The sequence below is a fragment of the Nocardia yamanashiensis genome, from assembly GCF_021183565.1.
Lineage (GTDB): Bacteria > Actinomycetota > Actinomycetes > Mycobacteriales > Mycobacteriaceae > Nocardia > Nocardia yamanashiensis.
On sequence record NZ_CP089226.1, the window covers coordinates 1,993,996 to 2,047,988 of the forward strand.

General features: G+C 67.3%; 64 protein-coding genes (2 of these 64 only partly in view). 35 read left to right on the top strand and 29 right to left on the bottom strand.

Annotated elements, in window-relative coordinates; genetic code table 11:
• The 3 genes from LTV02_RS09565 to LTV02_RS09575 all read right to left on the bottom strand — a co-directional run.
• Positions 1-920, bottom strand: partial view of a heavy-metal-associated domain-containing protein gene (locus tag LTV02_RS09565; RefSeq protein ID WP_233039636.1) — the 5' portion only. Its footprint begins 337 nt before the window's first position; 920 of the gene's 1,257 nt are visible here — the first part of the coding sequence; the start codon lies at positions 918-920; its stop codon lies off the left edge, out of view.
• A gap of 2 nt (positions 921-922) precedes the next feature.
• Positions 923-2,191 carry an aminotransferase class V-fold PLP-dependent enzyme gene (locus tag LTV02_RS09570; protein WP_233039638.1) on the bottom strand — a complete coding sequence of 423 codons (1,269 nt, stop codon included), beginning with the start codon at positions 2,189-2,191 and terminating at the stop codon, positions 923-925.
• Between the two features lie 139 nt (positions 2,192-2,330).
• Positions 2,331-2,849, bottom strand: coding sequence for a DUF2599 domain-containing protein (locus LTV02_RS09575; protein WP_233039639.1), 519 nt, complete (start codon positions 2,847-2,849; stop codon positions 2,331-2,333).
• Positions 2,850-3,114: 265 nt separating this feature from the next.
• Here LTV02_RS09575 and LTV02_RS09580 point away from each other — a divergent pair, with 265 nt between their 5' ends.
• A complete protein-coding gene (locus LTV02_RS09580) occupies positions 3,115-3,552 on the top strand; it encodes an HAD family hydrolase (RefSeq protein ID WP_233039640.1) in 438 nt (145 codons plus the stop codon).
• A 20-nt stretch (positions 3,553-3,572) separates the two neighbouring features.
• On the opposite strand, the gene LTV02_RS09585 is transcribed toward LTV02_RS09580, so the two are convergent.
• Entirely contained in the window at positions 3,573-5,306 is a 1,734-nt protein-coding gene (locus tag LTV02_RS09585) for a GMC oxidoreductase (RefSeq protein WP_233039641.1), read from the bottom strand.
• A 103-nt stretch (positions 5,307-5,409) separates the two neighbouring features.
• Here LTV02_RS09585 and LTV02_RS09590 point away from each other — a divergent pair, with 103 nt between their 5' ends.
• Positions 5,410-6,078 (top strand): MerR family transcriptional regulator, encoded by a 669-nt coding sequence (locus LTV02_RS09590; RefSeq protein ID WP_233039642.1) that lies wholly within the window; start codon positions 5,410-5,412, stop codon positions 6,076-6,078.
• A 12-nt stretch (positions 6,079-6,090) separates the two neighbouring features.
• Here the strand turns inward: LTV02_RS09590 and LTV02_RS09595 are convergent, their stop codons facing one another.
• Together LTV02_RS09595 and LTV02_RS09600 are read right to left on the bottom strand one after the other, a co-directional pair.
• On the bottom strand, positions 6,091-7,416 hold the full coding sequence (locus tag LTV02_RS09595) for a family 1 glycosylhydrolase (protein WP_233039643.1): 1,326 nt from the start codon (positions 7,414-7,416) through the stop codon (positions 6,091-6,093).
• 94 nt (positions 7,417-7,510) lie between these two features.
• Positions 7,511-8,827: a family 1 glycosylhydrolase gene (locus LTV02_RS09600; RefSeq protein WP_233039644.1), complete on the bottom strand. Its 1,317-nt coding sequence runs from the start codon at positions 8,825-8,827 to the stop codon at positions 7,511-7,513.
• A gap of 344 nt (positions 8,828-9,171) precedes the next feature.
• Between LTV02_RS09600 and LTV02_RS09605 the strand changes: the two genes are divergently transcribed.
• From LTV02_RS09605 to LTV02_RS09640, 8 genes are all read left to right on the top strand, one after another.
• Positions 9,172-10,032: an AfsR/SARP family transcriptional regulator gene (locus LTV02_RS09605; RefSeq protein ID WP_233039645.1), complete on the top strand. Its 861-nt coding sequence runs from the start codon at positions 9,172-9,174 to the stop codon at positions 10,030-10,032.
• Between the two features lie 162 nt (positions 10,033-10,194).
• Positions 10,195-11,463 (top strand): beta-ketoacyl-[acyl-carrier-protein] synthase family protein, encoded by a 1,269-nt coding sequence (locus LTV02_RS09610; protein WP_269821619.1) that lies wholly within the window; start codon positions 10,195-10,197, stop codon positions 11,461-11,463.
• On the top strand, positions 11,460-12,674 hold the full coding sequence (locus LTV02_RS09615; RefSeq protein WP_233039646.1) for a ketosynthase chain-length factor: 1,215 nt from the start codon (positions 11,460-11,462) through the stop codon (positions 12,672-12,674). The genes LTV02_RS09610 and LTV02_RS09615 overlap by 4 nt, the downstream gene beginning before the upstream one ends.
• 52 nt (positions 12,675-12,726) lie before the next feature.
• On the top strand, positions 12,727-12,984 hold the full coding sequence (locus LTV02_RS09620) for an acyl carrier protein (protein ID WP_233039647.1): 258 nt from the start codon (positions 12,727-12,729) through the stop codon (positions 12,982-12,984).
• An 11-nt stretch (positions 12,985-12,995) separates the two neighbouring features.
• On the top strand, positions 12,996-13,934 hold the full coding sequence (locus tag LTV02_RS09625) for an aromatase/cyclase (RefSeq protein WP_233039648.1): 939 nt from the start codon (positions 12,996-12,998) through the stop codon (positions 13,932-13,934).
• Positions 13,931-14,863: an MBL fold metallo-hydrolase gene (locus LTV02_RS09630; RefSeq protein ID WP_233039649.1), complete on the top strand. Its 933-nt coding sequence runs from the start codon at positions 13,931-13,933 to the stop codon at positions 14,861-14,863. Before LTV02_RS09625 ends, LTV02_RS09630 begins: the two co-directional genes overlap by 4 nt.
• Positions 14,851-16,104, top strand: a complete 1,254-nt coding sequence (locus LTV02_RS09635; protein WP_233039650.1) for an FAD-dependent oxidoreductase — start codon at positions 14,851-14,853, stop codon at positions 16,102-16,104. The genes LTV02_RS09630 and LTV02_RS09635 overlap by 13 nt, the downstream gene beginning before the upstream one ends.
• Positions 16,104-16,865 carry an alpha/beta fold hydrolase gene (locus tag LTV02_RS09640; RefSeq protein WP_233039651.1) on the top strand — a complete coding sequence of 254 codons (762 nt, stop codon included), beginning with the start codon at positions 16,104-16,106 and terminating at the stop codon, positions 16,863-16,865. Before LTV02_RS09635 ends, LTV02_RS09640 begins: the two co-directional genes overlap by 1 nt.
• Here the strand turns inward: LTV02_RS09640 and LTV02_RS09645 are convergent.
• A complete protein-coding gene (locus tag LTV02_RS09645; protein ID WP_233039652.1) occupies positions 16,844-17,212 on the bottom strand; it encodes a winged helix-turn-helix transcriptional regulator in 369 nt (122 codons plus the stop codon). The genes LTV02_RS09640 and LTV02_RS09645 overlap by 22 nt on opposite strands.
• Positions 17,213-17,311: 99 nt before the next feature.
• On the opposite strand from LTV02_RS09645, the gene LTV02_RS09650 reads away from it, so the two are divergent.
• Positions 17,312-17,803: a luciferase domain-containing protein gene (locus LTV02_RS09650; protein ID WP_233039653.1), complete on the top strand. Its 492-nt coding sequence runs from the start codon at positions 17,312-17,314 to the stop codon at positions 17,801-17,803.
• A 48-nt stretch (positions 17,804-17,851) separates the two neighbouring features.
• Positions 17,852-18,235 carry a lipocalin-like domain-containing protein gene (locus tag LTV02_RS09655; protein ID WP_233039654.1) on the top strand — a complete coding sequence of 128 codons (384 nt, stop codon included), beginning with the start codon at positions 17,852-17,854 and terminating at the stop codon, positions 18,233-18,235.
• 114 nt (positions 18,236-18,349) lie between these two features.
• On the opposite strand, the gene LTV02_RS09660 is transcribed toward LTV02_RS09655, so the two are convergent.
• Entirely contained in the window at positions 18,350-19,132 is a 783-nt protein-coding gene (locus tag LTV02_RS09660) for an SDR family NAD(P)-dependent oxidoreductase (RefSeq protein WP_233039655.1), read from the bottom strand.
• A gap of 178 nt (positions 19,133-19,310) precedes the next feature.
• On the opposite strand from LTV02_RS09660, the gene LTV02_RS09665 reads away from it, so the two are divergent.
• Positions 19,311-19,730, top strand: coding sequence for a nuclear transport factor 2 family protein (locus LTV02_RS09665; RefSeq protein ID WP_233039656.1), 420 nt, complete (start codon positions 19,311-19,313; stop codon positions 19,728-19,730).
• A gap of 32 nt (positions 19,731-19,762) precedes the next feature.
• A complete protein-coding gene (locus LTV02_RS09670; protein WP_067708377.1) occupies positions 19,763-20,374 on the top strand; it encodes a malonic semialdehyde reductase in 612 nt (203 codons plus the stop codon).
• A gap of 95 nt (positions 20,375-20,469) precedes the next feature.
• On the opposite strand, the gene LTV02_RS09675 is transcribed toward LTV02_RS09670, so the two are convergent.
• From LTV02_RS09675 to LTV02_RS09690, 4 genes are read right to left on the bottom strand one after another with little or no spacing between them, the layout of a single operon-like run.
• Positions 20,470-21,432, bottom strand: a complete 963-nt coding sequence (locus LTV02_RS09675) for an ACP S-malonyltransferase (protein ID WP_233039657.1) — start codon at positions 21,430-21,432, stop codon at positions 20,470-20,472.
• Complete coding sequence (locus LTV02_RS09680) at positions 21,429-22,301, bottom strand: alpha/beta fold hydrolase (RefSeq protein ID WP_233039658.1); 873 nt, start codon at positions 22,299-22,301, stop codon at positions 21,429-21,431. The genes LTV02_RS09675 and LTV02_RS09680 overlap by 4 nt, the downstream gene beginning before the upstream one ends.
• The gene (locus LTV02_RS09685) at positions 22,298-22,489 is read right to left on the bottom strand and encodes an acyl-CoA carboxylase epsilon subunit (RefSeq protein ID WP_233039659.1); all 192 of its coding nucleotides are present in this window, start codon (positions 22,487-22,489) and stop codon (positions 22,298-22,300) included. Before LTV02_RS09685 ends, LTV02_RS09680 begins: the two co-directional genes overlap by 4 nt.
• A 13-nt stretch (positions 22,490-22,502) precedes the next feature.
• Complete coding sequence (locus LTV02_RS09690) at positions 22,503-24,044, bottom strand: acyl-CoA carboxylase subunit beta (protein WP_233039660.1); 1,542 nt, start codon at positions 24,042-24,044, stop codon at positions 22,503-22,505.
• A 196-nt stretch (positions 24,045-24,240) separates the two neighbouring features.
• Between LTV02_RS09690 and arfB the strand changes: the two genes are divergently transcribed.
• Both arfB and LTV02_RS09700 read left to right on the top strand, forming a co-directional pair.
• Positions 24,241-24,669 (top strand): alternative ribosome rescue aminoacyl-tRNA hydrolase ArfB, encoded by a 429-nt coding sequence (arfB, locus tag LTV02_RS09695; protein ID WP_233039661.1) that lies wholly within the window; start codon positions 24,241-24,243, stop codon positions 24,667-24,669.
• A 65-nt stretch (positions 24,670-24,734) separates the two neighbouring features.
• Entirely contained in the window at positions 24,735-25,622 is an 888-nt protein-coding gene (locus LTV02_RS09700) for an LLM class flavin-dependent oxidoreductase (RefSeq protein ID WP_233039662.1), read from the top strand.
• A 25-nt stretch (positions 25,623-25,647) separates the two neighbouring features.
• Here LTV02_RS09700 and LTV02_RS09705 read toward each other — a convergent pair whose 3' ends face one another.
• Entirely contained in the window at positions 25,648-26,259 is a 612-nt protein-coding gene (locus LTV02_RS09705; RefSeq protein WP_233039663.1) for a TetR/AcrR family transcriptional regulator, read from the bottom strand.
• Positions 26,260-26,370: 111 nt separating this feature from the next.
• Between LTV02_RS09705 and LTV02_RS09710 the strand changes: the two genes are divergently transcribed.
• Both LTV02_RS09710 and LTV02_RS09715 read left to right on the top strand, forming a co-directional pair.
• The gene (locus tag LTV02_RS09710; protein WP_332909570.1) at positions 26,371-27,561 is read left to right on the top strand and encodes an FAD-dependent oxidoreductase; all 1,191 of its coding nucleotides are present in this window, start codon (positions 26,371-26,373) and stop codon (positions 27,559-27,561) included.
• A gap of 282 nt (positions 27,562-27,843) precedes the next feature.
• Positions 27,844-28,047, top strand: a complete 204-nt coding sequence (locus tag LTV02_RS09715; protein ID WP_233039665.1) for a hypothetical protein — start codon at positions 27,844-27,846, stop codon at positions 28,045-28,047.
• A gap of 36 nt (positions 28,048-28,083) precedes the next feature.
• On the opposite strand, the gene LTV02_RS09720 is transcribed toward LTV02_RS09715, so the two are convergent.
• On the bottom strand, positions 28,084-28,662 hold the full coding sequence (locus LTV02_RS09720) for an HIT family protein (RefSeq protein ID WP_233039667.1): 579 nt from the start codon (positions 28,660-28,662) through the stop codon (positions 28,084-28,086).
• 75 nt (positions 28,663-28,737) lie between these two features.
• The gene (locus LTV02_RS09725; RefSeq protein WP_233039668.1) at positions 28,738-30,972 is read right to left on the bottom strand and encodes a serine/threonine-protein kinase; all 2,235 of its coding nucleotides are present in this window, start codon (positions 30,970-30,972) and stop codon (positions 28,738-28,740) included.
• A 254-nt stretch (positions 30,973-31,226) separates the two neighbouring features.
• On the opposite strand from LTV02_RS09725, the gene LTV02_RS09730 reads away from it, so the two are divergent.
• The 3 genes from LTV02_RS09730 to LTV02_RS09740 are packed head-to-tail and all read left to right on the top strand — an operon-like array spanning position 31,227 to position 32,461.
• Positions 31,227-31,826, top strand: a complete 600-nt coding sequence (locus LTV02_RS09730; protein ID WP_233039669.1) for a hypothetical protein — start codon at positions 31,227-31,229, stop codon at positions 31,824-31,826.
• A gap of 55 nt (positions 31,827-31,881) precedes the next feature.
• Positions 31,882-32,043, top strand: coding sequence for a hypothetical protein (locus LTV02_RS09735; protein WP_157762029.1), 162 nt, complete (start codon positions 31,882-31,884; stop codon positions 32,041-32,043).
• A 28-nt stretch (positions 32,044-32,071) separates the two neighbouring features.
• Complete coding sequence (locus LTV02_RS09740) at positions 32,072-32,461, top strand: DUF1801 domain-containing protein (RefSeq protein WP_233039670.1); 390 nt, start codon at positions 32,072-32,074, stop codon at positions 32,459-32,461.
• Between the two features lie 3 nt (positions 32,462-32,464).
• On the opposite strand, the gene LTV02_RS09745 is transcribed toward LTV02_RS09740, so the two are convergent.
• Positions 32,465-33,673 carry an FAD-dependent oxidoreductase gene (locus tag LTV02_RS09745; protein ID WP_233039671.1) on the bottom strand — a complete coding sequence of 403 codons (1,209 nt, stop codon included), beginning with the start codon at positions 33,671-33,673 and terminating at the stop codon, positions 32,465-32,467.
• Positions 33,674-33,775: 102 nt separating this feature from the next.
• On the opposite strand from LTV02_RS09745, the gene LTV02_RS09750 reads away from it, so the two are divergent.
• Together LTV02_RS09750 and LTV02_RS09755 are read left to right on the top strand one after the other, a co-directional pair.
• On the top strand, positions 33,776-34,147 hold the full coding sequence (locus LTV02_RS09750; RefSeq protein WP_233039672.1) for a PEP-utilizing enzyme: 372 nt from the start codon (positions 33,776-33,778) through the stop codon (positions 34,145-34,147).
• Between the two features lie 19 nt (positions 34,148-34,166).
• Positions 34,167-34,805: a hypothetical protein gene (locus tag LTV02_RS09755; RefSeq protein ID WP_233039673.1), complete on the top strand. Its 639-nt coding sequence runs from the start codon at positions 34,167-34,169 to the stop codon at positions 34,803-34,805.
• A gap of 25 nt (positions 34,806-34,830) precedes the next feature.
• Here LTV02_RS09755 and LTV02_RS09760 read toward each other — a convergent pair whose 3' ends face one another.
• Both LTV02_RS09760 and LTV02_RS09765 read right to left on the bottom strand, forming a co-directional pair.
• Positions 34,831-35,529: a PQQ-binding-like beta-propeller repeat protein gene (locus LTV02_RS09760; RefSeq protein WP_233039674.1), complete on the bottom strand. Its 699-nt coding sequence runs from the start codon at positions 35,527-35,529 to the stop codon at positions 34,831-34,833.
• Positions 35,530-35,741: 212 nt separating this feature from the next.
• Positions 35,742-36,128: a hypothetical protein gene (locus tag LTV02_RS09765; RefSeq protein ID WP_233039675.1), complete on the bottom strand. Its 387-nt coding sequence runs from the start codon at positions 36,126-36,128 to the stop codon at positions 35,742-35,744.
• 87 nt (positions 36,129-36,215) lie between these two features.
• Here LTV02_RS09765 and LTV02_RS09770 point away from each other — a divergent pair, with 87 nt between their 5' ends.
• The gene (locus tag LTV02_RS09770; protein ID WP_233039677.1) at positions 36,216-36,692 is read left to right on the top strand and encodes a hypothetical protein; all 477 of its coding nucleotides are present in this window, start codon (positions 36,216-36,218) and stop codon (positions 36,690-36,692) included.
• Positions 36,693-36,733: 41 nt separating this feature from the next.
• On the opposite strand, the gene LTV02_RS09775 is transcribed toward LTV02_RS09770, so the two are convergent.
• The 3 genes from LTV02_RS09775 to LTV02_RS09785 all read right to left on the bottom strand — a co-directional run bounded on the left by LTV02_RS09775 (position 36,734) and on the right by LTV02_RS09785 (position 38,887).
• Complete coding sequence (locus tag LTV02_RS09775; RefSeq protein WP_233039678.1) at positions 36,734-37,153, bottom strand: hypothetical protein; 420 nt, start codon at positions 37,151-37,153, stop codon at positions 36,734-36,736.
• A 324-nt stretch (positions 37,154-37,477) separates the two neighbouring features.
• A complete protein-coding gene (locus LTV02_RS09780) occupies positions 37,478-37,933 on the bottom strand; it encodes a hypothetical protein (RefSeq protein ID WP_233039680.1) in 456 nt (151 codons plus the stop codon).
• Positions 37,934-38,044: 111 nt separating this feature from the next.
• Positions 38,045-38,887, bottom strand: coding sequence for a dienelactone hydrolase family protein (locus LTV02_RS09785; protein WP_233039681.1), 843 nt, complete (start codon positions 38,885-38,887; stop codon positions 38,045-38,047).
• A gap of 74 nt (positions 38,888-38,961) precedes the next feature.
• On the opposite strand from LTV02_RS09785, the gene LTV02_RS09790 reads away from it, so the two are divergent.
• Positions 38,962-39,948 carry a GlxA family transcriptional regulator gene (locus tag LTV02_RS09790; protein ID WP_233039682.1) on the top strand — a complete coding sequence of 329 codons (987 nt, stop codon included), beginning with the start codon at positions 38,962-38,964 and terminating at the stop codon, positions 39,946-39,948.
• Between the two features lies 1 nt (position 39,949).
• Here LTV02_RS09790 and LTV02_RS09795 read toward each other — a convergent pair whose 3' ends face one another.
• From LTV02_RS09795 to LTV02_RS09810, 4 genes are all read right to left on the bottom strand, one after another.
• Positions 39,950-40,378, bottom strand: coding sequence for a hypothetical protein (locus LTV02_RS09795; protein ID WP_233039684.1), 429 nt, complete (start codon positions 40,376-40,378; stop codon positions 39,950-39,952).
• 218 nt (positions 40,379-40,596) lie between these two features.
• Positions 40,597-41,010, bottom strand: a complete 414-nt coding sequence (locus tag LTV02_RS09800) for a hypothetical protein (RefSeq protein WP_233039686.1) — start codon at positions 41,008-41,010, stop codon at positions 40,597-40,599.
• A gap of 502 nt (positions 41,011-41,512) precedes the next feature.
• The gene (locus tag LTV02_RS09805) at positions 41,513-41,860 is read right to left on the bottom strand and encodes a hypothetical protein (protein WP_233039687.1); all 348 of its coding nucleotides are present in this window, start codon (positions 41,858-41,860) and stop codon (positions 41,513-41,515) included.
• Positions 41,857-42,111: a MarR family transcriptional regulator gene (locus LTV02_RS09810; RefSeq protein WP_233039689.1), complete on the bottom strand. Its 255-nt coding sequence runs from the start codon at positions 42,109-42,111 to the stop codon at positions 41,857-41,859. The genes LTV02_RS09805 and LTV02_RS09810 overlap by 4 nt, the downstream gene beginning before the upstream one ends.
• Positions 42,112-42,260: 149 nt before the next feature.
• Between LTV02_RS09810 and LTV02_RS09815 the strand changes: the two genes are divergently transcribed.
• Together LTV02_RS09815 and LTV02_RS09820 are read left to right on the top strand one after the other, a co-directional pair.
• Entirely contained in the window at positions 42,261-43,460 is a 1,200-nt protein-coding gene (locus LTV02_RS09815) for a helix-turn-helix domain-containing protein (RefSeq protein WP_233039690.1), read from the top strand.
• Between the two features lie 50 nt (positions 43,461-43,510).
• Positions 43,511-43,942 carry a GNAT family N-acetyltransferase gene (locus LTV02_RS09820; protein WP_233039691.1) on the top strand — a complete coding sequence of 144 codons (432 nt, stop codon included), beginning with the start codon at positions 43,511-43,513 and terminating at the stop codon, positions 43,940-43,942.
• On the opposite strand, the gene LTV02_RS09825 is transcribed toward LTV02_RS09820, so the two are convergent.
• Entirely contained in the window at positions 43,933-44,685 is a 753-nt protein-coding gene (locus tag LTV02_RS09825; protein WP_233039693.1) for an IclR family transcriptional regulator, read from the bottom strand. The genes LTV02_RS09820 and LTV02_RS09825 overlap by 10 nt on opposite strands.
• Before the next feature lie 285 nt (positions 44,686-44,970).
• On the opposite strand from LTV02_RS09825, the gene LTV02_RS09830 reads away from it, so the two are divergent.
• Genes LTV02_RS09830 through LTV02_RS09865 form a run of 8 tightly spaced genes read left to right on the top strand, consistent with a single transcriptional unit; the run spans position 44,971 to position 52,505 of the window.
• Positions 44,971-46,014: an NrtA/SsuA/CpmA family ABC transporter substrate-binding protein gene (locus LTV02_RS09830; protein ID WP_233039694.1), complete on the top strand. Its 1,044-nt coding sequence runs from the start codon at positions 44,971-44,973 to the stop codon at positions 46,012-46,014.
• Position 46,015: 1 nt separating this feature from the next.
• Positions 46,016-46,855: an ABC transporter permease gene (locus tag LTV02_RS09835; protein WP_233039696.1), complete on the top strand. Its 840-nt coding sequence runs from the start codon at positions 46,016-46,018 to the stop codon at positions 46,853-46,855.
• On the top strand, positions 46,852-47,586 hold the full coding sequence (locus LTV02_RS09840) for an ABC transporter ATP-binding protein (protein WP_233039697.1): 735 nt from the start codon (positions 46,852-46,854) through the stop codon (positions 47,584-47,586). Before LTV02_RS09835 ends, LTV02_RS09840 begins: the two co-directional genes overlap by 4 nt.
• Positions 47,583-48,608 carry an ABC transporter substrate-binding protein gene (locus tag LTV02_RS09845; protein ID WP_233039698.1) on the top strand — a complete coding sequence of 342 codons (1,026 nt, stop codon included), beginning with the start codon at positions 47,583-47,585 and terminating at the stop codon, positions 48,606-48,608. Before LTV02_RS09840 ends, LTV02_RS09845 begins: the two co-directional genes overlap by 4 nt.
• Positions 48,605-49,645: an LLM class flavin-dependent oxidoreductase gene (locus tag LTV02_RS09850; protein WP_233039700.1), complete on the top strand. Its 1,041-nt coding sequence runs from the start codon at positions 48,605-48,607 to the stop codon at positions 49,643-49,645. The genes LTV02_RS09845 and LTV02_RS09850 overlap by 4 nt, the downstream gene beginning before the upstream one ends.
• Positions 49,642-50,811 (top strand): LLM class flavin-dependent oxidoreductase, encoded by a 1,170-nt coding sequence (locus LTV02_RS09855; protein WP_233039701.1) that lies wholly within the window; start codon positions 49,642-49,644, stop codon positions 50,809-50,811. Before LTV02_RS09850 ends, LTV02_RS09855 begins: the two co-directional genes overlap by 4 nt.
• 9 nt (positions 50,812-50,820) lie before the next feature.
• A complete protein-coding gene (locus tag LTV02_RS09860; RefSeq protein ID WP_233039702.1) occupies positions 50,821-51,528 on the top strand; it encodes a class II aldolase/adducin family protein in 708 nt (235 codons plus the stop codon).
• A gap of 26 nt (positions 51,529-51,554) precedes the next feature.
• Positions 51,555-52,505 (top strand): ABC transporter substrate-binding protein, encoded by a 951-nt coding sequence (locus tag LTV02_RS09865; protein ID WP_233039703.1) that lies wholly within the window; start codon positions 51,555-51,557, stop codon positions 52,503-52,505.
• Here LTV02_RS09865 and LTV02_RS09870 read toward each other — a convergent pair.
• The 3 genes in view from LTV02_RS09870 to LTV02_RS09880 are tightly spaced (at most 43 nt apart) and all read right to left on the bottom strand, a layout consistent with a single transcriptional unit that may run on beyond the window.
• Complete coding sequence (locus tag LTV02_RS09870; protein WP_233039704.1) at positions 52,459-53,169, bottom strand: class I SAM-dependent methyltransferase; 711 nt, start codon at positions 53,167-53,169, stop codon at positions 52,459-52,461. The genes LTV02_RS09865 and LTV02_RS09870 overlap by 47 nt on opposite strands.
• Positions 53,170-53,201: 32 nt before the next feature.
• Positions 53,202-53,696, bottom strand: coding sequence for a hypothetical protein (locus LTV02_RS09875; RefSeq protein WP_157762032.1), 495 nt, complete (start codon positions 53,694-53,696; stop codon positions 53,202-53,204).
• 43 nt (positions 53,697-53,739) lie between these two features.
• Positions 53,740-53,993: the 3' portion of an NUDIX hydrolase gene (locus tag LTV02_RS09880; RefSeq protein WP_233039705.1), read on the bottom strand. Its footprint extends 187 nt past the window's final position; 254 of the gene's 441 nt are visible here — the last part of the coding sequence; the start codon falls outside the window, past its right edge — the gene reads right to left on this strand; it ends in the stop codon at positions 53,740-53,742.

The following is a 53,993-nucleotide window of genomic DNA, read 5'->3' on the forward strand; positions in this document are numbered from 1 at the left end:
ACCACCGGCAGCAGACTGTAATGCTCCCCGTCGAGCTGATGCGGCATGGCGGCCAGGCAGGCCGGGCGCGTCCCGGGCGGCAACAGCGCGTACTGCCGCGAGATCACATCCAGCTCATCGTGATATTTGGCGATGGCCTCGGCCACCGACAACCCTTCGACATTGGTGGCGCGCCGCATGACCCGATGCGCGTCGGCGATCGTGGAGTCCTTCATCGACCGCAGCGTGGCCACCGTCTCGGCCGAATACCGCACCGTCCCGTCCGGCTGGGTCGCCAGGGTCACCGCGATCATGCCGCGCCGGTAACTCGAGGCCTGCAACTCCCAATACCAGCGCGTCGCCACCGCCGAATAGATCCCCGAATCCCGCATCCCGAGCGCGAATTCGGCCGCACTGCGATACGGCGTCCACCGCGCCAGCAGCGCGTGCTGAGCCAGCGCCCGCCCGCACGCCTCGATCCCGACCCGGAAGATATCCAGGGGTTCGTGATCGGTGGTGGTGCCTTCCAGCACCGCGCGCTCGCGTGCACCCAGTGCCGAAATCCGCTGCGCCAGCGCTTCGTCGGCGTTCAGCGAGTGCCACAGCGCCAGCACGGTCTCGCGCATGGCGATCGGCACGATCGGCCCCAGCCCGCCGGAATGATAGAACCCGGTATTGGGCACCCCGTCCGAATCGGTCCACGTCATCCGATGCGTCGCCGACACCACCTGATCGGCCCGGCACGGCCGCATGAACCGTTCCAGATACAGCCGCTGCGAGAGCGTCAGATGCGAACCGGGCTCGGGACGCAATGGCGTACTGGTGTATTCGACGTGCCGCGCGGGCGGCGTCGCGGGCGGCGCGCCCAGTCCGGGCCGGGCCAGCACGGCCAGCACCCGGGACGCGGCGCGGCGATCGTAGCGCGGTTCGGAACCGTTCATCGTCAACCGACCTCCTCGGCAATCGTGGCGACACACTCGATGAACCGGTCGATCTCGTCGAAGGTGGTGTAGACGTGGGTGCTCACCCGCACCGAATCGGCGTCGGTCTCGCCGTCCGGCACACAGTGCGCGCCGGTGCGGACCAGGAACCCGTATTCGCTGAGCACGAAACCCAGATCGGCGGCGCTGATCCCGGCGAGGGTGAAAGACACGATCCCGTACCCGGTTTCACAGGGCGCGTACGCCGGTCCGGGCGCGAACTCCAGGCCCCGGACCGTTCTCAATCCGGCGATCAACGCGATCGTCAGCGCCCGGTTGTGGGCGGCGACGGCGTCCATGCCGTAGTCGTTCAGCACCCGCAAAGCCGCACCGAGTGCCAGAATGCCCGCGATGTTGGGCGTGCCGCCTTCCAGCCGCCGCGGCATCGCTCCCGGGTGCAGGCCGGAATCATCCAGCGTCACAGCCGAATTGCCGCCGGGCAGGAACGGGCTCAGTTCGCCGTGGCGGCGGCGCGCGCAATACAGCACCCCGGTGCCGGGCGCCCCGAACATCTTGTGCCCGGCGAACACCGCGAAATCGGCGCCCAGTTCGCGCACGTCGACCGGCAGATGCCCGCCGCTCTGCGAACAGTCGAAGCACAGCGCGATCCGCGGATCGATTTCCCCGCGCAATTCCTCGAGCGTGGTCAGCGCCCCGAACACGTGATGCAGATGCGCCACGGTGATCAACCGGGTGCGCGGGGAGAGCTTGGCGGCGATATCGCCGATATCGGCCTCGCCCATGGCATTCACCCGATACGGAACCAGCCGGACGGTCCGCCCGAAACCCTGCAGCAACTGCCGCAACTGCACCCACGGATACACGTTCGAGGCATGATCGCGCGGACTGTAGAGGATCTCGTCACCGTCACCGAGATTGGTCAGCGCCCACGCCAGCGCCACCGCGTTCAGCCCCGCCGTCGCCCCGCCGGTGAACACGATCTCCTCCGGTTCGGCCCCCACGAACCCGGCCATCCGTGCTCGCACGTCCTCGATCTCCCGGGTCACCCGCGAGGCCCACGGATAGGTCCCGCGCCCGGCATTGGCGGTCCGCGATTCGTGATAACCCCGCACCGCCGTGATCACCGGCAGCGGCTTCTGGGTGGTGGAGGCCGAATCCAGATACACCGCATCGGTTTGCGCGAGGGCGGGAAACTGCGCGCGCGTACCCGGCGACGCCGGCTCCCGGGCGGGGGAGGACCCGGCGGTGGACGCAGGCGCACAGGACCGCACCGTCGCTCCCTCCGAGGAGTACGCGATTCGACCTCACCCACGATACGCATGTTTCGATGTTTACTCGAAGGTTCTGGCAGACAGGCGCTTTCGTCGGTACCTTCTCGTTATTCCGCCCCGCGACGGTGCGGCGGGCCGCTCAGCGCTCGGGTCCGCCCGGATTGCACAGCGCGTTCACGGTGGCCTCGTACCCGACCGCGGGCCGCCACGGCTCCAGATTCCAGCTCGGCTTGTTCGGCGCGACCACCCGCGCCCACTCCCAGTGACAGAGGAACTGATCGCGCATGCCGGGAGTGTCGGCATCGGGGGACTGGGTCACGACCTCCTGCCACGCGCGTTCTCCGGCGGTGGGGAAGACATCGGCGCGACCGGCCTGGGTGGGATACACCAGCAACCGGCGGCCGTCGACGGCGTCGGTCCATTCGGTGCGCTCGATGAGCGCGGCATCGGCGTACGGATCGACCAGCGGCGCGGCCGAGGAGGTGGGCGCGGCGATCGGTTGCGCGGTGGGCGAGGAGGTTGCCGGAGCGGCCTGGGTCTCCGCGGCGGGCGCCACCGAACCGACCACCACGGGCGCCGATTCCTCGGCCGCGCCGCATCCGCTCAGTCCGAGCGCCAGCACGATCAGCGCGCCCGCCGGTCTCCAGCGCTGCCGCATGGCCTCGCCCCTTTCGCTCCACATTCCCGGCCGGACCATCGCCACGTAGCGGTGGCACTGTGGCCCAGACAGCCCCTACGATGTCACGCGCGGGGCGGTTCCCGAAAGTGGGGTTCCGGCCCGCCCCCGAGCTACCGGTAGTTTGCTACCTGTCGTCGTGAGTACACGACAAGGGGAACATTGGATCGACCATAGGGGCGCGAACGTGGTAGCGAGTGTGAAAGTCCTTGTGTGGGAGGTAGACAACTCCCTGTGGGATGGCGTGGTGTCCGATTCGACCGCCGGTGCGCCGCGGGCCGAAGCGGCGCGCGCCCTGCGCATCCTGGCCGAGCGCGGCGTCATGCACGCCGTGGCCAGTCGCGGTGAATGGGCCTGGACGGTCGAGCAGCTGCGCCGGCACGGACTGCACGAACGGTTCGCGGTGGTCGAGGTCGGCTGGGGCCGCAAGTCCGCCGCCATCGCCCGCATCGCGCAGACCCTGGGCGTGCAGCTCGAGCAGGTCGGCTACCTCGACTCCGAACCCCTCGAGCGCAGCGAGGTCGCGCACGCCCTGCCGCAGGTCCGCTGCTACGCCGCCCGCCACGTGGACGTCCTGCCCGCGCTCCAGGAATTCCGCGCCCCGGTCGGCGACGTCCCGCCGCCGACCTCGCCCATGGGCATCTCGCACATTCACGCCACCGACGAGCAGCGCCTCATCCGCTGAGCGCGCCGCGGAAAAACGACTCAGGCCGGGGTGGATTCGGCCGAACCGCCCGAGCGGATCTGCACGATCGGCAGCACCAGCGCGGCCGGCGCCGACGCCGGCACCACCGGCTGCTTGGGCGTCACCGGCGCGATGCGCTGATAGCCGCCGCCCTGCGCGGGCCGCGTGTCCTGCTCACCCTTGTTCGGCCACATGGCCGCCGCCCGTTCGGCCTGCGCGGTGATCGTCAGCGACGGATTCACGCCCAGGTTCGCCGACACCGCCGCCCCGTCCACCACGCTCAGCGTCGGGTAGCCGTACACCCGGTGATACGGGTCGATCACGCCGTGCTCGCGATCCGCGCCGATCACCGCACCGCCGAGGAAGTGCGCGGTCAGCGGAATATTGAACACCTCGCCCCAGGTGCCGCCCGCGACGCCGCCGATCTGCTCGGCCACCTTGCGCGTCACCTCGTTGCCCGCCGGGATCCACGTCGGATTCGGTTCGCCGTGGCCCTGTTTGGAGGTCAGCTTGCGGCCGAACACCCCGCGTTTGGTGTAGGTGGTGATCGAATTGTCCAGATGCTGCATGACCAGCGAGATGATGGTGCGCTCGCTCCAGCGGTACGGCGACAGGAACTGGATCAGCGTCAGCGGATTGCGCAGCGCCACCCCGAGGAACCGCAGCCAGCGCGGAATCCGCCCGCCGCCGTCGACCATGAGGGTCTGCAGCAGGCCCATCGCATTGGAGCCCTTGCCGTAGCGCACCGGCTCGACGTGGGTGTCGGGCGTCGGATGAATCGAGGAGGTGATGGCCACGCCGCGCGTGAAGTCGGTGCCCGGCATGACTTTCCGGGTCGCCGCGCCCACGATCGATTCGGAGTTGGTGCGGGTCAGCACGCCCAGGCGCTCGGACAGCTCCGGCAGCACGCCCTGATCGCGCATGGCGAACAGCAGCTGCTGGGTGCCGCGCGTGCCGGCCGCGAGCACCACGTGCTTGGCGGTGTAGGTCTTGGGCCGCTTGCGCACCCACGCGCCGGTGCGCTCGGTGCTCACGTCCCAGGTGCCGTCCGGCAGCGGCCGCACGGTGTTCACGGTGGTCATCGGAACGACCTGCGCCCCGGCCTGTTCGGCCAGGTACAGGTAGTTCTTGACGAGGGTGTTCTTGGCATTGTGGCGGCAGCCGGTCATGCACTCGCCGCATTCGATGCAGCCCGTGCGCTCGGGGCCCGCGCCGCCGAAGTACGGATCGGCGACGGTCTTGCCCGCTTCGCCGAAGAACACCCCGACCGGGGTCTGTACGAAGGTGTCACCGAAACCGAGATCGTCGGCGACCGCCTTGAACACCTCGTCGGCCGGGGTCATGTGCGGGTTCTGCACCACGCCGAGCATCTTGCGCGCCTGCTCGTAGTAGGGCATCAGCTCGTCGTGCCAGTCGGTGATGTCACGCCACTGCGGGTCGGCGAAGAACGGCGCGGGCGGCACGTACAGCGTGTTCGCGTAGTTCAGCGATCCGCCGCCGACGCCGGCTCCGGCCAGGATGAGCACATCGCGCAGCGGATGGATGCGCTGGATTCCGTAGCAGCCCAGTTTGGGCGCCCACAGGAACTTGCGCAGATCCCAGCTGTTCTTCGGCAGCTCGTCGTCGGCATAGCGCATGCCGGCCTCGAGCACGCCGACCTTGTATCCCTTCTCGGTCAGCCGCAGCGCGCTGACGCTGCCGCCGAAGCCGGACCCGACGATGAGCACATCGAAGTCGGTGTCACGCTGGGTCATGAGGAGAACTCCCTTGTCGTCGTCGACAGTGTGGCGGCGGTTACGCTAACGCGGACAGTAGCTACTGTCAACGTTAGCTGTTCGCTGTATCTATGCTGTTCGGGTGGACCGATTCAGCCGCACCCAGCTCGCCGAACTCAGCGGGGTACCCGCCCGCACGATTCGCTACTACCACTCCTTCGGTGTGCTGCCCAAGCCCGGACGCGCCGGCAAGGAAGCGGTCTACACCGGCGAGCACGTGGAACGGCTGCGGGCCATCGCCGCCATGCAGGCGCGCGGGCTGCGCCTGGAAGCCATCCGCGAGGTCTTCGAAGCCGACACCACCCGCGAGACCGACTGGCGCGAGGTGTTCGATCCGCGGCTGCCGCGCGAGGACGAGATCATCACCGACGAGCAGCTGAGCGAACTGCTGGGCGACCGCCGCCCCGAGATCCTCGACGAATTGCTCGGCCAGGGCTACGTGGTGCGCGAGGGCGAGGGCTGGCGGGTGCCCGAACCGGCGATGCTCACCGGCGCGCTGGTGCTCTACGACGTGGGCACCGATGTGGCGCTCTCGGGCGTGCTGCGCAAGCTGATTCGCAGTCAGATCGCGGTGCTGGCCGACGATATCGTGCAGACCTTCCGCGATGCGGCGGGCACCAGCTACGGCGGCGAGGGGCCGAGCGTGGACCTGGACCGGTTCGGCGACCGCTTGCAGGCCATCGCCCGCGAAGTCGGCGGGGCCACCCTCGCCGAGGAGATCATGCGCGCCGCACGCGAACTCGACAGCTGAGCCCATCGCCGCTCAGGGCACGGTGACGGGGGAGTCGCAGCTGGCGGGCGGATCCACCAGCACGCAATCCGAGGGTGCGCGCACCGGGGTGTAGGTGCTGGGCACACCGCCGGTGGTGACGATCTGGCGATAGGTGGCCACGGCATCGGTGGGGGTGCGGGTCAGCTCCGGATCATTGCGCACGTCGACGGTGAACAGGCCGAATCGCGGTGTGTAGGAACCCCATTCGTAATTGTCGGTGATGCTCCAGTAGTTGTAGCCGATCACCTTCATCCCGTCGGCCTTGGCCCGCTGCAACCAGTACACGGTGTCGCGCAGATGGTCGGAGCGGGTGTAGCCGTCGGCGCGCGGTTTGCCGTCCTCGGTGGGCATACCGTTCTCCACCACCCACAGCGGCTTGTCGGGGAACATGCGCGAATAGTGTTGCAGCGCGAAGTAGATGCCCTCGGGCCGGATCGGCAGCTCCCACATCCCGGCCGGCGGCGGCACCGACCCGTCGGGCTGGTTCACGCTGTTCTTGGGCGGCTCGTGCCCGAAGTAGTAGTCCACGCCGATGAAGTCGAGCTTGTCCCCGATGCGTTCCATCAGCGGCCCGTTGACCTGGGACTCGGCTCCGGCCACATAGCCCACATTGCTGGTCACCTGGGCGCCCGGCTGCACCTGGTGGATGTAGTCGTAGATCTGATTGTGCGCATCGGCGATCCGGTCCAGCATCTCGTCGGCATCGGTCTCGTTCTGCCGCACCTCGTGCATGATGTAGGCGACGGGCTCGTTCACCGTGACCCACACCGGATTCCGCGCCGCGAACCGATCCACCACCTTGCGGGCATTGGCCAGCCAATCGGCCACCATGTCGGGATTGCGCCAGCCGCCGCGCGCGGCCTCCCAGCCCGGATACACCCAGTGATCCAGGGTCAGCATCGGCTGCATGCCCGCGGAGATGATGGTGTTCACCACGTCGTCGTAGAACCCGAACGCGTCCTCGTCCCACCCGTCCGGTGTCGGCTGCACCCGCGCCCATTCGATCCCGACCCGGAACACTTTCACCCCCAGGCTCGCCGCGAGGGCGATGTCGTTGGGGTAGCGCGAGCGGAAGTCCACCGACTGCCCGTAGGTGTCCCAGCCCGGATTGTTGCGAATGTAGCGCTGCCAGTTGCTGTCCGCCGCATGGCCTTCGGACTGGAAGCCCGAGGCCGCCACGCCCCACAGGAAGTCCGAGCCCAGTACCCCGTGCGCACCGGGCGCGGGTGGGGTGGCGTGGGCGGCGCCGGCGACCGGCAGCAGCGTCGTGGCGGCAGCCAATCCGGCCAGGGCGAGACGGTGCAGCCGTGCGCGCATCGGGACTCCTTCTCGGGACAACGGGTCGGAAACGTCCCGATCGGAGCGTAGCTGTCAGTTAGCCGGATTCCCGTGCAGCGCGGTGCGTGTCGTGCTATCGGGGGATGGTGACCGGGTTCACGCAGCTGTCGACGCCATCGACCAGCGAGCAGGAGGCGGGCGCGCGGGTGGGCAGATACCCGGCCGGTACGCCGTTGGCCGCGGTGATGCCGCGATAGGCGTCCACCGCGTCGGTCGGGCGGCGGGTCAGGCTCGGATCGGTCAGTACATCGACGGTGTAGAGCCCGAATCGCGGTGTGTAGGAACCCCACTCGTAGTTGTCGGTGAGACTCCAGTAGTTGTAGCCCATGATGTTCATGCCGTCGGCCGCCGCCCGCTGCACCCAGTAGATGTCGTCACGCAGGTTGTCGGCCCGGGTGTACCCGTCCGCGCGCGGCGTCCCGTTCTCGGTCGGCATCCCGTTCTCCACGATGTAGAGCGGTTTGCCGGGGAAAAGCTTGCTGAAGTGCCGCAGCGTGTAATAGATGCCCTCCGGCTGCAACGGCAACTCCCACAGCGCCGAGCGCGCGAACCCGGCGTAGTCCGCCGCGGAGCCGGGGGACATCCCGTAGTAGTAGTCGATCCCGAGGTAGTCCAGCCGCCCCGCGATCCGCTGCAGCATCGGCCCGTTCACCGCATCGTCGGCCCCGGGGATGTAGGCGACATTGCTGGTGACCATCGCGCCGGGGCGCACCTGATGGATGTAGTCGTAGATGCTGTTGTGCGCCTGCGCCAGCCGGTCCTGCATCACCCCGAGCTGAGTGATCGGCAGCCCGCCGTTGCGCACCTCGTTCAACATGTACGCGGCCGGTTCGTTGATGGTCACCCACAGCGGATCGAACCCGGCATAGCGATCCACCACCACCCGCATGTTCGTCAGCCAGTCCTCGACCATCCCGTCGCGCGCCCACCCTCCGCGCTCGGCCGCCCACCCCGGATACACCCAGTGGTCCAGGGTCAGCATCGGCCGCATCCCCGCCGCCCGGATGGCCGCGATCACCTTGTCGTAGAAGGCGAATCCCGCGTCGTCCCACATTCCCGGCCGCGGCTGCAACCGTGCCCACTCCACCCCGATCCGGTACACGTTCACCCCCAGCCCCTTCGCGAGGGCGATGTCCGAGGCGTACCGCGTGTAGAAGTCGACGCTGTCGCCGTACCGGTCGTAGTCGGGATGGCTGTTGACGTACCGGACCCAATTGCTGTCCGGCGCATGGCCTTCCGACTGGAACCCCGAGGCCGCCACGCCCCAGTAGAAGCCGTCCCCCAGTGGTGAAGCCGGCCCGGGCGTCGCGGATGCGCCGGCGGCGCCGGTGAGCAGCGCGGTGAGCGTCGCGACGAGGACGAGGGCGGCGGGGCGAAGGAACGAGCGCATCGAACTCCTCGAGGTCAGGTCCGAGCCGAAAAGGACTGGGCGCGCGTCCAAGATAACCGCACCTCAGCGGTATCGGCGTCCTTTCGGCCGATGTCGCGCCCCGCGTGTACGCCGGCCGCGATGCACGTGCATTCCGAGTGGCGGGTGAATATTTGATCAGTCATTCTTTATCCAGGCGCCCGATAAACCGATAGCGGAGGCGTCTCATTCGCAGCTGCCTTTAACCATCAAATTACGGTTTGTTCACGAACCGGATACTTACCGAAGGCTACCCTGGACTTGCCTACAGTGTCGTGGGTGTTCATTTCTCGCGCTGATCGAGAAAAGACAATAGGGAGCGCCCCGTGACACAGCCAGTTTATGCCCGCGTACTGGGCCCGCTAACGCTTGCGCTGCAGAATCGGAATGCCACGCCAACCGCGCAGAAGCAGAGGCAATTACTGGCCTTGCTGCTGGTCCGGCATTCGTCCGTGGTGCCGGTATCCACGATGATCGAGGAATTGTGGAGCGAGAATCCGCCACGAAGTGCCGTCACCGTGGTGCAGACCTACGTGCTGGGTATCAGGAAACGCATGGCCGAGTTCCTGGACATCGAGCACGGCGAGGTCGCGGACCGGTATCTGCGCACGTGGAGCAAGGGATACCTGTTCGACGCACGCGACTGCGTGCTCGATGTGAAGGACTACCGGATCATGGCCGAGGCCGCCCGCTGCGCGGCCGGGGTCGGCAATGATCGCCGGGCTGTCGAGTTGTACACCGCGTCGGAGGCGCTGTGGACCGGCCCGCCGCTACTCGATGTCGAGGCCGGAAATCCACTGAATGCCGAATTGACCCATCTGCAGCAATTGCGGCTGGTGAATCAGGAAAGGCGAATAGAAGCCCAATTACGAATAGGTGACCACCGGGAAGTCTGTCCGGATCTGGCGCGATTGACCGCGGAACAACCATTGCACGAACGCATGCAGGCCTACTACATGTACGCGCTGTGCCGCGCCGGGCAGCGTTATCGCGCATTGCAGGTCTATCAGGATTTCGCGCAGGTCATGCAGCGCGAACTGGGCCTGGATCCGTGCTGGAAGTTGCGGCAATTACACCTCGATATTCTCAATGCCGCCGACGAATCGGTGGCCGAAGTATTGGAGTCCCGGCATGCGGGCTATCTGATCGGCTGGAACTCGACCTCGGAACTCGACCGACCCGCTTGACCGTAACTCTCCCAGCCGGGCCTCGAGGATCGCTCGAGCGCAGCGCTCGAGCGGTCTTGGAGCCGGGTGCCCGAAGCTCAGGAGCAGACATCGGAGCTTCGATCACCATTGTTCGGCGCGAAGGAGAGTTGCTATGTACGCCAACCGATTCGGGAGTATGCGGTGAGCCGGCGCGTGGTCGTCACCGGACTGGGCGTGCGGGCGCCCGGCGGATCCGGCAAGGACGGGTTCTGGAAGTTGTTGTCCGAGGGCCGCACCGCCACCCGGCGGATCAGTTTCTTCGACGCCTCACCCTATCGCTCGCAGGTCGCGGGTGAGGCCGATTTCGACGCGATCGCGGAAGGCTTGTCGCGCCGCGAGATTCGGCGCATGGACCGTGCCGCGCAGTTCGCGGTGGTGTGTGCCCGGGAAGCCGTCGCCGACAGCGGACTGTCCATGGACACGCTCAACCCGTTCCGGGTGGGCGTGAGCCTGGGCAGCGCGGTCGCCGCCGCGACCAGCCTCGAACAGGAATACCTGGTGCTGTCGGATTCCGGCCGCAGCTGGGTGCTCGACGAGAATCACCTCTCGCCCTACATGTTCGACTACATGGTGCCCAGCGTCATGCCGGCCGAGGTGGCCTGGAGCGTGGGCGCCGAAGGCCCGGTCGCGATGGTCTCCAACGGCTGCACCTCGGGCCTGGACTCGGTCGGGCACGCCGTGCAGCTGATCCGCGAGGGGTCGGCCGACGTCATGATCGCCGGCGCCTCCGACACCCCGATCACCCCGATCGTGGTGGCCTGCTTCGACGCCATTCGCGCCACCACCCCGCGCAACGACGACGCCGAGCACGCCTCGCGGCCGTTCGACAACTCCCGCAACGGTTTCGTGCTCGCCGAGGGCGCGGCGATGTTCGTGCTGGAGGAGTTCGAGAGCGCCCGTAAGCGCGGCGCGCGCATCTACGCCGAGATCACCGGGTACGCCACCCGCTGCAACGCCTACCATATGACCGGTCTCAAGGCCGACGGCCGCGAGATGGCCGAGGCGATCCGGGTAGCCCTGGACGAATCGCGCATCGACCCGACCGCGATCGGCTACATCAACGCCCACGGTTCCGGCACCCGGCAGAACGACCGGCACGAAACCGCCGCGGTCAAGCGCAGTCTCGGCGAGCACGCCTATCGCACGCCGATGAGCTCGATCAAATCCATGGTCGGCCATTCGCTGGGCGCCATCGGCTCGGTGGAGATCGCCGCCTGCCTGCTGGCCCTGGACTATCAGGTGGTGCCGCCGACGGCCAACCTGCACGAGCCCGACCCGGAATGCGATCTGGACTATGTGCCGCTGTACGCCCGCGATCACCGGATGGACAGCGTGCTGACCGTCGGCAGCGGGTTCGGCGGTTTCCAGAGCGCCATGGTGCTGCGCCGGACGGAAGAGGTCGCGGCATGACCGTCGTGACCGGAGTCGGCGTGATCGCGCCGAACGGCCTTGGCACCGAACAGTTCTGGGAGGCGGTGCTGGCCGGGCGCGGCGGCATCGGCCCGCTCACCCGCTTCGACACCGCCGGCTCGGGCGCCAAACTGGCCGGGCAGCTCGCCGATTTCGACGCCGCACAGCACCTGCCGAGCCGGCTGCTGCCCCAGACCGACATCTCCACCCGGCTGGCGCTGGTGGCGGCGCAATGGGCCATCGACGACGCCAAGGCCGACACCGGCGAGCTGACCGACTACGACATGGGCGTCGTGACCGGAAACGCTTCGGGCGGTTTCGAATTCACCCACCGCGAGTTCAACAAGCTGTGGTCGATGGGCCCCGAGCACGTCAGCGTCTACGAATCCTTCGCCTGGTTCTATGCGGTCAATACCGGCCAGATCTCCATCCGGCACGGTATGCGCGGACCCAGTAGTGCCATGGTCGCCGAACAGGCCGGCGGTCTGGACGCGGTGGGCCACGCCCGCCGCACCGTGCGGCGCGGCACGCCGCTGGTGGTGACCGGCGGCGTGGATTCCGCACTCGACCCGTGGGGCTGGGCCTCCCATGTCGCGAGCGGAACCCTCAGCACCGCAACCGATCCGGCGCGCGCGTACCTGCCCTTCGATGTCGAAGCCGCCGGTAACGTGCCCGGGGAGGGCGGGGCCATGCTCATCGTCGAGGACCCGGCCACGGCCCGCGCCCGCGGCGTTCCGCACGTCTACGGCGAGATCGCCGGGTACGCCCAGACCTTCGACCCCCATCCCGATTCCGGGCGGCCGCCGGGCCTGCGGCGCGCCATCGAACTGGCCCTGGCCGATGCGGAGGTCACGCCCGCCGACGTCGATGTGGTGTTCGCCGACGCCGCGGGCGTACCCGAGCAGGATCGCGCCGAGGCCGCCGCCCTGGAAGCGGTCTTCGGCCCCGCCGGAGTACCGGTCACCGCGACGAAACCCCTGACCGGACGGCTGTTCTCGGGCGCCGGGCCGCTCGACATCGTCACCGCCGTGCTCGCCATGCGCGACGGGGTGATCCCGCCGACCGCCGCCACCGTCACCCCCGATCCGGCCTACCGGATCGACCTGGTTCGCGGCGATGCCCGCCCGGCCACTATCGACACCGCCCTGGTGCTGGCCCGCGGCCGCTGGGGTTTCAATTCCGCGGTCGTGGTGCGCAGCGCCGACCGCTGAACTGCCATCCGACCGACAGCATGCCCGACCAACAGCAACTCGAGGAGCAGAGATGACCATGACGATCGACGAACTGCGGCGGATTCTCGTGGAGTGCGCCGGCGGTGACGAGACCGCGCCCGAACTGGCCGGCGATATCGCCGAGGTGGAATTCGAGGACCTGGGCTACGACTCGCTGGCGCTGATCGAGACCGCCTCGCGCATCCAACGCGATTTCGGAGTCACGATCCCCGAGGACCGGCTGGTCGAGGTGAAGACCCCGGCCGAGCTGATCGGCATCGTGAACAGCCAGCTGGCGGGTGCGCTGTGAGCATCATCCGGATGAGCCATCACCGGGTGGTGGAAGCGGCGTTCCCGGACGTGTACCGCCTGGTCGCCGACGTGACCTGGTGGCCGGTCATTTTCGAGCCCAGCGTGCTGGTGCGGCACCTCGAGCGCACCGCCGGCATGGAGCGATTCCGGTTGTGGGCCATGGTCAACGGCGAGGTGAAGAACTGGACCTCGCGCCGGGAGTTCCTGCCGCAGCAGCGGACCATCACCTTCGAGCAGGAGCGCAGCGCGGCGCCGATCGCCTCCATGGGCGGGCGGTGGACCTTCGAGGAGGTCGGGGCCCGCAGCACGAAAATCACCCTGGACCATCACTTCTCGGTGATTCCCGGTGGTGACGCGGAAGCGATCGCGGCCGCCGTGGACCGCAACAGCGTCACCGAACTGGCGACGCTGGCGCGCATCGCGGAGCTGGGCTACCCGGTGCCGCAGGTGGTGTGCGCGTTCGAGGAGAAGATCCCCCTGGACGTCCCGCTCGCGGAGCTGTACGACTTCGTCTACCGCAGTGACCGCTGGCCCGAGCACGTTCCGCACGTCGGGCGGGTGGAACTGACCGAGGACGAGCCGGGCGTGCAGCTGATGGAGATGGACACCGTCACCGCCGGCGTCGTACCGCACACCACCCGCTCGATCCGCATCTGCGTGCCGGGCGAACGCATCGACTACAAGCAGCTGCTGCCGCCCGCCATGCTGTTCGGCCACAGCGGCAGCTGGGAATTCACCGGCGGCGGCGACGGCGTGGTGGCCACCGCCCGGCACCTGGTCGCCATCAACCCGCAGGTGGCGCGCGAAACCCTCGGCGCGGGCACCGATCTCGCCGATGCCCGGGCCTATCTCGCCGAGGCGCTGGGCACCAACAGCCGCAATACCCTGCTGTGCGCGGTCCGCGAGATCGAGGGCCGCCGCGCCGAGTCCACGAAATCGGCGCTATGACACCCACCGGAACCCGGGCCGAGGCCCGCGCGGTCGTCACCGAGATCGCCGAGAACGTCTTCGCCTACACCCACGATCGCGGCGGCTGGTGCGTGAGCAATGCCGGCGTGATCGCGGGGCCGGACGGGGCGCTGGTGATCGACACGCTCGCCACCGAAGGCCGTACCCGTGCGCTGGCCGAGTTCGTGGGCGAGCGCGCGGGCGGGCCGGGCCGCACCATCGTCAACACCCATCACCACGGTGATCACAACTTCGGCAATCACCGGTTCGGCCCGGCGGCGGTCGTGGTCGCCCACGAGCGGATCCGGCAGGAGATGATCGACACCGGACTGGCCCTGACCCAGCTGTGGCCACAGGTCGACTGGGGCGATGTCCGAGTCACCCTGCCCGCCATCACCTTTGCCGACCGGCTGACCGTGTGGCTGGGGGAGCGGCGGGTCGAGGTGATCCATCTCGGCCCCGCCGCGCACACCACCAACGACGTGGTCGCCTGGCTGCCCGAGGAGAAGGTGCTCTTCGCCGGTGACCTCGTCATGTCCGGCGCCGCGCCGTTCTGCCTCTTCGGTTCGGTGCGCGGCACCCTCGACGCCATCGGCAAGCTCACCGCCCTCGGCGCGGAAACGGTGGTCGCCGGCCACGGCCCGGTGGCGGGACCGGAGATCCTCACCCAGACCACCCGCTACCTGCGCTGGATCGAAGCCCTTGCGGCGGAATACAAACCGCTGGGCCTGACCCCGCTGCATGTCGCCTCGGAAGTGGAACTGGGCGAATTCGCCGAACTCATCGACGCCGAACGGATCGTGGGCAATCTGCACCGCGCCTACGCCGAACTCGACACCCCCGAGATCGGTATCCCCCTCGACGTGCTGGGCATCTTCGACGAAATGGTCACCTACAACGGCGGGCAGGTGCCGGAATGCTGGGCGTGACAACCGAATCCGCCGACGTCTGCATCGCGGGCGGCGGCCCGGCCGGATTGATGGCCGGGCTGCTGCTCGCCCGCGCCGGCGCACAGGTCCTGGTCCTGGAGAAACACCCGGACTTCCTGCGCGACTTCCGCGGCGACACCGTGCACCCGTCCACGCTGACGGCACTGGACGAACTCGGCCTGGCCGAGGAGTTCCTGAAACTGCCGCACGTCGAAGTGCCGCAGCTGCCGATGGCCACCGCAATGGGCCCGGTGACCTTCGCCGACTTCCGGCGGCTGCCGGGCCGCTTCCCGTTCGTGGCGTTCATGCCGCAATGGGATGTGCTCAACTTCTTCGCCGAAGCCGCCGCCCGCTACCCCAATTTCCGGCTCGTGCAGCAGGCGGAGGTGACCGAGCTGATCGAGATCGGTGGCGCGATCACCGGCCTGCGCGCCCGCACCTCCGACGCCCGGCTGGAGGTGACCAGCAAGCTCGTCATCGCCGCCGACGGCCGCAATTCCCTGGTGCGGCAACAGGAGCTGCTCGAGGTCGCCGCCAGCACAGCGCCCATGGACGTGCTCTGGTTCCGGGTGAGCAAACCCGACGGCGACCGCCTGCCCGCGGTGCGCAGCGGCCGGGACTTCTTCATCGTCTGCCTCGATCGCGGCGACTACCTCCAGGTCGCCTACATGATCCCCAAGGGCGGTTTCGATGCCGTCCGCGCACAAGGGCTCGAAGCGTTCCGGGCCGCGATCGCCGCCATCTACCCGGCATTGACCACCGCCCTGGCCGCCGAACTCGTCGACTGGGATGCCGTCAAACCCCTCGACGTCCGCGTCGACCGGCTGCGCAGCTGGCACCGCCCGGGCCTGCTGGCCATCGGCGATGCCGCGCACGCGATGTCGCCCGCGGGCGGGGTCGGCATCAACCTCGCCATCCAGGACGCCATCGCCGCCGCCCGCCTGCTCGCCCCGATCCTGGGCACCGGCCGCACCCCCACCCCGGCCGAGCTGCACGCCGTCCAGCAGCGCCGCGAATTCCCCATGCGCGTAGTGCAATTCGCGCAACTGCGGCTGCTCAGCGATCTCTACCCCAGCGCCGATCGCCCCGGCACCGACAAACCCCTGCTGGCGCGCCTGCTGCGCCGATTCCCCGGCCTGTCCCACGTGATCGCCCGCGTGATCGGCCTGGGCATCCGCCCCGAATCCGTGCCCCCGAATCCGCGCGTGCCCCGCGTCGAAGCGATGAAACAGGAGAAGTGATGGCCACCTATCTGCTCGTTCCCGGTGCGTTCCACGGCGGCTGGGCCTGGCAGCGGGTGACCCCGCTGCTGACCGCGGCGGGCCACCACGTATTCACCCCCTCGCTGGTCGGCCTCGGCGAACGCGCCGACCTGCTCGGCCCGGACGTCGGCCTGGGCACCCACGTCCAGGACCTGATCGACCTGGTGATCACCGAGGACCTGCGTGAACTCGTCCTGGTCGGGCACAGCTACGCCGCCATCGTGGTCACCGCGCTCGCCGACGCGCTGCCCGGCCGCGTCGCCGAACTCGTCTACATCGACACCTTCGTCCCGCGCGACGGCGAGGCGGTCGCGGATGTCATGGCGCCCATGGTCGATGCCTTCACCGCCCTCGCCGCCGCGCACGGCGACGGGTGGCGGGTGCCCGCGCAGACCGAGCCCATGGGCGACGGCGGCCTCTACGGCGTCACCGACGAACCGGATCTGAGCTGGCTGGCCGCCAACCTCACCGCGCAATCGCTGAAAACCTTCACCGAACCCATGGTGCTGCGCAATCCCGAAGCGCTGCAACAGATTCCGGTGACCCACATCCACTGCACCGGCGGCGGCGCCGACTTCCAGGCCATGCGCGCCGCCATGCCGCGCACCCTGCCGCCGGCCGACCTGCCCGCCGATCGGCTGAAACTGCTTCCCACCGGCCATGATTGCATGATCACCATGCCGCGCGAGCTGGCCGGCTTCTTGCTCGAAGCCGCCCGTCAGTCGTCGCCCGCGTCATAGCTGGCGCGCGCCGCCAGCACCGCCGCGAGGTGCTGTTCGGACCACTGCGCGAGGCTGTTGAACACCGGCGACAATGTCTCGGCCAGCGCGGTGGCCTCGTACTCCACCCGCGGCGGCATCTCCGCGTAATAGGTCCGCACCAGCAGACCGTCGCGTTCGAGCTGACGCAGCCGCTGCGTCAGCACCTTCGGGGTGAGCCCCGGAATACTCTGCAGCACTTCGTTGAACCGCATCCGCCCGTGATGGGTGAGCACCCACAGCACCTGCGTGGACCAGCGCCCGAAGAACAGATCCACCACCGGCGTGATCGGGCACGGATCCACGGTGGCCGATGTGACGTCCGTCATAGCAACTCCCGCATGCTTTCCATTTGGTAACTACTATATTTTGGAAACTACTGTGTGACCAGGCGGTTCGACAAGTGCGAAACCGAAAGGAGCACAGCGATGACCGTGGCAGCGACAGATCGGCTCGGCCTCCCGCGACGGAGCGGGGACCGGCCGCGCACCAGGCCGCACAATCCGCATCAACAGCTCTCCGATATCGCGCCCCCGGACGTGCAGGAAGCCCTGTGGGACCGGATGATCACCCTGCCCGGGGTGCGTATCGGCGCGAGTCAGGTGTCCCTGCCGGACACCCGCGCGCTGTATCTCGAACCCGAGCTGGCCGCCGGTCCCGCCGACGCTTTCGTGGCGGGCACCGAATTCGCTCATCTGCACGGACATCGGGACGGCAGCCTGCATCTGTGCCTGCCCACCGACCTCGCGGCCGAGGCCATCGAAAAGGGCTGGGCCGAACAGCATCCCATGGCGCGCCTGGGCTACCTGCAGCCGACGCTGCTGCTGGTGTACGGCCCTCGCGACGCCGAGGAGCTGGCCGTGGTGTGGCGGATCCTCCGGGCCGCCTACGACAACGCGCGCGGCGGCGCACCGCGGTGACCACGCCGCCTCGAGCGTGACTGTAGGGCGCACACCCATCGTGGAGTCATGACCGACCTCATCGGAACCTGGGAACTGCGCTCCTACCACGACCTCGACGACAGCGATACCAAAAGCACCGGGCCGCTCGGTGATTCGCCGAGCGGCCTGCTGATCTACGAATCCGGCGGTCACATGTCGGTGAGCATGATGCGCACCGACACCGCCCGCGCCGCCGCGCCGTTCATGGGCTACGCCGGCACCTGGCGGGTGCGCGGCGAGGAGGTCGTGCACGCCATCAGCGTGTGCTCGAACCCGGCCTGGGCGGGCACCGAACAGGTCCGCCGGCTGACCCTGGACGGCGACGATCTCACCCTGATCGGCGCCGCCCAGGTCGACGGCCGCACCCAGCGCCGGATCCTGGCCTGGCGCCGCGTCATTCGCCCGTCCTGACCGATTCGCGCCGCCCCGTGCCGGTGCGAGAAACAGGGGAACACCACAGTGCACCGGTTCACCGTCCTCGACGAGGCCACCGGTGTCCGCGCCGAGCGCGGACACCGCCTCGGCTCAGTAATTACCCAGTCCGCCACAGACATTGAGCGCCTGCGCGGTGACGGCGGCGGCGCGCGGGTCGATCAGGTAGTCGACCATGGCCGCCACCTCCGTGGGCTCGACATAGCGGCCGATCGGCACGCGGGCGCTCACCCGGGCGTGCACCTCGTCGGTGTCGACGCCCCAGATGCCCGAGTACACCTCCCGAACCCGTTCGGCCATCGGCGTTTCCACGAACCCCGGGCACACGGCATTGACCGTGATCCCGGTCTTGGCGAGCTCCAAGCCGAGCGCCTTGGTGAATCCCACGACGCCGTGCTTGGACGCCGAGTACGGCGCCCCGTGCACCACGCCCTGTTTGCCGCCCGTGGAGGCGATGTTGACGATCCGGCCGCTGCCGCGCTCGAGCATGCCCCCGGCGGTGAGCGCGGCCTTGCAGGCGAAGAACACGCTGTGCAGGTTGGTGTTGATCACATCCAGCCACAGCTCGTCCTCGACCTGCGCGGTCTCGCCGCCGCCGCTGCGGCCGGCATTGTTGACCAGGATGTCCACCGGGCCGAAGGTCTGCACGGCGGCATCGACGTACTCACGGATCTGGCCGGCGTCGCGGACATCGCAGGCCACGCCGTCCACCGTGTGGCCCTCGTCCTGCAGGCGCTTGGCGGTATCGAGCACGCGCTGCTGGTCACGCGCGCAGATGAACACCGAGATGCCCTGGGCAGCAAAGCTTTCGGTGATCGCGAGGCCCATTCCACTGGTCGCGCCGGTGACCAGCGCGACACGCTGAGGTGCGGTCATTTCTCCTCCATCGGTGGGGTGTGCGGTTCGGCGGGGCTGTCCCGCTCTCAGCGTCGTCGCCCGGCCTATAGATCCGGTCAAACCGGCTCGACCCAGGCTCGAGGACCGTCGGACACGGTGGAGCACAGTCGCGGCCCGCCGAATCCGAGGCAGGCGCAACAGCATTCGAGGAGCCAGCATGACCACCGTCGCCAGCCGTGCGGAGCTGTACGCCGAGGTTCAGCAGTTCTACGCCGACCAGATGCAGCGGCTCGACAACCGGGACATCCCCGGTTACGCGCAGACCTTCACCGAGGACGCCGAATTCGAGCACACCCCCGGGCGGCCGCCGGCGCTGACCCGGGCCGGGATCATCGCCGACCTCGTCGCGTTCCACCAGCGCTTCGAAGCCGATCCCATGCAGCGGCGGCACTGGTTCGGCATGACCGATCTGCGGCCCCAGGAGGACGGCAGCATCGTGGCCACCTCCTACTGCCTGGTCGTCAAGATCCGCCCCGGTAGCGCGCCCGAGATCAACCCCAGCTGCGTCGTGCACGACGTGCTGGTGCGCGTCGACGGCGCCATCCAGACCCGTTCGCGCCGCGTATCGCACGACTGACCCGAAACCCCGCCTCTACCAAGGAGAAACCAGTGAGCACCGCACAATCGGACACCCGGCTCGCGCTCGCCGCGGCCGCGCAGGATCTGCTGTTCCGGGAAGCCCGCACCGCCAATACGTTCACCGACGAACCGGTCAGCGACGAACAGGTCCGGGAGATCTACGAACTGGTCAAGTTCGCGCCCACCTCGATGAATCAGCAGCCGCTGCGCATCGTGCTGGTGCGCACCCCCGAGGCGCGCGCCCGCCTGGTCACGCACATGCTGGACGCCAACAAGCCGAAGACCGCGAACGCCCCGCTGAGTGCGATCCTGGCGGCCGATCTGAACTTCCACGACCATCTGCCCAAGGTGTTCCCGCACGCGCCCGATGCGAAGGACTACTTCGCCGATCCGGAAGTGCGGGCGCATTCGGCGCGATTCAACGCGCTCATCCAGGTCGGGTACTTCATCCTCGGCATCCGGGCGGCCGGGCTGGCGGCCGGGCCGATGAACGGATTCGACGCCGCCGGCGTCGACAGCGAGTTCTTCCCCGCGGGTGACGCGGCCTCGCTGGTCGTGGTCAATATCGGCAAGCCCGGCCCGGACGCCTGGTATCCCCGGTCTCCCCGCCTCGCCTACGACGAGGTCGTCACCGTGGCGTGACGCCGCGGCCCGCAGGCGACGGGGTCGATGTCGTGTCGGTGCCCGCAGACTCACCGACACGACTCGAAAAGGGTTCCGGCACAGCGGGACCGGGTTCAGCTCGCCGCGGACAGCGCGCCGAGGACGGCGGTCAGGCTCTCCGGGGTGCGGATCGGATGACGATCGAGCCGGGGGAGTTCGCGTTTGGCGATGCCGGTGAGGACGCCGGCCGGGGGGAGTTCGACGATCGCCGTGATGGCGCTGCGGCGGATCGTTTCCGTGCACAGGTCCCAGCGGACCGGGCGCGTGACCTGCGCGGCGATCTTGGCGAGGGCGTCCGCCCCGGAAGTCACGGGCAGGCCGTCCACATTGGACAGCAGGGGGCGAAGAGGTTCGCGGGGAGCGAGTTTCGCGATCGCGCGCGCGACCGTGTCCTGTGCGGCGGCCATGAAATCGGTGTGGAACGCACCGGCCACCGCCAGCGTGACGACCTTGGCCGCGGCCGGGCGATCGGCGGTCAGTTCGGCCAGCGCCGGGCGCGGCCCGGCCACCACGATGTGACCGGTGGCATTGAAATTGGCCGGAACCAGGCCGAGTTTCGCGATGTGGGCGAGGACTTCCGCGCGGTCCCCACCCAGTACCGCCGCCATGCCGGTCGGCTCCGTCGCGCACGCCGCGGCCATGGCGTTGCCGCGTGTGGCGGCCAGGGCGATCGCCTCGTCCGGGGTGATCACGCCCGCCGCGGCCGCCGCCGCGAGCTCACCGACCGAATGCCCGGCCACCATCGTGTCCGCGCCGAGCGCGCCCAGCGCGTTCAACTCCTCCACGGCGAGCAGTCCGGCCGCGACGATCAGCGGCTGCGCGGTCGCGGTATCGACCAATTCGCCCGCTTCGGCAGTGGTTCCGAGTCGGGCCAGATCCAAACCGCTGATCTCCGACCACCGGGCGATGCGCTCCGCCGCGCCCGGCAGCGCCAGCCACGACATCAGCATCCCCGGCTTCTGCGCGCCCTGCCCCGGTGCGAGCAGCGCGAATCGCGGTCCGGGACTGGTCGTCACGGCCGCGGCCGATCGAGTCATCGCTGTCTCCTCCTGACGAGGCATTCCTCGGCGAACGCCAGCGACCGCAGGTGGAAGGTGCGCGCGGTGTAGCCGAGGCTGGTGTTGTGCCCGGCGTCCGGCTGCCGATCGACCACCACCCGGGGCGAATGGCGCAACCGCGAACGCAGTTCGTCGAGGGTGCGGTCGTCCTGATGCCACCAGCGTTCGTGCTCGGCGAAGGTGAACCGCACCGGCACCCGAATGCCTTGGGCGACAGCGGGAAAGGCCGATTCCCAATTCACGATGTCGAACTGCTCGGCCGCCGGGATCGGCGCTGTGATGGCGCGCGCTGCCCGGAACGACGCCGGCGGATAGCAGTCCAGCGGCAGCCAGCTGCGCGTCCAGCCGGGGCCGACGTTCTCGAGCCCCGCCGTGGACTGGACATAGCGGTGCCCGCAGCCGGAGACATCGATCCCCAGCAGATCCGATACGCGCTGCGACGCGGCGGTCACGAGTGCCAGCTTGCCGCCGAACGAGTGCGCGTGCAGGAAAATCCCGGCACCGGTGTCGAATCGGGACTCCAGGTCGCGCAGGGCGTGCGCGAGCGTGCGGGCCTGCTCGGCGACGGGCTGTCCCTCGGGCAGGGTGCGCGCGGACGCGCCGTAACCCGGCCGGTCGACGGCGACGACGGTGAAGCCGAGCGCGGCGCCCAGCTCGAGCAGCGACATCCCGGGCAGGGCGCGGCCGTGAAAGTACCCGGCGCGCATGCCGATTCCGTGTATGGCGACGATGGTGGCGCGCGGCGGCTGCTCCGGCACCGCGAGGAGGGCCGAGAGCCGCGCCGTCCCGCCGTCGAGCTCGATGCCCCGCACCTGCCCCGCATCGATGAGCGGGGCGACGGCGGTCATGCGGCGGCCCAGCTGTGCGACGGGACGTACGCGCCGGTGCGGCGCGGGCCGATCCAGCGCACCGGAGCCGGTGCGGGCGGTGCGATTTCGATGTCCGGCTCGGCCAGGCACAGCAGTGCGGCGAGTACCGCGGCTATCTCGATGTCGTCGGGATTGCCGCGTTCGATGCGGATCAAGGGGGTGTTCATGGGGTCCTCGCTGTCATTGTGGTTGATTGCCGTGCTTGCGAATCGGCAGATCGGCGTGTTTGGTCCGGAGCATGGCGAGACTGCGGATCAGCACCGACCGGGTTTCGGCGGGATCGATCACGTCATCGACCAGACCCCGTTCGGCGGCGTAGTAGGGGTGCATCAGCTCGGAGCGATATTCCGCGATCCGGTTCTGCCGCACCGCTTCCGGATCGCTCGCGGCATTGATCTCGCGCCGGAATATGACGTTCGCGGCGGCTTCGGCGCCCATGACCGCGATCTCGTTACTCGGCCAGGCCAGCGCCAGATCCGCGCCGATCGACCGGGAATCCATGACGATGTACGCGCCGCCGTAGGACTTGCGCAGTACCACCGACACTCGCGGCACCGTGGCATTGCAGTAGGCATACAGGAGTTTCGCGCCGTGCCGGATGATGCCGCCGTGCTCCTGTGCGACGCCCGGCAGGAAGCCCGGCACATCGATCAAGGTGACCAGTGGAATATTGAACGCGTCGCACACCTGCACGAACCGCGCCGCTTTCTCCGACGCCGCGATATCCAGGACGCCCGCCAGCACGTTCGGCTGATTCGCGACCACCCCGACGACATGCCCGCCCAGTCGCGCGAAGGCGCACACCACATTGGCGGCCCACTGCTCGTGCACCTCGAAAATCTCGTGGTCGTCGACGATTTCCTCGATCACGGCGCGCACATCGTAGGGGCGGTTCCCGTCGACGGGCACCAGATCGTAGAGTCCCTCGCCGCGCCGATCCAACGGGTCGAGGCACGGCACCGCGGGCGGATGCTGCCGGTTATTGGCCGGCAGCAACGACAGCAGATGCCGCACATCCTGTAAACACCCGTGCTCATCGTCGTACGTGAAATGGGTGACCCCGGTCCGCGAATGCACGTCGGCGCCACCGAGCTCGTTCATCGTCACCTGCTCGCCGGTCACCGCGGCCACCACATCGGGCCCGGTAATGAATATCTGCGCGGTTTCCCGCACCATGAACACGAAATCCGTCAGCGCCGGGCTATAGGCGGCCCCACCCGCACAAGGCCCGAGAATCACGCTGATCTGCGGAATCACCCCCGACGCCTTGGTATTCCGCTCGAATATCCCCCCGAATCCCGCCAGCGCGGTAACCCCCTCCTGAATCCGCGCCCCCGCTCCGTCGTACAACCCCACGATCGGCGCGCCCGCCGACAGCGCCAAATCCATCACCTTGTGAATCTTCTCCGCGTGAGCTTCCCCCAAGGCCCCGCCCATCACCCGGAAGTCCTGCGCGAACACGAAAACCGTCCGCCCCTCCACCGTTCCCCACCCGGTGACCACCCCGTCACTGAAATGCCTGCGCCCCTCCAGCCCGAACCCCGTGGCCCGATGCCGCCGCAGCGCCTCGACCTCCTGAAACGACCCCGGATCGAGCAATTCCCCGATCCGCTCGTAAGCCGTCAGCTTCCCCTTCTCGTACTGCCTCCGCGTAGCGGCCGCATCGGGCCCGTCCGACACCGATCGCTTGAGCTTCCCGAGCTCCTCGACACGTTCCCGCATGGCAGTCCTCACGGCGCTAGTACCCGTCCGAAACCGGTTCCCGAACAACCGATTCCGCTCTCCACTACGCCCGAGTCTGACTCACGGGTCCTCGAGTACCGCTCAAACGCCCCGCCGCCCTCTCCCGCCCGACCGCCTCGAGGTTGACTGTCATCAGGGACTACATCCGAACCGGACCAGAAAGAGCGCCACCCCCATGCCCGAGGACCTGCCCGTAACCCGGACGCTGACAATCCCCGCGTCCGAGCTCCACGAGCGTTTCTCCCGCTCATCCGGGCCTGGCGGCCAGCACGTCAACACCACCGACACCCGAGTCGAACTGTCCTTCGACCTCACCAACTCACCCTCCATCCCCGAACACCTCCGCCCCCGAATGCTCGACCGCCTATCCACCCGCCTGACCAACGGCATCCTCACCATCACCGCCTCCGAACACCGCACCCAACTCCAGAACCGCACCACCGCCCGCGCCCGCATGACCGCCCTACTCCGCGAAGCCGCAGCCAACCCACCCCCCGTCCGCCGCGCCACCAAACCCTCACGCGGAGCGAAGGAACGCCGCATCGCGGAAAAGAAGCGCCGTGGCCTCACCAAACGCAACCGCCGCGCTTCACCCGACGATTAGCCGCTCCAGGGTCCGGATAGGTAATCGGCTGACGTGAACCGGATGACTCTGAGAAGGTCAACCCCATGAAGATCGGTGTCGCACTTCCGCAAATGGCTCCCGGCTACGGCCCGGGCACGACCGTCGACTGGGCCCGGCGGATCGACGCGGGCCCGTTCTCGAGCGTTTCGGTGGGCGAACGGGTCACCTTCTCGAACCCGGAAATGGTTGCGACGCTGGGCGCGTGCGCCGCGGTGACCGAGCGGGTGCGGGTGCTGGCGAACCTGTGGGTGCTGCCGCAGCATCGGATGGCGATGGTCGCCCAGCAGATCGGCACGCTGGACCAACTCTCGAACGGGCGCCTGGAGGTAGCCGTCGGCGTCGGCGGCCGCGAGCACGACTATCGCGCGCTCGGAGCCGATTTCACACGCCGCCACCAGCAACTCGACGACAAGGTAGCCGAACTGAAGTCCCTGCTCGACGGCAAACCCCCCTTCGACGGCGCCGACCCCGTCGGCCCCGCCTGCGTCCAGCCCGGCGGCCCGATCATCCTCGCCGGCGCCATGGGCCCGAAGGCAATGCGCCGCGCCGCCCACTGGGCCGACGGCATCTCCGGCTTCAGCATCCCCGGCGACGCCGGCGAAATCGCCAAAACCGGCGACCTCGCCGACCGCTGCTGGTCCGAAGCCGGCCGCCCCACACCCCCACGCAAAGTCAGCGGCTGCTTCACCGCCCTCGGCGTCACCGACGCCCCCACCGCCCTCCGCTCCTTCACCTCCCGCTACCTCAACTTCCTGGGCCCCAAACTCGCCGACCTGATCGCCGCCACCACCCGCGCCTCGACCCCCGAAGCCCTCGCCGACATCCTCGACGGCGCCGAACAAGCCGGCTGCGACGAATTCATCCTGGTCCCAGCCGTCACCGACCTGAACTTCCTCGAAGTGGCGGCCGAGGTGGTGACGGCACGGTCATGACGCTCTCGAAATAGCTTGTCGGTGGTCAGCGCGACAGGTAACCGCGCAAGCTGATCCGCGCCGCTTCCTCGACTTTGGCGGCGATCGACTCCGGTGCAGCTTCCTCGGGTGCAAGGGAGTTGAGGACCGCGTCGACCGCCCCGATCATCGCGCCGGTGAGTGCTGCCGCCTGCAAAGTATCGACCTCGTGCGGGTACGCGGCCTGCAAGCCGGCTGCCAGTTGTTGCTGGAGAACGGTTCTCCGCAGCAGCGCCGCCGCTCGCAGGGCCGGCACCTCTCCGATCAAACGGGCTCGGAGAACGGTGAATTCGTGGTCGAGAGGAAAGCTCCAATCCGCGGCGGTGCTGAGGTGGACCATCGCTCGCAGCAGCAGGTCCGCAGGCCGCTCCGTGTGGTCGTGTGCGGCGAAGATCTCTTCCAGCAAATCGCCGTAGAGATCGTCGTCGGCGAAGACGACCTCGTCCTTTGCCGCGAAGTAGTTGAAGAACGTCGCATACGACACCTCGGCGGCTGCCGCGATCTCCGCGACTGTGGTCCGGTCGTAGCCCTTCTCGCTGAAAAGCCGCAGCGCGGCCGCCACCAGCGCCTGCTTGGTGCGGCGCCGCTTCTGTTCTCGCAGACCGACATCGGGGCTCACGCGCCCAATCATTACACAGAATTCAAAATTAGACTGTGTCTAGTTTTCTGTTAGCGTGACCGCATGGTCGAACGAACAGGGTGCGTCATCGTCGGCGGCGGACCCGCGGGAATGATGCTGGGATTGCTACTGGCGCGCGCCGGGGTCGAGGTGACGGTGCTGGAGAAGCATCGCGACTTCTTGCGTGACTTCCGTGGCGACACAGTGCATCCCTCGACGCTGCGACTGCTCGACGAACTCGGGCTCGGGGAAAGTTTCGCGAAGCTGTCGGCCGGACGACTCGAGCAGATGCGAATCCGAATCGGTGACACCACTCTCGTCCTGGCGGACTTCCGTCGAATCCCGGGGCCGCACAAGTACATCGCCATGGTCCCGCAATGGGACTTCCTCGACCTGCTTGCCACTGCCGCGAACACCGAACCCACCTTCACGCTACGGATGAACTGCACGGTCACCGATTTGCTCCGTGACGCAACCGGCAGGGTCACCGGAGTTCGCTACAGCGACGAGGGCAACACCGTTCACGAGCTGACGGCGGGGCTCACGATCGGCTGCGACGGCCGGTGGTCGTCGGTACGCCGTGCCGCCGGATTGCGCGGTGCGACCTACGACCTGCCCATGGACGTGTGGCAGGTGCGAATTCCGAAGGCGGACAACGCCCGTGACAGTGAGGTGTTCGGTCGATTCGGCCATGGCCGAGCGGCGGTCACCATGGACCGCGGCGAGTACTACCAAACCGCCTACCTGATCGAGAAGGGCACGGATGCCGCACGGCGCAACGAAGGTATCGCGGCATTTCGATCAGAGTTGGCCGACCTGTTCGGCTGGTCGGAAGATCAGGTGTCGGACCTGCGGTCGTGGGACGAGGTGCCGCTGCTGAAGACCGACATGATGCGGTTGTATCGCTGGTATGACTCCGGAGTCCTGTGCATCGGGGACGCCGCACACACCATGTCTCCCGTCGGCGGCGCCGGGATCAACCTCGCTGTTCAGGATGCAGTCGCGGCAGCCCGGATACTCTCCCGCCCGCTTCGGCAGGGCCGCGTCGACAACGAAGACCTGGCGCGCGTCCAGCGCCGCAGAACGCTCGCCGTCAAGATCACCCAGCGTTCACAGCACAACGAACACGAAATGTTGATCCGGCCTGCCCTCAACGGCACGCTCGACGAGCATCGCCTCCCGGCCCCACTGCGGGCTCTGCGGCATATTCCACCGCTGCGCGGCCTCACCGCCTATCTCGGCGGCATCGGACTCCGGCCAGAACATGCGCCGGCCTTTGCCCGCCCGCGGGCGGTGCGGTAACGCCGACACCGGCAAGATCGATACGGCACCAGTCGCACGCCATATGGAGGCCGTCGAAGCATGGGCATGACGCGGACATCGACCGTTCTCGGGATTATCGCTGTCGCAACACTTCTCAGCGCGTGCGATACCTCCACCGACAGCCACCCCGCTCCCACGTCGACCTCCGCCAGCGCCGCACGCCTCCCCGTATACGAATGTGACGAGGCAATCATCGTGCCGCCGGCGGGCTACAAAGACGGAGACACCGTCACGGTCACCGGCCGCGGCAACTGTCAACCCATGGAAGGCACTGTCGCACAAGGCGATACCATGAAGGGCCCCTGGCAGATCACCCGGCGCAGCCCGACACCGGCCACCTACAACTGCGGAACGCAACCGTCACTGATCATCGATTTCGACGGCAAACCCATCGAATCTCAGACCATGTCCGGCAATATCGGCAGCGCACCGGCCTACGTCAACGGCTGGGACTGCTACCCGTAAGGCCCCGAACATCCCGGTCTCCGGGTTCGGGCGGGGTCACGACCGGTTGCCGAGGCCGGTCATGCCCGCCCCGACTTTCGCCGCCAGTTCCTCCCGCTCGGCCTTCTCGATCACGAGGTATTCGAGCTTGTCGACCGCGGCGAACTGCTGTTCACGAAACGGGACACCCGGCGGCAGCGGCGCGATATGCCAATGAACATGCGAGACACCCTGCATGCTCCCGAAGCTGAACACGTAAAGGCGTTCGGTCGGCGTGATCTCGGCGAGGACCCGCCCGAGCCGATGAACACGCAATTGCAATGCGAGATAGTCGTTCTCGCTGAAGTCGGACACGACGTTGGTGACATGCCGCCGAGGTGCGAGCAAACAGTAGCCGTAGAGCCGCGGCCAGGGCGGAAAGAACACGACGCAATGTTCATCACGATAGGCAACGGTTTCGCGCTCGCGAGTCGTCTGCTCGTCGGCCAGCTCGCAGATGAAGCACTGCCCGGCGGCGTTCTCGGCTTGAACTCGGGCGATGTAGTCGTCGGCATCGAGCGTCTCGATGGGGTGTTCGAAACGCGTTCCGGCGCTGCATGTTCCAGAGGGTTGCATCGATGTGCTCTGTGGATCCACAGCCTCTATTCTCGACGGAGTCTGCATGGCTGCCTTGATGAATCGCCGCCGACTCGACCCGTACGGCGAATCCGCTCAGCTCAGGGTGTGCAAATTCGTCAAGTTGGTCAAGCCGCCAGTGGGTTCCTCACCGACCCCGTCGCTTCGCGATGTCGCTTCGGCTGCTCCGAGCCGACGGCGCTGTTCCAACAATGCGGTGAGACCGACGACCGCCGCAGGGTTTCCATTATCGATCGACCGGCGATACCAGAATTCGGCTTCGTCCAGCTGCCCTCGCCCTTTCAGTAGGAACGCGAGGCTGTGACCCGCGCGCGCATCGCCCCTGTCTGCCGCACGCCGATACCAGATCTCGGCCTCGGCCAGTTTTCCGCTCTGCCGCAACAGATCTGCGAGATATACCAACTCGCCGACATCCTCGGTGTCGGCGATGCGCCGGAACCAAGTCTCGGCTTCGTTCTTCTCGCCGCGATCGCGCAGCACCCTGCCGAGGTTGTACATCCCCTCGATGCTGCCGCCGGACGCTGAACGGCGATACCAGATCTCGGCCTCGGCAAGCTCGCCGCGATGTTCGAGCACCGTGGCGAGACCATCCAGCGCGAAAGTATCCCCGAGGTCGACCGCACGCCGGAACCATGACTCGGCCTCGGTGAACTCGCCTCGGCGCAGCAACACGATCGCCAACGTATGCGTCGCGACGTCATCGCCCTGGTCTATCGCGCGGCGACAGCACATTTCGGCCTCGACCAGCTGCCCCCGTTCCTGGAGCAACCGACCGAGATTGCTCATCGCTTGGACACTGCCGCCGTCGATGGCACGCCGGTAGAAACGCTCGGCTTCAGCGTGCTCACCTTTCATGTGCAACAGCGACGCGAGACCCGCCGGCGCATAGGTACTTCCGGCATCCACGGCCCGCCGGTACCAAATCTCGGCCTCACCGAGGTCGCCCTGTTGCCGGAGCACAATCGCGAGTTCGAGCAGCGAACCCGGCGCGCCGTGATCGACAGCCCGTCGACACCACATCTCGGCCTCGGCGAGATCTCCCCGTTCTTGGAGCAGCCGACCGAGATTGCTCATCGCATCGACGCAGCCACCAGTGGCGGCCTTCCGCAACCAGATCTCCGCCTCAGCTTGCTCACCGCGCGTATTCAGCATGATCGCGAGATTGTTCATCGCGTCGGCATCGTTCTTCTCGATCGCTCGCCGATACCATGTCTCCGCCTCGGCCGATTTGCCGCGCTGGCGCAACAGCCAGCCGAGGGTGTTCATCGCATCGACGCTGCCGCTGACTGCCGCACGTCTGCACCATGATTCGGCTTCGACGGATTTGCCCTGTCGACTGAGCAGTGCCCCGAGATCGAGCATCGCGTCCGTGTCACCGGCCTCGGCGGCACGCCGGTACTCGGCTTCGGCGGCATACGGTTCGGCATTTTGCACAAGTCTCGGCGTGGCCCGCACTGCCGGAGACGGAGCAGCCGCGTTGCTCGTCAGTGCCTCCGTGAGAGCGGTGGCGAACTCGCCGCAGCTCGCGAATCGGTCAGCGGGATTCCCCGCCAGCGCGGCTGTGATCACCGCGTCGACTCCAGCGGGGAGCTCGGGCATGCGTTCGCGGATCGAAGGCGGGCGTTCGCGCAATTGTGTGCGGTTCGCGATCGATGATCCATCCGGAAACGGCAGGTGACCGGACAGCAGCTGAAACATGGTGCAGCCCAGCGAATATACGTCCGCACGATGATCGACCTCGGATTCCGGGTCCAGGCGTTCCGGTGCCGCATACGTGAAGGTCGCCGCGACGCCGGAGGCGCTCACCGCATCGTCGAGTGCCCGGGCGATCCCGAAGTCGGTCAAGACCGCTCGTTCGCCGTCGCCGTCCCGGTCGATCAGGATATTGGCCGGCTTGACATCCAGGTGCAGCACGCCGTTGTCATGCGCATAGTCCAGAGCGCGTGCCGCGCCGGTGAGCAGCTCAGCCGCCAGCTCCGGGTCCAGACCCCCGGGAGCGGCAGCGAGCAGGGTGCCGAGATCTCCACCGGAGATATGGCGCATCGACAGCCAAAGATACGGATCGGTGAGGTTGTTCCGGTCGTACACGGTGGCGATATTGGGGTGTTCGAGGCGCGAAACGAGGACGGCCTCGCGATCGAAAGCCACCCGAGCCTCGTGCTCGGCGCCAAGTCCAGCATGCAGTACCTTCAGCGCCACATTCCGAACCAACCGTGGGTGCCGCGCGAGATATACAGCACCCATGCCGCCCGCACCGATTCTCCGTACGATCTCGTAGCCCGCGACCACCGACCCTTGTGTCAACGACACGAATCCCCTCCGACCTCGCAAGCACCCACCGTGTGCCGACAACCACTGAGCCGCAGCGTAATACAGTCCTGTGACACTTCGCCGCAGCGGCCGGGCCCGTAGTCTGGTGTTCGGCTGAGCGAAGTCAATCGCCGGTTGAGGCTGTCGGGGACACCGCAATCCGCGCTCGTCGGTGACGGATTGGTGGAGGGGGCACTGTGGGTGCGGGTTCGGCGCCGAGCGCGACGACGCGATACGAACGTGTAGGGCGGTGGGTGCGACATGGTCGTCGTGGTTTTCTGGGTCTGGCGGCCGGTTTGTGGCTGGTCGGGTGCATCTATGGGTTTTTGGCGACCCCTGTTCACCCGGTATGGCCGTGCTCGTCGGACAGGTATGCGGGTGAGGCGACACGACTGCTGGTTCTGGAACTGGTGATTGCGGCGACACTGGTGGTGGCGGTTTCGGCTACCGAACGTGTTCGGCCGGGGGAGGCCGCTGAATGCATTGGTGCCCAACGGATCTCAAGGCCGCTGTGGTCGCTCGGAATCCTCTGGTCCTTGTTCGTATTAATCGCGCTCCAGGTCACCGGTATCGCACCGTTCCTGGGGTACATTCCCATCCTTGATCTCTCAGAGGCCCAAGAGGCCGCATTGCTCCTGATGTGGGCAGCCACAATCGCTCTCGGCGCAGCTGCAGTTGCCCACACCCTCGCGGTCGGCGAGTACCTCACGAGGCCGAGACATGTGGTTTCGGCGAGCCGTCCACATCCGGCACCTGCTCTGATATTCGGCGTCGTGATCGGCATCGCGCTGGCTGTACCTGTGTGCGTATCGAACTGGACGAATCCGGACGTGTGCATGGCACTCGACGTCTGAATCCCTCGCGCGGCAACAGTAACCGTTCACCGCACTGCCCGTAGGGTGAGCACTCGTGGATTCAGGTGACAAGCTCGAGGACTTGCGATCGACGCTCTCGTGCGTTTTCGAGAAACTCGGCGCGGAAACCCTTACCGAACCAGACCGCGTTGAGCTGGTTGCGCGCGCCGAGGTGGTTCAGGAGCAGATCGACGCCATCCAGTACGCCGAGGAATGACCGAAACAAGCGCAGCTACCATTCGGCTATGGCCAAGAACGGTTCTGTTGCCGACATCCTGAACGAGCTGGACACCGACCGCCGCGAGCAGGTCACCACCCTGCAGTCGATCATCTTGGAGACCGAGCCGAGCCTCGAGGAACACGTCAAGTGGAGTGCGCCCAGCTATGTCCTCGATGGTGAGGATCGGGTGACCTTCAATCTGAAGAACAAGGACAACAAGGTTCAGCTCATCCTGCATATGGGTTCGACCCGCAAGGAAGACAAGAAGGCCGCTCCCGTGATGGAAGACCCGTCGGGCCTGGTGCAGTGGGCTTCCGATATTCGCGGCATCTTGAGCTTCGACAGCCTCGACGACATCAAGGCCAAGCAGCCGGCCGTCGAACAGATCCTTCGACGGTGGCTGGCGATCGGATAGCAGCTAGTTGTTGGCGCGTTGGATGGCGCGTTGAACCAGGCCGCGGATGCCCGGGAGCTGGATTGCGCGCAGCATCATTTCGCCGGCCCACACCTGGGCGCGTGACGACGGAGCGAATCGGCTGATTCCCTTGCGCGCCAATGCCTGCCGCTTGTCCACTTCCGGCCGCAGTGCCGTCTCCCAGGCGTCGAGGGCGGCGGATATGTCGTCGCCATGGTCTGCCAGCGCTGCGCCGAGCCGGTCGGCGCCGTCGAGGGCGAGGGCGGCGCCGTATCCGGCGAAAACCGTTACGCACCACGCCGCGTCGCCGAGCAGGACGACGCGGCCCTGGCTCCAGCGGTTCATCACGATCTGGCCGACCGAATCGAAGTAGGCGTTGCCGGGCGCGGTGTCGAGCTGACGGAGCGCTTCGGCGACACCGCCGCCGAGATCCCCGAACGCCTGGGTGAGGGCGGATGCGGCGCCGAGTGCGAGTTCGGCATCGGGGGCGGGGGAGCGGTAGGTGAAGAACGCCGAGGATCGATCCGATCCCATGTTCATCACCGCGGCCGTGCGTCCGGGACCGATATACGTGTTGCCGACGCCATCCGGGATATGGTCGGGCGCGGTGTCCAAGGGGAATGCGCCGACCGCATGGCCCAGGTCCACGAAATACTCTGACTCGGCACCGAATACGAGTTCTCGAACCTGAGAGTGGACGCCGTCGGCGCCGACGAGGAGCTCGGTGCTGAGGTGGGTGTCGTCGCTGAGCGTGATTTCGACCTTCCCCGGAGTTTGCACGACGGCCTGCACCGTAGTGCCGAAGCGAATATCGGCGAACTCGGCAACAGCCTCGTACAGCGCCGATTCCAAATCACCGCGAAACAAGCTCAACGCCCGATCTCCGACAGCGGCCTCGGTGACAGCGCTGGGAATCCGGAGCTTCTCCCGCCCGTCGGCGTGGACGAGAACCGAGTTGAAGAAGCCGATATCGCGCGGCCGCAACGCCGGCAACAGCCCGAGCCGCTCGGCAGCGTCGAACCCGGGCCCGTGCAGGTTCAGCAGGTAACCGCCACTGCGGCGACCCGGCGCACGTTCGACCACCACGACATCCCACCCTTGCTGATGCAATCGCAAAGCCGCAGCCAGCCCGGCGATCCCTGCACCGACGATCGCCGCCCGCCTGCCGGACGACTCGTCATGTTGGCGCGCAGCGCTTTCGAAGGCTTCCATTGCGACTCCTCGGTTCGATGTGCCGTCGGCGAGAACTTACGACCCTCGCCGTGCGTCAACTAGTAGTTGACGAATCGGGCAGCGTCAACTACTAGTTGACTTATGGATAGGCAAACGCTCGCGGGCGATGTAGTAACCGGCATCCCGGTCAGTCGAGGCGTCGCCACCGGTCCGGTCCGGCTGATATCCGGCGTCGACGACTTCGGCACGGTCGAGCCCGGCGATGTAATCGTCTGCCGCACAACCGATCCGTCGTGGACCGTCCTACTCGGTATTGCCGCTGCGGTGGTGACGGAAATCGGAGGCATCCTGTCCCATGCGGCGATAGTCGCCCGCGAGTACGGAATCCCGGCCGTGGTCGCAGCCGAAGGAGCGATGAAGGTGCTGGCGCAGCATCGAATCGTCTCGGTCGACGGAACCACCGGATCCGTCCGTGCCTCCGCTGCACCGACCGCCGATGCCCCCTGGCAGTGATCCGAAAGGCAATCCCCAGATGACGCACGTTTCAGCCAGTTCACTGCTCGCGCTGCACGCCATCCGCCTCGGCGGATTCGTCAACACACAAGCGGTCGCCGCCAGATACCGAATGCCCACCGGCCTCGCCGAGTCCCACGTGCGGACCTTCCGCGAACACGGCTGGATCAGCCACTTCCGTTTCGGACCCGACGCAGGCTGGTCCCTCACCACGAGCGGCCGCCAGGAAAACGAGCGCCAACTCGCCCACGAACTCGCCAATTGCGAAGCAAAAGCACTGGTGGAAACCGTCTATCGCGCATTCCTCCCCCTGAACGCACGCCTGACCCAAGCCTGCACAGCCTGGCAACTAACCATCCTCCCCGACGGCAGCATGCACGACAACAACCACGACGACCCGCAACACGACGCCCAAATCCTGTCCGAACTGAACACCCTCGCAACCGAATTAACCCCGCTGACAACCCAACTCACCAACCAGCTAGCCCGCTTCTCCGGCTACGACACCCGACTCACCACCGCACTCACCCAAGCCACCGAAAACCCCGACCTGATCACCGGCACCACCCCCACTTCCGCCCACCGCATCTGGTTCGAACTACACGAAGACCTGATAGCCACCCTGGGCATCGACAGGTCCCTCATCTCGTCCCCATAAGTGGGCAATCGAGAAGTTGTTGCCGTCATCCGCTTGAGCACAGCAGGATTCGCCCGTCATCGGTGCCGATGAGCAATTGCCCGTGCCCCGTTACAGTCACTGCGGTCGGTACGACAGGCATCCCGGCGACGATCAGGTGCTGGCGCTGAACTACCGTGCCGGAATCGAGTTCGAGCGCCACGAGTTCACCATCCTCGTAACCGATATACGCGAACTCGGAGTCGGCATCGAGGCAGGTGGCCCTGTGATCGGTGCGGAAGATCCAGTTCGGTTCGCCGGTTATCGTGTTGCGGCGCACGACGAACGATCCGCCGGGTTGCAGACCGTGACCGTGATAGACACTGCTCGCATACACCAGATCACCGTCCGCTGCCTCCACACCAGGACCCGCGAAATGTGCTTCGCCTGGCACCCATGAGAAAGGGAAGACTCGTGTGAAGTCAGCCGGTTGGGGCGCACGCGGGCATCCGGCCGCCGGTGCCTCTTCCAAAGGAGCTGTCGCCAGCCGTATTTCGTACTCATCGATCCCCAACGCGTCCTCGTTGGGCTCGATGTCGTAGAAGTACACCCGGCTGCCGCGGCGAATGCGAAGCCGGCTGCGTTCGGAGTTCGAACCTTCCGGCACCAGCGCCGGCGTGCCGTCGGCACAACGAACGAGCGACACCGGATCAGAGAGGCTCAGGGCATCGAGTTGCCGGCCGTCCTCGAGGCAGATCCGGGCCACCGATGGAGACTCGCCCAACCATTTGTGACCAGATTGGTCCAGGCCGTCTGTTCGTCGCCGACCACGACGATGTCCCGCCCACCGCGGTTGTCCGGAACGGTCCACTGCTGCTGCCCGGACGGCAGCCACGATTCGAGACCTACTCCGTCGAGCGCGGCGATGATCCTGCCGTCCGAGAGCTGCTCGATCGCACGAATATTCCGTCGCACTTCTCATCGCGAGGACAACTCCCCGATCCGCCGGCCGGCGTCAGCCCTCTTGTCCGGTCGCGGCAGCGGTACCCGTGGTCCGGCCAGTTCATATCCGGTGATCGAGTTCGATGGCACCGAACGCCAATCGGCGCGATGGACCACCGCGACATGCCCTTCCACCCAGGCGTTCTCATCCCGATAGTCGTCCGGCGGTGACATCTGCACCCGCAACCGATCATCGTCGAGCCATTGCAACCCCAGGACTTCGCGGCCGCTCCAATGCTCGATGAGCGAGGTAACCTTCCCTGTCTCCAGGTCCAGCAGGAGCAGCTCTCCTTCGAGGTGGTAACCACCGTCGTAGCTGCCCGAGCCGACAGCGAGCAACGGCAGCGTGGGATGGAAAGCCATAGCGTGCACCGGGAAACGAGCCCGCACAAAAGCACAGCCAGCCAGACTGTCGCGGCTGTATACCCCAACCGGCGACGACTGACCGAGATGGTCGTAAGCCCCCGCCACGGCCACCAAATTCTGACGCTCATCATCAACGACGAGCACGGGATCACCGGCTTCAGCGAAGGGACGGTCACCGAAAACCTGGTGAACCCGGAACACAAAGGACATAGCGATATCGTGCAGGCCCCGCCCGACACACCACGTACCCGGGTCAGCCGGTCCGCCGAAGCGAGCGCTCGAACACCTGAACCTGTCAATCACCGACTCGACCACGGCGGAATCAACTTGTCGGTCCGCGACATCCACTACTTCGCGATCCAGCGAGCGCCCCGCGAGAGCATCACATTCCTCGATTTCAAGGCCACAACGCTCGACCCGTCCATGCCGTTGCCACCGGGGCTCCCGGAACGCTGGTCGCATACGAAACCAGCAGATTCACTGTTGTGGTTACACGCCGAAGGCGAAGCAACTTTGGACCTCGTAGCCTCGATCGTCGTCGTGCTCAGGCAAGTATGCTGACCTGAGGACGGCCTGAATCGGCTCAGCTCGATGGGGGACGCTTACACCGCACTCTCGCGTTCGGCGAGGAATTTGTCGAGCAGCTCGAAGATCGCCGCCATCAACTGCGATTCCTGTTCGGGTGTGCGGTCGACGCCGAATTCCTTGTCCGGCAACGCGATATCTTCGATCAGTGCCCACCAGACGAGATTGCTTTCGCCGCGACCATAGTGGGCGAGTATCCACTCCCGGAAGCCGTTCAAGCCCTGCTCGCCATGACGGCGGGCCGCGAAGTCGTACCCGTCGAGGAAGCACACCACACCCCGCACAGACCCGTAGCCGATGTACATTCCGGGTCGTTGGGCGAACAGCTGAAAGTACTCACGTTCGCTGAGCTCGGCCTCACTGGTGATCTCGCGTCCGTTCACCATGAGCGGGCGCGCAGGCCCATAGAAACGAGCGGGGCTGTAGTCCTCCTGCATCCGGACACTCCACCACAACCTTCCCTAACCGACGACCCGCAGTCGGCCTACATCCGCAGTACCGTCCCGACCCATTGCGGGCCGGATCCTTCTACTCGCACGCCGCGCCAGATCCGGCAGGATCAATCCGCTTGGGGGCGTTGATATCCGCAGTTCACGGTCCGTCCCTGTTCGTCCACGACCGAGTACTCCTGCACCACCGTTCGCATGGTCGCCGCCTAGGTTGATCCACACCACCATGACGTTGCTCTGAACGCCTCGATCATGTGCGGCCACCTGGAACTGCGCATCGGGCGCAAGTCGGAGGGAACCGACAGCTCCGGGCTAGAAGCGCCCTATGGAGAGCAGGAACGATCCGAATCCCAGCGTCAGGCCGCCGCCCATGATCGTGAAGAAAAGCGCCAGAAATATGATGTCCCGGGCCTCGCCGTGGTCGAAGAACACCGAGGGCGGATGAATCGGGATCACGGGGGAGCGGGCCTGCACTTGTGCCCCCGGTTTCAAGCCATCCTGTATCACGCTGCAAGCGTGGCGAGTCCCGTCGGCATCGAGGTAGTACCCGACTCCTTCCGTGGCATCCTTACTGGTCTCACCCCAAAGTATGTCGACCGATTCGACATACACGGTCCGCTCTGTGCCATGCCCGGACAAGAACGCGAAACCGTTGAACACTACTGCCGAACCGTATCCGATTCCGGCCAGCCCGATCAGCACCACCAACAGCCCTGCCAGGGCGGCTAGCAGCTGATGCTCGGCGTCGGGCTGGAAACGACTATCCATATCCCATTCTGGGTCCTATCGGCAGGTGCACGAACGGGTTTCAGCAGGTCCCGTACGAGCGGGTTGCGACATTAGGTTGAAGGCCTCCATGCTGTGCGGTCGGCGGACGCTCTATCCCTGCAATGGGACGTCCGTGGTCAGCCGTTCCACGAGGAAGGTGATTATCTCGTCGCGGGCGGCGGTGGTCGGCTCGCCTTCGGCGTCGACCAGGTGGGCGGTGACCACGCTGTGCGGGCAGCCGACGATCTTCGAGAAGAATGGTGGCGGTGCGGGGTTCGCTGATTCGGCGGGTAGCACTCGGGGTTCGAAGCGGGGGCCCAGGGCGGTGGCGTAGGCGGCGAAGCGCTCGGCGGTGCAGAAGCGGTCGCCTTCGAAGCGGTAGGCGCGGACTACGAGATCGTCGCGGTCGAGACGGTCGCGGACGGCGGTGAGTTCTTCGGGTGAAATCTCCAGTCCGCCAGGCTCATCCAGTGGTAGCGACGGGTGGCATACGACCGGCGCCAGCACCGCGGGTTCGAGCGTCATGGTGAGCGCGAAATTGCCGGTGAAGCACATGCCCAGTGCGCCGACGCCGGGGCCGCCGCATTCGCGGTGGGCCAGGGCTGCGAGGGCGCGGAGCCAGATGGCGATGGGGCTGGATTTGCCTGCGCCGAAGGCTCGGAATTCTGCGCTGACGCAGGCTCGTTTGAAGACTTCCAAGCCGGCCTCGGCCTCGGGGTAGGCGCCGTCGCGGCCGAACAATGACGGCAGGTAGACGGTGAGGCCGGCGTTGCGCACCCAGCGGGCGAAGCGGGCTACATCGGGGCTGATGCCGGGCATTTCCGTCATGATGATGACCGCCGGTCCGGTGCCGCTGACGTACACCGTGCGCGTCACACCGTCGAGGGTGATCGAGCGCGGTGTGAAATCGGCGAGGTCGTCGTCGAGGGAGTCCTGTGGGGGAGATTGCTGCACATCGCAAACCCTGCCGCAGCAGGTCCGCGCGGCACCATTGGCGGGATCGCCACTCTTCGGTCTAATCTCGCCACATGATTACCCACCTCGCGCTGGACGGTGTGCTCGAAGGTGCGCTCGGCCTCGGCATCGACATCATCGACACGGCGGCGGGGATCGCCGGTGAGACGACGGGCGGGCGGCTGCGGCAGCGTGTCGTATCGCTCGATGGGCTGCCGGTCCGGTCCAGCGGTGGGCGGTTGATCAGCGTCGATACCGAAACGCCGTTCGGCGCGCTGGAGTTCGAACCCGGCGATGTGTTGGTGCTGCCGGGGCCGTCCGCGACCAGCGAAGCGCGAGTCGAGGAATTGCTGAGCCGACCGCAGACCGTGCCGATTCTCGAAAGCATCCGGCGCGCAGCCGATTCCGGTGCGACGGTCGCTGCCTCCTGCTCTGCGGTCTTCGTGCTCGCGGCCTCGGGTCTGCTGTCGGGCCGGGCCGCCACGACAACGTGGTGGCTGGCGCCGCTGTTGGCACGCGATTACCCCGATGTCACCGTGCAGTCTGATCGCATGGTGGTCGACGCCGGCGAAATCCTCACCGCAGGTGCCGCTTTCGCCCACGCCGACCTGATGCTGGCCCTCGTCGCCCGCCTCGGCGGCGGAGCACTGGCTGAACAGGTGGCTCACTACCTGGTCCTCGATGCCCGCATGTCGCAGTCGCGCTACATGGTGCTCGAGCATCTACGCTCCACCGATCCAGTCCTGCGCGCCGTGCAGCAACACGTACACGCCAATCTGCACCGCCAACTGTCACTACACGAATTAGCCAGTGCCGCAGCAGTTTCCCCACGCACCCTCACCCGCCGCATCCGCGACCGCGTCGGCGTCTCACCCACCCAATTCGTTCATCGCCTCCGAGTCGGCCAAGCAGTCACCCTGCTCACGACCACACGCGAACCCGTGGACATGATCGCAGGCGCGGTAGGTTACGCCGACTCAGCGGCTTTCCGGCGCATCTACCGCAGGCACACCGGCGAGACCCCGACCGCAACCCGCACCCGAGCGAGCGAATCGACTTGACCTAGGAACGAGTGTCCATCCTTGCGATGTACCGGCAAGCCCGCGGCCAAGGATCGTGGAGGAATTCCGCGCGGGTGCGATGCCAATGCCTGGCGCACAGCTCATCCAACCCCATATCCAGTCGGCGGCCCTGAAAGTTCGCAGTCGGTTCAGCGGCGCGCGACGCAGCGAGCAACTCCCTTTCCAAAGTCCAACCGCAGTGATCGAACGCCCACACCCCATCGCTGACGTAGACATGGCTGGGATCGGATTCCGCCGCCGGCCACAATCCGACCGCGGCAAACCCGCGCGCATGCAGGTCGAGGAAGGCGTAAGCGAGGATGTGGCAGGCCCCGGCGGCGAAGAACCACTGGTCATCGCGATGCCACGCCAGCTCCAGGTCAGCCCGCTCCAGGGGAGTACGCCGGAAGATCGAGCACGGAACATACACGCCACCAGCATATTTCGCGTCTCGACGTCTCGGTCTCAACCCGAGGTGCTTACCGGGGCCCTGGATCGCAATCCGACTGCTCAGCACACGGCTCGAGCGCTATGGTGCGGTCGGCAGGCTTCGGATCAGCGCGTCCCGCGCCGTCGACTCGTCCTCAACTTCTCCCGATCAGCGCAGAAGTACGTCGAATTCAGGTCGGATGTAGATCTGATCGGTGATCAGCGCGAACGCGGCGGCGAAGACGATCGTAGAGGCCATGGTGGCGAGCAGGACTCGGAGTGCTCGTCCTTGACCGTCGTTCGGATCCGTACGGTGCCAGGTACGCGGCGCGTGGGCACCTGCCGGGCGGTGAGCAGTTTTGTGATCGGAGAGCCGACGATCAATGCGGCTGTCAGACCGAGCGTGATCGGAACGACGGTCGCGAAGTTCCAGGGCGCGGCGTAGCCGCCTGCGAACATCTCCCCGCCGACGGCGTACATGACGTGCCACGCGTGCCAGCCGTCGATGACCCCGCCGCCGAATCCGGTGACGAGCCCAGCCACCAAGCCGACGGTCGCCCAGCGTACGAGGCTGGAGGTGGCTCGCTCAGACTGATGATCGAATTGCTGCGGTGGGTAGTTGATTTCGCGCATGGGATCCCTCACCCGCCCAACATAAGGGAATCTGTTTCGGATAACTTCACTTGCGTGCGGCCGGTATCCGGGGCCTCCAGCACTGAAAAGCGGCTGCATCCCTGGGTTTGTCCGGGGGTGACCTGAGGGCTGCTCAGGGTCCAACCGACGTCCAGGCTTAGCTGATGGCCAAAAGCCGGCCCGTCAGTGCCGGCCGCGCATCTTCACGCGGGCTGCGCGAGTTCTAGAGCCGCGGGGGATAGCGAGATGCGGCCCGCGAACTGTGGAATCGGATGTCGTCGGATGCCCAGGCTCGGTTCGACGAACTGCTTACGTCTGGTGCGCCTGTTCACGCCGTTGCCTTGGTGCGGGAGCATCTCGGGGAGCCGCTCCCGCATCTTCATGATTGTGTGGACTTGCTCGTCGTGCGAGCCGACGAAATCGGGCACCATCTCCCTGGTAGACCTGGTGCCGGCGCCGAGTGAGATCAGAAGGTGGGGCGCCTCATCTCGGCGACCGAGGCTCAATCCACTACTGCCACACCATGCCCGGGCTTTGTGAACCGCTGCCCGGAATCGACGAGGATCACGTCCCCGAAGGGGAGTAGATCGTCGATAGATGCGGCGAGCAGGTGCGCACGACTCGGAATGACGATGGCCTCCGCGTCCTCGCTCCACGCGATTGCCATGAGTTGATTGATGGCGGTGCCGCGCCGGGAGACGTCGTAGACGATGGCTGCGATGTTGTAGCCGAGTCGTGCTGCCGTGGTGTGTATTTCGTCCTCATCGCGGGCGCGGGCACCGGCCGAGATGGCACGTCGGATGAACCCGACGGCCGGCCGGAGATGGAGTGGTTGGATGTCGGCGATCACCGGACGCCTCCGTACTTGCGGTAGAACGGGCGGCGAATCGCGATCCCGCCACGCTCGGTCGGCTGCCACCGCGCCGGAACCCCATGCGTGTCGACCGCCAGGCCGTCGCGCGAGAGTCGTAGCAGCGCCCGGCGGACGGAGGATCCGGACAGTCCGGTGAATCTGCACAGTTCGCTGACCGTGAGGGCCGCTGCTGTCGCCGAGAAGGCCAGCGCTGCCAGTACTTTCGCTTCGTGGTGGGTGAGCGCCATCGGACCTGCCTCTCGGGGATTCGAACAGGTGCGTTGCCGACCGGCGGGCCGACGATGCCTTCCGCTCAGGCTCCGGCAGATCCCGCCTGCCAACTCCTACAATTTGTGGGACTCTCGGAGGCGGGATCCGAGTGGAATTAGAGGCCGTGATGATCGATGATTCGTCCGGTGTCGGCGAGCGAGTCGCCGAGGCCCGCAAACTCAAGGGTTGGACCCAGTCGCGCCTTGCCATGGAGACCGGGCTGTCGAAAGCGTTGATCAGCGCGGTGGAGCAGGGTCGGCGCGCGGCGACGCCGGCGTATGTGTCGGCGTGCGCGAAGGCGCTCCGCACCAGCGTTCCCGAGCTGCTCGGACAGCCGTATGCACCCACCACCACGGAAGACCGCGAGATCCATGCGGCGATCGCCTTGCTGCGCAATGAACTCGCCGCCTGGGACATGGACGCGCCCGATGTGACGGTACGGCCGCTCCCGGCCTTCTCGATCGAGGTATTGCAAACCCGGAAGTACCGGCGCGATGCGGCGTCGCCGAAGCTCGCCGCGATTCTGCCGCCCTTGCTCACCGAGGCTCGGGCGCTCGTTCACCGCAGCATCGGACACGATCGAAATCGCGCTTTCGTCCTGCTCGCCGAGCTCTACTACAACGCTCGCAGCCTCGCCCACAAACTCGGCTACCAAGACCTGGCCGCCCTCTCCGTCGACCGAATGACCTGGGCCGCAAACGAATCCGGCGACCATCTCTGGATCGCCGCCGCCCAGTTCCACCGCGCGACCCTGCTGACCAACGGTGGCGACTGGAAGACCGCCCTCGCCTTCCTCGAACGCTGCCGAACCCAGATCGAGGACCGCCTGGGTCTGGGCGCCGAACCCGACCTCATCGCCTGGGGCGGCCTGCACCTGCAATCCGGCCTAGCCGCCGCCCGCGCCGGATCACGCGACATGGCCGATGCCCACCTCGCCGAAGCGGTCGAGACCGTGAACAGAATCGGCCACGATCGAGACCAGGTCCTCGTCTTCGGCCCGACGAACGTGGGCATCTGGTCGGTGGCCCTGTCGGTCGAAATGATGGATGCCGCCGAAGCCCTCGCCCGTGCCCAGCAACTCGTCATCCCCGCCGACACCCCCAAATCCCGCTCCGGCCACCACTACATCGACGTAGCCCGCGCACACCTCCTGCACGGAAACAAATCCCTCGTCCTCCCCACCCTCCTGACCGCAAAATCCATCGCCCCGTCCATGGTGCGCTGGCATCCCATGGTCCACGAAACGATCCGCGTACTCGCCCGCGAAGAAGCCCGCACCAGCGAATCGGTCCGCAGCTTCGCCGCCTGGTGCGGCATTCGGTCATAGCTCCGAGCGGTGATAGGAGACCAAGGCCGGTCGGGCAGTACGGTGGCCGGATGGCTGTCACTGTGGAAACGCTGACCGTGATCGATGACGAGATCGTGGAGGCTTTCGCGAGGCTGGTGCCTCAGTTGTCGGGTACGGCGCGGCAGCTGGATCGGGAAGCGTTGGGGCGCTTGGTTTCTGCGGAATCCACTACCGTGTTGGTCGCTCGGAGCGGGGAGAAGATCGTCGGGACATTGAGTTTGGTGATGTTTCCGATTCCGTCGGGGTTGCGGGCGCGGATCGAGGATGTGGTGGTGGATGATTCGGCGCGGGGGCAGGGGGTGGGCGCCGCGCTGATCGAGGAGGCGAAGGCGCGGGCGCGGGATGCGGGGGCGCGGACGGTGGATTTGACGTCGCGGGCGGAACGGGTGGCGGCCAATCGGTTGTATGAGCGGCTCGGGTTCCGGGTGCGGGAGTCGCGGGTTTATCGCGTTCAGGGCTGAGGGGCGGCGAAGCGGTCGGCTATTTCGGCGGCGGTCACCTTCGCCAGATCCGCCAGGAAGGGCAGGCGTTCGGGGATCATCAGGCTGGTGGGACCGCGGAGTCCGAGGGCGAAGCGGCAGTCGCCGGTGGGGGTGAGGATGGGGAGGGCGATGGTGCGGAAACCGGGATCCAGTTCCTCGTTGTTGTAGGCGTAGCCGCGGGATTTGGTGCGGGACAGCTCTGCTCGCAGTTCGGCGGGGGTGGAGACGGAGCGATCGGTGCCCTCGTCGTAGGGGAGGGATTCGAGGAAGTCGTCGGGGGTGTCGGAGAAGGCCAGCAGGGTTTTGCCGAGGGCGCTGGCGTGCAGGGGGAGACGGACGCCCATCAGGGCGTGACCGTCGGATTCGCGCCAGCGGCTGGTGCCGAGCAGGACGGCGTGAATGCTGTGCCGGATGGCGACGGAAGCGCTGGCACCGGTGGTGGCGGCCAGTTGTTCCAGGCAGGGTTCGGCCAGGTAGATGCGGTGCTGCCGATAAGCGATCTGCCCGTATTCGGCCAGGGCGCCGCCCATTCGGTACCGGCTGGACAGCTCGTCCTTCTCCAGGAAGCCGGCCTGCACGAGCGCGGCCAGCAGACGATGGGTGGTGCTGACCGCCAGCCCCTGCTGACGCGCGACCTCGGAGACGCCGCGTTCCTCGCCGCTCCGGAAGCAGTCGAGAACCGATAGGGCGCGGGCGACGGTCTGCACTCCGGAGGCTTCCACGTCGGCGACGGTAGCACAACGACATGGCCGGGGATAAGCAGCAGGTTTCCATCAGGTGGAAAGCCGACGGTGATCGGCGGGTTTCGCTCGCGGTGCGCGAAAACCTGTCGAGAACACGCACTTTCACCGTCCCAGCCGAAACCGACCGTCTCATAACCCTTCCGGGCACACCCTGTCAATCCTTCCGATCCTCGGAAAGCATTACCTCGCCGCACTCGCCGACGCCCCCTACTGTCGCCAGTCATCGATCGATTGCGATCCATGACTCGGAAGAGGTGTTCCACGATGTTCCGCACACGCCGGCCAAACCGTTGGCGTCTCGCGCTCGCGCTCGCCCCCATCGTTGCTCTGGTGGCGGCGTGTGGATCCGGATCGGACACCGATTCCGGACCGCGAGCGGAGCTGGTGTTGAAGGTGGCCGATCCGGGCAATTCCGGACCGCTCGCGGTGGCCAAGCGCGACGGCACCTTCGACAAGGCCCTCGCCCCGCTGGGCGCGAAAGTCGAATGGGTCACCACCACACCGGGATTCAGTTCCATGTTGAAGCTGTTCAACACCAAGGAACTCGATGTCTCCGGCGCCGCGTTCAGCCCGGTGGTGGGCGCGCTGTCCAAGGATGTCGCCGTCCGCATCGTGGCCGTGCAGGATCCGGCGGGCAAGGACCAGAGCGGCATCATCGCCGCCAAGGACTCCGGTATCCACTCGGTGGCCGATCTGGTCGGCAAGCGCGTCGCGGTGAACCCGGCCGCCAAGGGCGAGTACATCCTGCTGAAAGCCCTTGCTCAGGCCGGAATCCCGGCCGACAAGGTGACTCGGGTGCCGCTGCAGCAGAAGGACGCCGCCTCGGCGTTCGCGACCGGCAAGGTCGATGCCTGGGCCTCGTTCCTGGTGCCCTACCAGGAGGCGAAAGCCAATGGCGGCGTGGAGATCGCGACCGAGCAGAGTATCGGCTCCAAGGACAACTCGGTGGTGGTCTTCCGCACCGAGATCCTCGACAGCCGCCCCGATGTGGCCGCGAAATACCTGGAAACCCTGCAGTCGCTGACCGCCCAGCAGCACGCCGACCCGGCCGGTTTCGAGAACGTCTTCGAACAGACCGGTCCCCGCGCGCTCAGCGGCGCGCGCCTCGCCGACGCCCTGCGCGTGGGCGGCGAGGTCACCGTGCCCCGCCTGCCCGCCGAATCCGATGCCGCCGACCTCGCCGATGTGGTGAACCTGTTCGCCGACAACGGCGTCATCAGCCGCAAGATCACCGCCGCCGACATCTTCTACGACCTGAAGTCCAAGCTCACGCCCGATCAGCTCGCGGCCCTGAAGTCCGGCCGCTGACATGGCCGTCCTCATCGCCCCGACCGAGCAGCTGTCGCATCTCGCGCCGCCGCGCAATCGCGTCGAGAAGCCCAGACCAGCATGGCTTTCCCTGCCCCTGCGCTTCCTGCTGCCCGCGCTGATCTTCGCGAGCTGGTGGATCGGTTCCGCCACCGGCGCGCTGTCCCCGCAGGTGCTGGCCGGTCCGCCGAAGGTCTGGTCGGCCTTCACCGAACTGCTGCGCAACGGCCAGCTGGTCGATTTCGCCCTCGCGTCCTTCACCCGCGCCGCCCTCGGCGTCGCGCTGGGCGTCACCGTCGGCCTGCTGCTCGGCCTCGTCGCCGGATTGTCCAGCCTCGGTGAGGAATTGGTGGACTCCACCATGCAGATCGTGCGCGCCGTCCCGTTCCTGGCGCTGGTGCCGCTGTTCATCGCCTGGTTCGGCATCGACGAGCTGTACAAGGTCCTGCTCATCGCAGTCGCCACCGTCGCGCCCATGTACGCCTACACCTATCTGGGCGTGCGCAATGTGGACCGCAAGGTGGTGGAGGCGGCGCGCGGCTTCGGCCTCACCGGCGTCCGCCTGGTGCTGGAAGTGATCCTGCCGTCGGCGCTGCCCGGCGTGCTCATGGCCTTGCGAGTGTGCTTGTCCATCAGCATCACCGGCCTGATCGCCGCCGAACAGGTCGGCACGACGGAAGGCGTCGGTTACCTGGTCACCCTCGCCCAGGAATACAACCGCACCGACTACATGGTGCTGTGCGTGGTCCTCTACGCCGTACTCGGCCTCGTATTCGATGGCCTGGTCCGCATCGCGGAACGCTACGCCATGCCCTGGCGCGGACAGGTGGCCATCCGATGACCGCCCCGATCGCCGTCCAGCTCACCGGACTGCGTAAAGCCTTCGGCGACAAGGTGGTCCTGGACGGCGTCGACCTGACCGTGCGCCGCGGCGAGTTCGTGGTGCTGCTGGGCCCCAGCGGCACCGGCAAGACCACCCTGCTGCGCCTGCTCACCGGCCTGGAAACCCCGGACAGCGGGGAAGTGCTCGTTCCCGCCGCCCGCACCACCGTCTACCAGGAACCGCGCCTCATCCCCTCCAAACGCGTGCTGGCCAATGTGGTTGTCGGACAGCGCCGCTCGAAACAGTCCCGCGACGCGGGACTGCGCGCCCTGGCCGAAGTGCACCTGGACGGCAAGGCCCGGCAATGGCCCGCCACCCTCTCCGGCGGCGAAGCCCAGCGCGCCGCCCTGGCCCGCGCCCTGGTCCGCGAACCCGAATTGCTGCTGCTCGACGAACCTTTCGCCGCCCTCGACGCGCTGACCCGGCTGCAGATGCAGGACCTGGTCGGCGATCTGGTGGCCCGCCACCGCCCGGCCGTCCTCATGGTCACCCATGACGTGGACGAGGCCATCCGCCTCGCCGACCGGGTCCTCATCCTCGATCGCGGCCGCTTCGCCGTGGACACCGAAATCGAACTCCCGCACCCGCGCGACCACACCGACCCGGACGCCCTGCGCTATCGCACCGCGTTCCTGGCTCAGCTCGGCGTCGGCCGCAACACCATCGAAACCGCCAGGAGCGCTTCATGACCGACACCCTCTGGTACACCCGCTGCCCGGTCCCCACCGCGAGCGGCCTCGCGCACAGTCTCGGCTGGCTCGGCGAGAACGCGCAGCGCAACGGCCTGGAATTCGGCGTTCTGCAGGACGCCGGCCCGGAGCTGGCCAAGTTCCACTTCGACCACGCCCTCTCGGGCCTGATCCGCGAAGGCGGCAATGTGCCCGCGCTGGCGGCCCGCGCCGCCGGTTCCCCGACCCGGCTCATCGGTCTCACCTGGATCGACGAAGCGCAGGCGATTCTGGTCGGCCCGGACTCGCGGATCGCCGATCCCGCCGGTCTGGCCGGAGCGCGCATCGGCATCCCGGGATGGGCGCAGGATCAAGCGCGCAGCTTCCCCCGCGCCATGGCCCTGCACGGTTTCTCCAGCGCCCTGCGGCTCGCGGGCCTGACCCTGGCGGACGTGCGAGTCACGGAGCTGAAGGTCGAGCGGGATCCGCAGGTGCGCACCGAGGTTCAGCAGCGCGCCCGCAACATCACTTGGGGTGTGGAGGAACTGCTGAACGGCGAGGTCGACGCCATCTACGTGAAGGGCGCTCGCGCCCAGGAAGTCGCGAAGGAACACGGCCTGCGCGTGGCGGTCGACCTCGACGCCACCGACAGCAAACGCCTGCGCGTCAACAACGGCACCCCGCGCCCGCTCACCGTGCACCAGGAACTCCTCGACACCAATCCCGATGCGGTGATCGGCTTCCTCGCACAGAGCCTGCGCGCCGCCGACTGGGCGGGCGATCACGCCGAGGGGGTCCGCGAGGTGCTGCAACGCGAAACCCTTTCCGGTCCCGAAGGTGTCGTCGCCGCCTACGGTGACGCCTTCCATCGCGGATTGCATCCGTCGCTCGATCCCGAACGCGTCGAACTGCTCGGCGTGCAGAAGCAGTTCCTCTACACCTACGGCTTCCTCGCGGCGGACTTCGACCTCGATTCCTGGGTCGCCCACGAACCCCTGACCCGCGCCCGTGAACTGGTCGCCGCCGGAAAGGTCGCGGCATGACCGAGTACCTGTGGCGGCTGCCCAGCCGCGGTGACGGTCGCCGCGCCGATCCGAAGTACCGGCACCGCGGCGTCTCCGGCCTCGACGATCTGCGTCAAGTCGTCAACGCCGCCGAACTCGCGGGTCTGGACGGCGTGCTCGCCCCCTACGACCCGCTCGGCGAGGAATCCTGGATCGTCGCCGGGGGAGCGTTGCGCGGCACCCGGTACGCGGGCGTCACCGTCGAATTCCAGCCTGGCTTCGGCACTCCCGTATACGCGGCGAAGCTCTCGGCCACTCTGCAACGCCTGTCCGCGGGCCGTCTGAGCTGGCGGCTGGCCGTCGAGACCGACGCACACGAAGCCCGCAGCCGCGGCGACCGCCTCACCGGCGACGACCGCTACACCCGCGCCGCGGAATTCCTGACCGTCGCGCGGGGCGTCTGGAACCAGGAAGCGGTACCGGGCGCGGGATTCCGCGGCACCGGTTTCGAGTTCGCGGGCGAACACTACGACGTCATCGACGGCGGCTTCCGGGGCATCCTGTCCGGTCTGCCCTTCCCGACCGTCTACCTGACCGGCGATTCCCCTGCCGCACTGGATCTTTCGGCCCGGCACGGCGACGTGCACGTGTTCACCGAATCCCGCGACGACCTGGGCGAACGGCTCGCCGCGCTGCGCGTGCACACCGAGGCGACCGGTCGCCATGTCCGGGCCGGGCTCGAACTGCCGATCATCGCCCGCGAAACCGAGGACGAAGCCTGGGCCCGCGCCGAACGCCAATGGCGCGAAGTCCGCCCCGACGGCCCCGGCGCGAGCTCGCTGAGCCTCGGCGACGGCCGCTGGGCCGGGTTCGAGGCCCTCGGCTACCCCCAATCCATCGGCCTGGTGGGCAGTTACGAGCAGGTGGCCCGCCAGCTCGAGGTGTACGCGGCGGCGGGCATCGACAGCTTCACCCTCAGCGGGCACCCGCACATCGAGGAGGTGCATCGCCTCGGCGAACACCTGCTGCACCTGGTCGATCCGGCCGGACGCACCCTGAAGGAGGCCGTGCTGTGACCATCGACGTCTATTGGCGCATCGGCATGGAAGGCGATCACGCCTCCCTGCGCACCCCGCGCCGCTACAACCGCGGCAATGCCGGCGGCTACGGCCCCGGCAATATCGCCCCCGCCATTCGCGGCGGCGAACTCGACGCCTACAGCTATATCGACCATGCCGCGGCCGTGGTGAAAGCCAGTGAGTCCGCGGGCTTCCTGGGCGGGCTGCTGCCGTCGTTCCCGGTCACCGAGGACCCGTGGGCGATCGCGTCCGCGCTGGCCGCCGAATCCTCCACCTACCGGTTCATGGTCGCCTTCCAGCCCGGCTTCCTGCACCCGGTGCAAGCCGCCCGCATGTCGGCCAGCCTGCAACGCGCCACCGGCGGGCGACTGGTTTACAACATCATCAGCGGAGGCGGCGGGCCGGCCCAATTGTGGTGGGGCGACAAGGTTTCCCACGACGATCGCTACGCCCGCACCAGCGAATTCCTCGATGTGCTGCGCGGGGTGTGGGACGGCCGCCCGTTCACCCACGACGGCCGGTTCTTCCGCACCGAGGACGCCGCGCTGCCGCCGCTGCTGGCCGGGCAGCCCTTCCCGGAGGTGTACTTCTCCGGTTCCTCACCCGCCGCCGTGCACGCCGCCGGACGCCACGCCGACTACTACCTGTCCTGGCTGGAACCGTACGCGGACCTGCGCGCCAAATTCGACGGCGTGCGCGCCCACGCCGAGAAGACCGGCCGCACCCCGAAATTCGCGGTCCGCATCGACATCGTCGCCCGGCACACCGAGGAGGCGGCGTGGGCGGAGATCGAGAAGGGCTGGGCGTTCGTCGACCGCGATGCCGCCAACCGGGCCGCCCAGGGTGATTCGGTCGGCGCGGCCCGCATTCAGGGCTGGGTCCCGGAAACCATCACCGGCTACCGCGATCTGGAAGTGCAGCCCAATGTCTGGTGCGGTTTCAGCCTGATCCGCGGCGGGCCCGCGTTCGGTCTGGTCGGCAGCTACGAACAGGTCGCGCAACGCCTGGACGAACTGATCGACCTGGGCGTGGACGCGTTCATCCTGGCCGGCAACCCGCATCTGGAGGAGGCGTACCGGGTCGGGGAGGAAGTGCTCCCGCTGCTCGGCCGCTCCCGCCTCACCGCCCCCGAATCCGCTTCCGTGCTCCAACTCGCCCACTAGGGAGTCGCTTTGACCACCATCGAGACCGCGCTCACCGATACCGTCCGGGACTTCGTCGAAACCGTCACCCGCGATGCCGCCAAGGCGTTCCGGGTGCTGCGCGAGACCGGGACCGTGACCGGCAACGGCACCGTGAACTTCGTCGAACGCGTGCCCGGCGCCGAGATCGCCGTCGCACTCAACGAACCCGGCCCGTGGGCCGACGACCGCACCGTGCATCCGGTGGTCGCCACGTTCGACGGAGAAGTCCTGTCCGGCAAGGGATCCGCCGGATTCGTCACCGGCTATGCGAAAGTGTTCCGGGCGCACCCCGAGATCACCTCGGTCGTGCACGTGCACAGCCCGTGGCTGGGCGGGTGGGCGCAAACCCATCGCACCTTCCCGATCCGCTATGCCGCGGTGCAGCGCCTGACCCTGTCGCGCGCCATCCCGCCGCATATCGACCGCAGCATCGGCGCGGGGGACTTCATTCTCGAGCGTCTCGCCGAGGATCCGGACCTGATCGCCATCTTCGAAGCCAATGGCGGCGCGAACGTCATCGGCCGCAAGGGCCTGCTGGATCTGGCCCAGCTCGTCGTCCTGCTCGAGGAAGGCGCGCAATACCAGGCCATCGCCGAAACCCTCGGCGGCTCGGTCGATTTCGACAAATCCAACCTCGCCGTCCAATGGTCGCGCACCGGCCTGGCCGACGAAGCGCGCCGCCGCGGCCTGCTCTGACCACCCTCACCCCAGGAGAATTCCCCGTGACCGTTCGTGTCGGCTACTTCCCGCACAACAACTCGCTCTTCGTGCTGCGCCACCGCGGCATTCTCGAACGCGCCCTGCCCGACGTGGAATGGGTGGACCTGCGCACCCTGCCCGCTCCGGCCCGCGTGGACGTGAAAACCGCGCTCCCGTCGCAGCATTCGGACTACCTGTACTCCGAACCCGGTTACGACTTCATCGGCACCGGCTTCACCCCGCCCGTCACCGCGCTCGCCAACGACCGCGACATCGTCTACGTCGGCATCTCCGGTCCGCGCGTGGAGAACGGCCGCCTGGTCACCAAGGCGGGCAACGGCATCGAAACCGTCGCCGACCTGAAGGGCAAGCGGGTCGGCATCGCGCACGGCTCCTGGCAGACCACCCTGCTGCTGTTCGCCCTCGATCAGGCCGGACTCGGCTGGGCCGATATCGAACCCGTCGACACCGACGTGCACGACGGCGGCGCACTGCTGCTGTCCGGCGACCTCGACGCCTGGATCGGCGCCTACCCGGGCCTGACCGCCGTGGAGGCCGCCACCGAACTGCGCACCCTGGTCGACACCGAATCGGTGTTCTCGCACCCGTCGCTGTGGTTCACCCGCCGCGACTTCGCCGAATCCCAGCCCGAAGCGCTGCGCGCGATCATCACCGCGCTCCAGGAATCCGACGCCTGGATCATCGAGAATCCCCGCGCCGCGGCGCAATACTTCGTGGACGACATCACCGCCCGGGGCGGCACCGCCGATCTCGACGCCTGGGAAGCCGCGCTGCGCGGCCGGCCCTTCGGCGTCGGCCCCGTCACCCCCGAATTCCTGGCCGAACAGCAGCGCGCCGCCGATCTGCTGGCCGCCAACGGGCTCCTGCCCAAGCGCATCGACGTGACCGCGGCCGTGGATCCGGAGATCAGTGTCTTCGTCGGCGCCCAGCGGAGTCCGGCCACCGCACACTGAGCGGAGCGCGCATCCGGCTCGCTGCCCCGGTCCGCGGTGAACGGCCGGGACGGTTGCGGGCGTACAGGATTCGCGGACCCGACTGCTCGGGGTCGGGGTACGCGAGCAGATAGCGTTCGGCCAGGTCGTCCGGGCCGAGATCCTCGAGCGCGGCGAGTCCAGTGCGTGCGAGGCAGGCGGCGATCATGTCCCGCTCCGATTCCGCATCGTCGATCGCCGACTCCAGGATCGGGCGGCCGTCGTGACCGAGGACGGTCGCCCCGTCCGGAGCTCGTGCGGGAATGCCGTCATGGTCGAAGACGATCGCCGTGCCCGGGGCCCGTGCAGCGACGTAGTGCAGATCGGCGGTGAGCGCCGGATCGGTGAGCGCCGCGCCCGCACCCAGGCGGATGAAGAACGCCGGCGCGCGATCGTCGAAAGCGGTTCCCCGGAGCGCGTTTTCGAAGGTGTTCGACCCAAATGCCGCGAATACGCGCACACCCGGGTACGGATTGTGTGCGGCGAACGTCTCGAACCCCGAGCCGGCCAGTACCACCTGCTCGATGCCGCCGCTGACCGCGTCGGCGAGCCGATCCTCGGCGAAGCGGCACCGCGCCGCCGTGTACAGGCGAGCTTTCGCGCGGGAGGCGGGTCCGGCGGGCGCGGGGCGTGCGGTCGGCGGCATCGGTCGGACTTTCGCTCGGAATCGATTGTCGCTCAGGCGGGTTCGCCGTCGGGCCGCTGACCCGGGGTGGGCGGTTGCGGTCCCTTCGGCGCGTGCCCCATGAACGGCGGGACCGGCATCCCGGGCATCTCGGGCAGCTTCGGCATGTTCGGCAGCGGCGGGATCGGCGGCGTGGGCGGCATTTGCGGCATCTGGGGGAGGTGCGGCACGGGCGGCGCCGGCGGAATCGGCATCGCGCTCGGCCCGCCGCCGAACCGCTGGAACGCGGCCTGGCGGGAAGTCCCGAAGATCTCCCCGACCTCGGCCCAGGTCCGCCCTTCATCTCGGGCCTGCTGTACCAGCGACCGCAGCACGTCGTCGACGACGCTGTCGAGACTGCGCGCCGCGCGCAAGGCGGCCATCACCGAAGGCGTCGGAGTGCCCGCCGCCGGGTGCAGGACCTCGGCCAGAAATTCGGCGTTGGTAGTCAACATTTTCGCAAGAACCGCCCGCTCATCAGCGGTATCGCGGTCAATCGTTTCGCTCATGTGTCAAGGATGCGTTTACGCCGGACCCTTGTCAAGGTTGCATTTACATCACCGGCCAGCCCGCTACGCCGAAGGTGAGCCCGCGGCGGAAGTGATCCAGTCCGAGGGTGATGTAGGGGACGGTGTCGGCGGGCAGGGCGTCGAGGGGGAACCAGCGCAGTTCGGAGCATTTGTGAGGCTCGGCATTGAAAGGTTCGCCCTGCCAGGTGGTGGCGTGGAAGAAGAAGCCGACCCGGCCGGGGCCGCCGGGCGGGCGATAGTGCAGGACGGTGGACATGCGGATATCGTTGCGGTGCA

Bases quoted from the DNA above. Each gene is read 5' to 3' on its own strand.
- LTV02_RS09575 (WP_233039639.1), bottom strand. From the start codon at position 2,849: ATGCGGCAGCGCTGGAGACCGGCGGGCGCGCTGATCGTGCTGGCGCTC.
- LTV02_RS09585 (WP_233039641.1), bottom strand. From the start codon at position 5,306: ATGACCCAGCGTGACACCGACTTCGATGTGCTCATCGTCGGGTCCGGC.
- LTV02_RS09595 (WP_233039643.1), bottom strand. From the start codon at position 7,416: ATGCGCGCACGGCTGCACCGTCTCGCCCTGGCCGGATTGGCTGCCGCC.
- LTV02_RS09600 (WP_233039644.1), bottom strand. From the start codon at position 8,827: ATGCGCTCGTTCCTTCGCCCCGCCGCCCTCGTCCTCGTCGCGACGCTC.
- LTV02_RS09615 (WP_233039646.1), top strand. From the start codon at position 11,460: ATGACCGTCGTGACCGGAGTCGGCGTGATCGCGCCGAACGGCCTTGGC.
- LTV02_RS09620 (WP_233039647.1), top strand. From the start codon at position 12,727: ATGACCATGACGATCGACGAACTGCGGCGGATTCTCGTGGAGTGCGCC.
- LTV02_RS09625 (WP_233039648.1), top strand. From the start codon at position 12,996: ATGAGCCATCACCGGGTGGTGGAAGCGGCGTTCCCGGACGTGTACCGC.
- LTV02_RS09630 (WP_233039649.1), top strand. From the start codon at position 13,931: ATGACACCCACCGGAACCCGGGCCGAGGCCCGCGCGGTCGTCACCGAG.
- LTV02_RS09635 (WP_233039650.1), top strand. From the start codon at position 14,851: ATGCTGGGCGTGACAACCGAATCCGCCGACGTCTGCATCGCGGGCGGC.
- LTV02_RS09640 (WP_233039651.1), top strand. From the start codon at position 16,104: ATGGCCACCTATCTGCTCGTTCCCGGTGCGTTCCACGGCGGCTGGGCC.
- LTV02_RS09645 (WP_233039652.1), bottom strand. From the start codon at position 17,212: ATGACGGACGTCACATCGGCCACCGTGGATCCGTGCCCGATCACGCCG.
- LTV02_RS09650 (WP_233039653.1), top strand. From the start codon at position 17,312: ATGACCGTGGCAGCGACAGATCGGCTCGGCCTCCCGCGACGGAGCGGG.
- LTV02_RS09655 (WP_233039654.1), top strand. From the start codon at position 17,852: ATGACCGACCTCATCGGAACCTGGGAACTGCGCTCCTACCACGACCTC.
- LTV02_RS09660 (WP_233039655.1), bottom strand. From the start codon at position 19,132: ATGACCGCACCTCAGCGTGTCGCGCTGGTCACCGGCGCGACCAGTGGA.
- LTV02_RS09665 (WP_233039656.1), top strand. From the start codon at position 19,311: ATGACCACCGTCGCCAGCCGTGCGGAGCTGTACGCCGAGGTTCAGCAG.
- LTV02_RS09675 (WP_233039657.1), bottom strand. From the start codon at position 21,432: ATGACTCGATCGGCCGCGGCCGTGACGACCAGTCCCGGACCGCGATTC.
- LTV02_RS09680 (WP_233039658.1), bottom strand. From the start codon at position 22,301: ATGACCGCCGTCGCCCCGCTCATCGATGCGGGGCAGGTGCGGGGCATC.
- LTV02_RS09685 (WP_233039659.1), bottom strand. From the start codon at position 22,489: ATGAACACCCCCTTGATCCGCATCGAACGCGGCAATCCCGACGACATC.
- LTV02_RS09690 (WP_233039660.1), bottom strand. From the start codon at position 24,044: ATGCGGGAACGTGTCGAGGAGCTCGGGAAGCTCAAGCGATCGGTGTCG.
- arfB (WP_233039661.1), top strand. From the start codon at position 24,241: ATGCCCGAGGACCTGCCCGTAACCCGGACGCTGACAATCCCCGCGTCC.
- LTV02_RS09700 (WP_233039662.1), top strand. From the start codon at position 24,735: ATGAAGATCGGTGTCGCACTTCCGCAAATGGCTCCCGGCTACGGCCCG.
- LTV02_RS09710 (WP_332909570.1), top strand. From the start codon at position 26,371: ATGATGCTGGGATTGCTACTGGCGCGCGCCGGGGTCGAGGTGACGGTG.
- LTV02_RS09715 (WP_233039665.1), top strand. From the start codon at position 27,844: ATGGAAGGCACTGTCGCACAAGGCGATACCATGAAGGGCCCCTGGCAG.
- LTV02_RS09740 (WP_233039670.1), top strand. From the start codon at position 32,072: ATGGCCAAGAACGGTTCTGTTGCCGACATCCTGAACGAGCTGGACACC.
- LTV02_RS09745 (WP_233039671.1), bottom strand. From the start codon at position 33,673: ATGGAAGCCTTCGAAAGCGCTGCGCGCCAACATGACGAGTCGTCCGGC.
- LTV02_RS09750 (WP_233039672.1), top strand. From the start codon at position 33,776: ATGGATAGGCAAACGCTCGCGGGCGATGTAGTAACCGGCATCCCGGTC.
- LTV02_RS09755 (WP_233039673.1), top strand. From the start codon at position 34,167: ATGACGCACGTTTCAGCCAGTTCACTGCTCGCGCTGCACGCCATCCGC.
- LTV02_RS09765 (WP_233039675.1), bottom strand. From the start codon at position 36,128: ATGGCTTTCCATCCCACGCTGCCGTTGCTCGCTGTCGGCTCGGGCAGC.
- LTV02_RS09770 (WP_233039677.1), top strand. From the start codon at position 36,216: ATGGTCGTAAGCCCCCGCCACGGCCACCAAATTCTGACGCTCATCATC.
- LTV02_RS09775 (WP_233039678.1), bottom strand. From the start codon at position 37,153: ATGCAGGAGGACTACAGCCCCGCTCGTTTCTATGGGCCTGCGCGCCCG.
- LTV02_RS09780 (WP_233039680.1), bottom strand. From the start codon at position 37,933: ATGGATAGTCGTTTCCAGCCCGACGCCGAGCATCAGCTGCTAGCCGCC.
- LTV02_RS09790 (WP_233039682.1), top strand. From the start codon at position 38,962: ATGATTACCCACCTCGCGCTGGACGGTGTGCTCGAAGGTGCGCTCGGC.
- LTV02_RS09800 (WP_233039686.1), bottom strand. From the start codon at position 41,010: ATGCGCGAAATCAACTACCCACCGCAGCAATTCGATCATCAGTCTGAG.
- LTV02_RS09810 (WP_233039689.1), bottom strand. From the start codon at position 42,111: ATGGCGCTCACCCACCACGAAGCGAAAGTACTGGCAGCGCTGGCCTTC.
- LTV02_RS09815 (WP_233039690.1), top strand. From the start codon at position 42,261: ATGATCGATGATTCGTCCGGTGTCGGCGAGCGAGTCGCCGAGGCCCGC.
- LTV02_RS09820 (WP_233039691.1), top strand. From the start codon at position 43,511: ATGGCTGTCACTGTGGAAACGCTGACCGTGATCGATGACGAGATCGTG.
- LTV02_RS09830 (WP_233039694.1), top strand. From the start codon at position 44,971: ATGTTCCGCACACGCCGGCCAAACCGTTGGCGTCTCGCGCTCGCGCTC.
- LTV02_RS09835 (WP_233039696.1), top strand. From the start codon at position 46,016: ATGGCCGTCCTCATCGCCCCGACCGAGCAGCTGTCGCATCTCGCGCCG.
- LTV02_RS09840 (WP_233039697.1), top strand. From the start codon at position 46,852: ATGACCGCCCCGATCGCCGTCCAGCTCACCGGACTGCGTAAAGCCTTC.
- LTV02_RS09845 (WP_233039698.1), top strand. From the start codon at position 47,583: ATGACCGACACCCTCTGGTACACCCGCTGCCCGGTCCCCACCGCGAGC.
- LTV02_RS09850 (WP_233039700.1), top strand. From the start codon at position 48,605: ATGACCGAGTACCTGTGGCGGCTGCCCAGCCGCGGTGACGGTCGCCGC.
- LTV02_RS09870 (WP_233039704.1), bottom strand. From the start codon at position 53,169: ATGCCGCCGACCGCACGCCCCGCGCCCGCCGGACCCGCCTCCCGCGCG.
- LTV02_RS09875 (WP_157762032.1), bottom strand. From the start codon at position 53,696: ATGAGCGAAACGATTGACCGCGATACCGCTGATGAGCGGGCGGTTCTT.